Below are 54,918 nucleotides of genomic sequence, written 5' to 3' on the forward strand. Positions count from 1 at the left end.
GTGCCGTTCGAGCAGCGGCTGGCGGCGTTGCGGGCCGAGTGACCTGGGCACACCTACTCATCAGACCGGTACGGAATTCCGTACCGGTCTGATAGGGGTTTCCGTACGGTTGAGTGAGAGGAAGTGCGACATGGCCCTGACCGGCAGCGAGGCGTCGGACGAGGACTACGACGCCTGGCAGGAGACCATCTACCTCCTGCGCTCCCCGGCCAATGCGCGCCGCCTCATGGAGGCCGTCGCGCGCGACCGTGAGGGCCGCAGCGCGGTTACCAAGACGGTGACGAACTGCGGAACGACGACAAAGAGGTGAAGATCCTCAAGGCCCGGTACCGCTACACCGACTGACCGGCCCACCGCCCGGTTCAGGGACCCAGCGGCCGCAGCCGGTACGGGACCGGGGCCTTCCACGCCGTCCAGCCGGACGTGTGCGGGAGTTCGTACGGGGTCCAGTCGCGGGCGTAGGCCGGCGGGCGGTGGCCCGGTTCGGTGAGGAGTGCCGTGGGGATGCGGGCGGCCTGGCGGAGGAGGGCGGCGCGGGTCGTGGACGTGTTGTTGCCCTTGGTCTGGGCCGAGGCGCAGCCCGCCGCGTAGGCGATGGGCAGGGCGCGCGGGCCGGTCACCAGGCAGGGCGGGGTCACGCCCATCGTGCGCAGGCCCCGCGCGGCGGCGACGTACCGGGCGTCGGTCGCCGCGGTCGAGGCGACCTGGCGGTGCAGCACCGCGTACTGGGAGGCCAGTTGGAGCGCGGCGACGGTGACCGCGGCGACCGCCAGGGGCCTGGGTTGTCGCAGCCGGCGCAGCAGCACCGCCACCGGGAGCGACAGCAGCGCGTACGTCGGCAGCAGGAACCGGGGCGCCGAGTAGCCGATGAGCAGCAGGTACGGGACGCTCAGCGCCGCCGCGCACGCCAGCGGGACGAGGCCGGGGGCGGCCCGGCGGTCGCGGACCGCGACGTATCCGGCCGCCGCCGCGAGCAGCGGCAGCGCGAGCCACCACAGGGCGAGTCCCGGCTGGAACGGGGCGCCCGCCGTGCAGGGGCGGCACAGCAGCGGGCCGTTCACGGCGCGCCAGGCCGTGCCCAGGTTCAGGTGCAGGCCCATGTCGCCCTCGGTGGCGCTCGACACGCGCAGCCGTTCGGTGACGCCGCCCCAGCGGACGTACGCCTCCACGACCCACTGGGCGAGCCCGGCGGCCAGGCCCGCCGCGAGGTACGGCAGGGTGCGCCGCCGGTCCCGTACGGCCAGGGCGTACACGGCGAGCGGCAGCACCAGCCACACCGCGTCCGGCGCCCGGAACAGCGCCACCACCGCGACGCACAGGGCGAGCTGCCACCGGCCGCCGCGCAGGAACCAGCCCACGGCGCCGACCGCGCCCAGCGCCACCCACAGGTTGGGCATCGCCATCGGACCGGACAGGACCGTGATCCACAGGCTCGCGAAGAGCAGCGCGGCGAGCGCCGTCGTCCGCGTCCCGACCAGCGGCCGCCAGAGGCGGAACGCCCCGTACAGCGCGGCCGACGACAGCACGGCGAGGCCGATCCGCAGCGCGGTCGTGGAGTCCGTCACCGCGACGAACGGCGCGGTCAGCAGGCTCGTGCCGCGGGAGCGCGGCGCGCTGAAGAAGGCGGCCGGCTCGCGCGGGTCGTACTGCGACACGTACACGGCCTCGTCCCAGCCGAGGCCGTGCCCCAACCGGGTGACGACGAGCGTGAGTTGGGCCAGGCAGTAGAGCGCCGCGACGGTGGCGAGCCAGCGGTCGCCGGGCGGCACGGTGGCGGGGCGGAAGGCGGCCCGCCACCGACTGGATCGGTCCGCCTCCCGCCCCGTGTCGGCCCGCTGCCACCGGGACCCGGGGGCCGGAGGTCCTGGTGGGGCGGGCGGTCCTGGGGGCGCCGCGCCGGCGTCAGGAATGCCGGGGCCGTGCGGTGCCGCGGGAAGGGGTAGAGCGTCGCCGGTCATCGGGTGTCCCCCCTGGTCGGCCCGGCCACGCAGCGCGTGCCGAACGGACCTTTCTGCGTGCCCAGTTGGCGGCCCGGGCACGGAACCGTTGCCATGTACGACGGCGTCGCGAGGCGCGGAGTTGGGTGAAGAGCGAGCCATAGTGCGCGACGATCGGCTCCGGGTCGTAGCGGTGCGCCGACGCCAGGGCCGCCGCGGCCATCGACCTGCGGCCCGGCCCGTCCTCGATCAGGTCGACCATCGCCTCGGCCAGGGCGCGCGCGTCACCGACCGGTACGAGACGCCCGTCGACGCCGTCCGTGATGATCTCGGCGGGCCCCAGCGGCGCGTCCGTACTGATCACCGGCACCCCGCAGCGCATCGCCTCCACCAGCGTCATCCCGAAGGACTCCGCGTCCGAGGCGCTCACCACGAGCGAGGCCCGGCCGAACTCCGGCTCGATCGGCGACACCGCGCCCATGAGGCGGGCCCGCCCGGTCAGCCCGAGGCCGCTGACCAGATCCCGCAGTCGCTGCTCCTGCGCCCCGCCGCCGTAGATCCGCAGTTCCCAGTCCGGTTCCTTCACGGAGACCGCGGCGAACGCCTCCAGGAGCAGGTCGTAGCGCTTGCCGGGGGCGAGCCGCCCCGCCGCCGCGATGATCTTCGACGTGCCGTCCGACGGCGGCACCGCCGACGGCGGCACGATGTTCGGCACGGCCAGCACCCGCACCCCCGGCAGCGGCATCCGCGCCCGGTACACGGCCGCGTCGGCCTCCGTCATCGTGACGACCGCGTCGAGCGACCGGTAGTGCCGGGCGAGGACGGTGCGCAGCTTCTTGCCGTGCGCGTCGTGCCGCAGGTGCTCCTGGGCGATCCGCAGCGCCCGCCGCGGCCCCCACAGCGCCAGGTAGACGTTGAGTCCCGGCCGGGTGCCGACGACGACGTCCGCGTCGCAGCGCTCCGTCAGGTAGGCGCGGGCCCGCTGGTCGTGCAGCAGCGTGTACTGCTTGTACCGCTTCTCGGCGGCCGGGAAGTCCCGGGCGGGCCTCCCGAACGCGGGCTGCCGGGTGTCCGGGCTGCCGTCCCGCGTGTCCACCAGCGGCACGAGCGCGACGCGCGGGTCGACGGCGAACCGGGGGCTCTCCCGGTGCCGCGACATCGACACGACCTCCACCTCGTGGCCGCCGTGCTCGGCGAGCGCGGCGGCCAGGTTGAGGGTGGTGCGCACCGTGCCGCCGATGGCGTACGCGTTGTGCAGCAGGAACACGATCTTCATGCGTTGTGCCTTCCCCGGCGGGCTCCCCGGTGCGGTCCCCGAGACGCCACGGGCGGCGCTCGGTGTCCCTCGATGTACCTGATGTACGGCGCCAGCGTGCTTGTGGCAGGTAAGCCGCGCTTCCGCGCCGGGTGAGAGGCGGGTAAGAAGCCCTTTGGCGGACGCCCGATCAGGGGATGCGCACAGATGGCGGGGGCACACTGGGCAGCGTGCCGACACCCGCTCCCGCCCCGACCGTGCTGCTCGCCGAGGACGACCGCGCCATCCGCAACGCCCTGGCGCGGGCGCTGACCCTGGAGGGCTACGTCGTGACGGCCGTCGCCGACGGCGTCGAGGCGCTCGCGTCGGCGCACCGCTCCCGCCCCGACGTCCTCGTCCTCGACGTGATGATGCCGGGCATCGACGGCCTCCAGGTCTGCCGGGTGCTGCGCGCCGAGGGCGACCGCACGCCGATCCTGATGCTCACCGCGCTCGTGGAGACCCCGGACCGGATCGCGGGCCTGGACGCGGGCGCCGACGACTACGTGGTGAAACCGTTCGACGTCGAGGAGGTCTTCGCCCGCCTGCGCGCCCTGCTGCGCCGCACCGCACCGGCCGACCGCCCCGAGGAATCCGATGCGCAGGGCGTCACCGCCGCCGACCTGCGCATCGACCCGGCCGCCCGCCGGGCCTGGCGCGGCACCCGGGAGCTGGGGCTCACCCGCACCGAGTTCGACCTCCTGGAACTGCTGGCCCGCAACAGCGGCATCGTCCTCGACCACGCCACGATCTACGACCGCATCTGGGGCTACGACTTCGGCCCGGGCTCGAAGAACCTGGCGGTCTACGTCGGCTACCTGCGGAGGAAGGTCGACGAGCCGCACGGCGTACCGCTCATCCACACGGTCCGGGGCGTCGGCTACGTCCTGAGGGAGGGCTGAGGTGCGCCCCTTCAGAGGGGCGGGCGACCCCCCTCGACCGGCGGCCGCGGGACCGAGACGCACGCCCCGGAGCCTGCGCACCAAGCTCGCCGTGTCGTTCGCGGCGGTGGCCGCGGGGGTCACCGCCCTCGTGGGCTTCCTCTCCTACGACTCGGCGGCCCGGCTGGTCCGCGTCGACCAGCAGGCCGTCTTCGGCGAGGTCGTCCACGACCTGCGCACCCAGGTCCGCCAGCAGATGCTGTCCCCGGACGACTTCACCTCGGGCGACCCCGACCACGACGGCCCCCGCGACGACCTGACCCGCCCGGCCGGCACCGACGTGCAGGTCCTCGGCCCCGGCGGCCGGATCGTCGACAAGGGCAGCCCCCGGCTCCCGGTCGACGCGGCGGCGGTCGGGACCGCCGACGCGCGGGCCGCGGGCGTCCTCGCCGAGGACGACGACGTGGAGATCGACGGCGACGAGTACCGGATGGCCACCGTGTCGCTCGGCGACGGGCGCGGCGCGGTGCAGGTCGCGCAGGAGTTCAGCGACACCGAGGACCTGCTGCGGGAGCTGCAGCAGCGGACGCTGCTGTTCGCCGGGGCGGTGGTCGTCGCGGCGGGCCTGTTCGGCTGGTGGCTGGCCCGCCGGATCACCTCGCGGCTCGTCCGGCTCGCCGAGACCGCGGAGGACGTCGCCTCGACCGGCCGGCTCGACGTCGCGGTGCCGGTGGAGGGCGGCGACGAGGTCGGCAGCCTGGGCCGGTCCTTCGACCGGATGCTGGGCCGCCTCGCCCGCTCGACGGAGGACCAGCGCCGGCTCGTCCAGGACGCGGGCCACGAACTCCGTACGCCGCTGACCTCGCTGCGCACGAACATCTCCCTGCTGCGCCGGATCGAGGAGCTGCCGCCCGCGGCCCGCGAGGAACTCGTCGCCGATCTCGCCGACGAGTCCCGCGAACTCACCGACCTGGTCAACGAGCTGGTGCACCTGGCGGCGGGCCGGGAGAGCGACGAGGCGGTCGTCGAGGTCGTCCTCGCCGAGACCGCCGAGGACGTCGCCACGGCGGCCAGGCGCCGCACGGGCCGCACCGTCACCGTCCGCACCGAGGGCGACACGACGATCGCGGGCCGCCCCGCGCAGCTCCAGCGCGCCCTGTCCAACCTGGTGGAGAACGCCGCCAAGTTCGACGTCGACGGCCGGCACCCCATCGAGATCGCCGTCACCCGGGTGACGAGCGGCGGCGTCCGCGTGGAGGTCCTCGACCGCGGTCCCGGCATCGTCGAGGAGGACCTGGACCGCGTCTTCGACCGCTTCTACCGGGCGCCCGCCGCCCGCAGCCTGCCCGGCTCGGGCCTCGGTCTGTCCATCGTGCGGGAGGTCGCGGCGGCGCACGACGGGGTGCCGTTCGCGGCGCGGCGGGCCGGCGGGGGAGCGGTGATCGGGTTCACGGTACGGGGCGCCCGGCGGCCCGCGCCCGGCGGTGGCTGACGGGAGCCCTGTGCACGACGGGAGCCTTGGGCTCGACGGGAATCTTGGGCTTGACGGGAGCCGTCAATCCGGTGGCCGTCCCGCCCGGCCCGGGCCACGATGCCGTCATGCGCTTCTCGATCAACATCCCGAACTTCGGTGACTTCGCCGACGCCCACACCGTCGCCCGCACCGCGGTCGCGGCCGAACAGGCGGGCTGGGACGGCCTGTTGGTGTGGGACCACGTCGTCCACGACAAGCAGGTGCAGCGGGGCAAGCCGTTCGCCGACCCGTGGCTGCTGCTCACCGCGGCGGCCCTCGCCACGTCCCGGCTCCGCGTCGGTCCCCTGGTCGCCGCCGTGCCCCGGTACCGGCCCGAGCAACTCGCCCGCCAGGTCGCCACGTTGGACGCGCTCAGCGGTGGCCGGGTGGTCTTCGGGGCGGGGCTCGGCGGGCCCGCCGACGACGAGTACGGCAGCTTCGGCGACACCGTCGACCGGACCGTGCACGCCGAACGCCTCGACGAGGGACTTGAGTTGCTCACCCGCTACTGGGCCGGCGAGACCGTCGACCACGACGGCGCCCACTACCGCGTGCACCGGACCCAGTTGCTGCCGGCCACCGTGCAGCAGCCCCGGCCGCCCGTCTGGATCGGCGGCTTCTGGCCGAACCGCCGCCCGATGCGCCGCGCGGCCCGCTGGGACGGCGCGGCCCCGCTGTTCGCCGACGCGCTGCACGGCGTCCCGCCGCGCCCCGACCAGCTGGCGGACGTCGTCGCGTACGTGCGCAAGCACCGCGAAGTCACCGACGCGCCCTTCGAGTTCGTCGTCGGCGGACTCACCCCCGCCGACCGGTCGGGGGCCCTCGACGTCGTCGGCCCGCTCGCCGACGCGGGCGCCACCTGGTGGGACGAACGACAGCTCCAGACCGGCGGGTTCATCGATTCGTACGAGGCCGTGCTCAGGCGCGTCGAAGCGGGTCCGCCGCGGCTGTGATCCCGCTACTGTGCCGCCATGGGTGGGGATGATCAGCGGCCGGAGCCGCCTGCGCGCGTGTACGGCAACCGTTTCGCCGGGGAGGGGCCGAGCGCCGTCGACCGGTGCGACTGCTTCGCGCGGCCCGGCCGCCCCGTGGAGCTGCACACCGACCGGCAGGACACCTCGGCCCCCGGCTGGCGGCGCCTCCTCGACCTGGTCGAGGAGGCGGCGGCCGACGGCCGCGAGGTGTTCCGCCCGCTCACCGAGCTCGCCCCGGACGAGCGCCGCCGGATCGTCACGCTGCCGCCGACGATCGCGAAGCTCACCGAGGTCAGGCACTTCCTGCTGTACGGCAGCAACCTGGTGCGGATCCCGCCGGAGATCGGCGCCATGACCAGCCTGGAGCAGTTCGACCCGTACACCTCCTACCGGCTGCACTGGTTCCCGTACGAGATCACGCGCTGCGCCGGGCTGCGCGACAGCACGGTCAGCACCCGGGCCCTGTACGGCAACGTCAAGTACCGCCCGCCGTTCCCGCGGCTGTCCCGGCAGCCGCAGCCGGTGCCCGCCGGGCGGCGCTGCAGCGTCTGCGACACGGAGCTCGCCGACGGGCGGGCGCTGTGGGGGTGGGTGTCACGGCAGGTGGCCACGGACGTGCTGCCGCTGCTCGTGCAGGCCTGCTCGGCCGCGTGCCTGGACGAGGTGCCGGGGCCCGTGCACCTCGGCGGTCCGGTGGACCCGGAGACCGGTCAGGGCCAGACCAGGCAGTAGGCCTGGTGCCCGGCGTCGTGCAGCCGGTGGCTGAAGTCCTGCCATTCGTGCAGGAGTTGGTACACGTTGAACGCGTCGCGGGGGCCGCCGCGGTCCGGGACCGTCGACCAGATGAACGCCGCCGCACCCACCGACTCCTCACCGACGCCGCGCAGCGGGTCGACGACCGTCATGGGGAGTTTGACCACCGCGTAGTCGGGGTGGAGGACGACCAGTTCCAGCGGGGGGACCTTGTGCAGGGGTATGCCCTCTATGCCGGTGAGGACCATCGCGGCCATCGTCTCCGGCTTGATCTTGGTGAACATGCCGCCCATGCCCAGCTCGTCACCGCCGAGCTCCTCGGGACGCATGGAGATCGGGACGCGGGCCGCCGTCGCGCCGTCGGGCGCGCCGAAGTATTTGTACGTCACCCCCACCCGGCCACCATTCCCGCTCGCGCTCCCGCTTCCGCTCCCCGCCGCCATGCCGCGGTCGTCGCGCCGGTGCTTCCCCCGCCGGGCACGCCGGGGGCCCAGGTCGTCGGTCCCCTCACCCAGTCCGCCGCCACCGCGATGCATATCTCCACCCGACTGCTGTTCCAGGGCGCCACGCCCTTTTCTAGGCCGCGCGACCGCCGACGCGCAACCCGATCATCGTGTCAGTGACCTCCCCCACGGTCACTCGCCGAAACGTCGGGACGGAACAACTGCGCGAGTGCCGGCCCACGGGGTTCTGATACGCAGAGTCTAGGGCGCCGCGGGTCCGCGCGGAGGGGGCCGAGTGGACGGGCCGTACGCTGAGAGGCATGGCAGAGGCGAACAACACTCCCTATCCCTATGAGGCACCCGTTTCGCAGGGGCTCTTCGACCGTGCGTCCGTGGTCACTCCCGGTGGCGTGAACTCCCCGGTGCGCGCGTTCCGCGCCGTCGGCGGTACGCCCCGGTTCATGGTGTCCGGTACCGGTCCGTACCTGACGGACGCCGACGGACGCGAGTACGTCGACCTCGTCTGCTCGTGGGGGCCGATGATCCTCGGCCATTCCCACCCGGAGGTCATCGCGGCCGTGCAGGCGGCCGTCGCGCGCGGTACGTCCTTCGGCACGCCGGGTGAGGGTGAGGTCGCGCTCGCCGAGGAGATCGTCGACCGGATCGCGCCGGTCGAGCAGGTCCGCCTCGTGTCGAGCGGCACCGAGGCGACCATGTCCGCGATCCGGCTGGCCCGCGGCTTCACCGGCCGCGCCAAGGTGATCAAGTTCGCCGGCTGCTACCACGGGCACGTCGACGCGCTGCTGGCCGCCGCCGGCTCCGGCGTCGCCACGTTCGGCCTGCCGGACACCCCGGGCGTCACCGGCGCGCAGGCCGGCGACACGATCGTCCTGCCGTACAACGACATCGAGGCCGTGCGGGCCGCGTTCGCCGCGCACCCCGGCGAGATCGCCTGCGTCATCACGGAGGCCTCGCCCGGCAACATGGGCGTCGTGCCGCCCCGCGACGGCTTCAACGCCGGCCTGAAGGCGGTCTGCCAGGAGAACGGCGCGCTGTACATCTCCGACGAGGTGATGACCGGATTCCGTACGTCGAAGGCCGGCTGGTTCGGCGTCGACGGCGTCGTCCCCGACCTGATGACCTTCGGCAAGGTCATGGGCGGCGGCTTCCCGGCCGCGGCCTTCGGCGGCCGCGCCGACGTGATGGCGCACCTCGCCCCGGCCGGTCCCGTCTACCAGGCGGGCACCCTGTCCGGTAACCCGATCGCGACCGCCGCCGGCCTCGCCCAGCTGCGGCTGCTCGGCGACGCCGAGTACGGAGTCGTCGACGCGGTCAGCGAGCAGCTGCGCGGCCTCGTCACCGAGGCGCTCAGCAAGGAGGGCGTCGCGCACCGCGTGCAGAACGCCTCCAACATGTTCTCCGTGTTCTTCACCGAGGACGAGGTGAAGGACTACGACGACGCCAAGGCGCAGGAGTCGTTCCGCTTCACCCCGTTCTTCCACTCGATGCTGGCCCAGGGCGTCTACCTGCCGCCGTCGGCCTTCGAGTCCTGGTTCGTCTCGACCGCCCACGACGAGCGGGCGGTCGAGCGCATCGCCGCCGCGCTCCCGGCTGCCGCGCGCGCGGCTGCGGAGGCCACGGCATGAGCGTCAAGAGCAACGACGACATCACCGTCGTCCACCTCATGCGCCACGGCGAGGTGCACAACCCGGAGGGGATCCTGTACGGGCGGCTGCCCGACTACCACCTCTCCGACCTCGGCCGGCGGATGGCCGACCGGGTCGCCGAGCACCTGTCCTCGCGCGACGTCACGCACGTCGTCGCCTCCCCGCTGGAGCGGGCGCAGGAGACGGCGACGCCGATCGCCAAGGCGCACGGCCTCGACCTGGACTCGGACCCGCGGCTGATCGAGGCGGGGAACGTGTTCCAGGGCAAGACCTTCGGCGTCGGCGACGGCGCGCTGAAGAACCCGGAGAACTGGAAGCACCTCGTCAACCCGTTCAAGCCGTCGTGGGGCGAGCCCTACATCGACCAGGTCGTCCGGATGATGGGCGCGCTGGACGCGGCGAAGGACGCGGCGCGCGGGCACGAGGCGGTCTGCGTCAGCCACCAGCTGCCGATCTGGATCGTGCGCAGCTACGTGGAGAAGCGGCGCCTGTGGCACGACCCGCGCAAGCGGCAGTGCACGCTCGCCTCGCTGACGACGTTCACGTACCGGGGTGACAAGATCGTGTCCGTCGGCTACACCGAGCCGGCCCGCGACCTCGTCCCCGCCCACCTGCTGGCCGGCGCCAAGCCCGTGAAGGGCAAGGACAAGGCGTTCGGCGCCTGACGGCGCGGACTGCGCGCGGGCCGCCGTCAACCGGTGGTCCGCGCGCTTCCCCCACCAAAACACCGCAAATACGTCCGACTTATCGGAACCTGCGTGTTTGTCGCGCCCTCTAACTGTGTGCCCGTCATGAATGGGTGCACGGCGCGACGAATGGGGACGGTATGCGCGATGTCAGTCGCAGGGGACTAATCGGAATCGGTGCGGGTACGGCCGCGGCCCTGGCCCTGGCCGGCTGCGGATCGGGCACCGGCGAACCCCCGACCGTCACGCCCGGCCGGCAGGGCCACCCCGGTCCGCCCAGGAAGCCGGCGGACCGACCCATCGGTGACGGCTCGACGTCGTACACCGGCCGGCAGCCGCACCAGCCCGCCGCGCCCGAGCGGCTCGAACCGGGCCAGAAGCCACCGCAGTTCGTGATCTTCTCCTGGGACGGCGCGGGCGAGGTGGGCAACGGACTGTTCCCGCGCTTCCTCAAGCTCGCCGAGGACCACGGCGCGCACATGACCTTCTTCCTCTCGGGCCTGTATCTGCTCCCGGAGTCGAAGAAGCGCCTCTACCGCCCGCCGAACAACGCGGTGGGCGCCTCCGACATCGGCTACCTCACCGACGCCCACATCAAGGAGACGCTGAAGTACGTCCGCCGGGCGTGGCTCGACGGGCACGAGATCGGCACGCACTTCAACGGCCACTTCTGCGCGGGCACCGGCACCGTCGCCAACTGGACGCCCGCGCAGTGGCGCAGCGAGATCGACCAGGCCACCTCCTTCGTCAAGGAGTGGCGGACGAACACCGGCTGGCACGACCTGCCGGCGCTGCCCTTCGACTACGACAAGGAACTCGTCGGCGGCCGTACGCCCTGTCTGCTCGGCCAGGGCAACCTGCTGCCGACCGCCCGCGAGCTCGGCTGGCGCTACGACGCGTCCTCGCCCGGCGGCCGCCAGCGCTGGCCCGACAAGCGGCAGGGCGTGTGGGACCTGCCGCTCCAGGCGGTCCCGTTCCCCGGGCGCAGCTTCGAGGTCCTGTCGATGGACTACAACATGCTGGCGAACCAGTCGCTGAACACCACGCGTGCGCCGTCCTACAACTATCCGGGCTGGCGCAAGCAGTCCGCCCAGGCGTACATCTCCGGGTTCCAGCGGGCGTACGAGACGAACCGGGCGCCGTTCTTCATCGGCAACCACTTCGAGGAGTGGAACGGCGGCATCTACATGGACGCCGTCGAGGAGGCGCTGAAGCACATCGCGGGGACCGCCGAGAAGCACGGGGACGTGCGGCTCGTCTCGTTCCGCCAGTTCGTCGACTGGCTGGACGCGCAGGACCCCGAAGTCCTGGACAAAATGCGCACATTGGACGTCGGCCAGCGGCCCGCGCAGGGCTGGGAGAAGTTCCTCGCAAACCCCTCCTGAAGTGGCCTTTTCCCGCCACGAGGGGGGTGCGGAAGATCCCCTAAACAGACATGCGAAACTTTTCACATGAGTGCCGCCTGCCGCGCCCCCCGCACTGCCGCGACCACGCGCCGCGCCGCCAAGCTGACCGTAGGAGCCGCCGTCGCGGCCCTCGCGCTGACGGCGTGCAGCTCGGGCGGCACCTCGGGGGGCGGCAACAACACGAACTTCGTGACGAACTCCGGAGGCATCTCCACCGTCAAGCAGGGCGACCGCCACGACGCGCCTGTGCTGGCCGGAAAGGACCTCAGCGGCAAGGCCCTGAGCACCGCGGACTACAAGGGCAAGGTCCTCGTGGTCAACGTCTGGGGCTCCTGGTGCGCACCCTGCCGGGCCGAGGCGAAGTACTTCGCGAAGGTCTCCGAGCAGACCAAGGACCAGGACGTCCAGTTCATCGGGATCAACACCCGTGACCCGCAGTCCGACCAGGCCATCGCCTTCGAGAAGGACTACGGCGTCACCTACCCGAGCTTCTACGACCCCTCGGGCAAGCTGCTCCTCAAGTTCGACAAGGGCACGCTCAACCCGCAGGGCATCCCCAACACCCTGGTCATCGACCGCGACGGAAAGATCGCCGCGCGCTCGCTGCAGGCGCTCAACGACAAGAAGCTGCGCGAGATGATCGACCCCGTCATCGCGGAAAAGTGATCGGCGGTGTCCCCCACACTCGTCGCGCTCGCCGCTGAGGACGGTCTCAACCACACCGTCTCCAGCGGTGCCCTGCTGCTCGCCGTCCCGGTCGCCGTCCTCGGCGGCCTGGTCTCCTTCTTCTCGCCCTGCGTGCTGCCGCTCGTCCCCGGCTACCTGTCCTACGTGACCGGGGTCAGCGGCACCGACCTGGTCGAGGCCCGGCGGGGACGGATGGCGGCCGGCGCCGGCCTCTTCGTCCTCGGCTTCACCGCCGTGTTCGTCTCCGGCGGCGCCCTCTTCGGCTACTTCGGCTCGACGCTCCAGGAGTACCAGGACGTCCTGACCAAGGTCCTCGGCGTCCTCATGATCCTCATGGGGATCTTCTTCATGGGCTTCATGCCGTGGATGACGCAGCGCGAATTCCGCTTCCACAAGCGGCCGGTGACCGGCCTGGTGGGAGCCCCGGTCCTCGGCGCCCTGTTCGGCATCGGCTGGACCCCGTGCATCGGCCCCACGCTCGCCTCCGTCAACACCCTCGCGTTCCAGGAGGGCAGCGCGGGCCGCGGCGCCATACTGATGGTCGCGTACTGCATCGGACTCGGCGTGCCCTTCGTGCTCGCCGCGATCGCCTTCCGCAAGGCGCTCGGCGCCTTCGGCTGGGTGAAGAAGCACTACGCCTGGGTGATGCGGATCGGCGGCATCATGATGATCCTGACCGGCGTCCTGCTGCTCACCGGGGTCTGGGACAGCCTCGTGCAGCAGATGCAGACCTGGTCCAACGGCTTCACGGTGGGAATCTGATCCATGAGCAAGACGACGAACGACCGCAAGCCCGCCGAGCAGGAGTCGGCGGCGAGCGCGGAGGCCACCGAGCTCGAAGCCGCGTCCCAGCTGAGCACGGCCCCCACGGAGGACCGGGCGCCCACCCTGCCCAAGCTCGGCGTCATCGGCTGGGTGCGCTGGTTCTGGCGGCAGCTGACCTCGATGCGGGTCGCGCTGATCCTGCTGTTCCTGCTCTCCCTCGGCGCGATCCCCGGCTCGCTCATCCCGCAGACCGGCACGGACCCGCTCAAGGTCGAGGACTTCGAGAAGGCGCACACCACCCTCTCCCCGATCTACGAGAAGCTCGGGCTCTTCCACGTCTACAGCTCGGTGTGGTTCTCCGCGATCTACATCCTGCTGTTCGTCTCGCTGATCGGCTGCATCGTCCCGCGCACCTGGCAGTTCGTCGGCCAGCTCCGGGGCCGCGCACCGGCCGCGCCCAAGCGCCTGACCCGGCTGCCCGCCTACGCGACGTGGCGCACCGAGGCCGCCCCCGACGACGTCCGCGCGGCCGCGCTCACGATCCTGAAGAAGCGCCGCTACCGCTCGCACGTCGCCGGTGACGCCGTCGCCGCCGAGAAGGGCTATCTGCGCGAGGCCGGCAACCTGGTCTTCCACATCGCGCTGATCGTGATGCTGATCGCCTTCGCCTGGGGCCAGCTGTTCAAGTCCGAGGGCGGCAAGCTGATCGTCGAGGGCGACGGAGGCTTCTCCAACACCCTGTCGATGTACGACGACTTCAAGTCCGGCAGCCTCTTCGACACCGACACCGACCTCGCCCCGTTCAGCTTCCAGCTGGACAAGTTCGTCGGCACGTACGAGCGCAACGGCCCCAACAAGGGCACCCCGCGCACCTACCGCGCCGACGTCACGTACAGCGAGGGCACCGACGGCAAGGACAAGAAGACCTCGATCGAGGTGAACAAGCCCCTCGAGATCGACGGCACCAAGGTCTATCTGAACGGCCACGGCTACGCGCCGACGGTCACCGTCCGCGACGGCAAGGGCAAGATCGTCTCCCGGCAGTCCGTCGCGCTGCTGCCCATGGACTCCAACGTCACCTCCAGCGGTGCCATCAAGGTCATGGACGGCTACCGCGACAAGAACGGCAAGAAGGAGCAGCTCGGCTTCAACGCCTTCTTCGTGCCGACCTTCGCGGGCTCCGGCAAGGGCGACATGTTCTCCCAGTTCCCCGCGCTCGACTTCCCCGTCCTGGCGCTGTCCGCGTACCACGGCAGCCTGGGTGTCGACTCCGGCATCCCGCAGAACGTGTACCAGCTGGACACCTCCAAGATGAAGAAGTTCAAGGACTCCAAGGGGGAGCTGCTCAAGAAGCGGCTGCTGCCCGGCGAGACCATGAAGCTGCCGAACGGCGCCGGCTCGATCACCTTCGAGAAGGACGTCAAGGAGTGGGCCAGCTTCCAGATCACCCACCAGCCCGGCGACGGCTGGGCGCTCACCGGCGCCGTCGCCGCGATCTTCGGTCTGGCCGGTTCCCTGTTCATCCAGCGCCGCCGCGTCTGGGTGCGGGCCGTCCGGGGCGCGGACGGGGTGACCGTCGTCGAGATGGCGGGCCTCGGCCGCAGCGAGTCCGCGAAGCTCCCCGAGGAGCTCGGCCACCTGGTCGACCAGTTGCACACCGAGGCGCCCAGCGCCCCCGAAACCCCCGACTCATCCACAGCTGTTCCTGCCGCCGAAGGGGCTGAGAAGTGACTCTCGCCGCCGCAGCCAACGAGAATCTGGCGCACACCAGTAACGTCCTCATCTACTCGTCCATGGCCGTCTATCTGCTGGCCTTCTTCGCGAACATGGCCGAGTGGATCTTCGGCAGCCGCAGCAAGGTCGGCCGTACCGCGGCCGCCCTGACCGGCAAGGCCGGGGCCGCCGCGGCCGCGGGCGCCGCCCCCGCCGTCACGGTGCAGCAGAAGAACGGCGGCACGGCCGTCCTGGAGCGGCCCAAGGTCGTCACCCGCGCCGCCGCCGGCGCCCGCGACGTACCGGACGGGCCCGGCGCCTCCGGCGGCGACGAGCAGGGCGACCTCTACGGCCGCATCGCCATCTCGCTCACGGCGCTCGGCTTCCTCGTCGAGCTCGTCGGTGTGGTCACCCGGGCGCTCTCGGTGGAGCGCGCCCCGTGGGGCAACATGTACGAGTTCAACATCACCTTCTCCACGGTCGCCGTCGGCGTGTACCTCGCGCTGCTCGCACTGAAGAAGAACGTCCGCTGGCTCGGCCTCCCGCTGGTCACCACGGTCCTGCTCGACCTCGGTCTCGCCGTCACCGTCCTGTACACCGCCAGCGACCAGCTGGTGCCCGCGCTGCACTCGTACTGGCTGTACATCCACGTCTCGACGGCGATCTTCTGCGGCGCGGTCTTCTACGTCGGCGCCGTCGGCACGATCCTGTACCTCTTCAAGGACAGCTACGAGAACAAGCTCGCGAGCGGCGGCCGGCCCGGCCGGTTCGCGACCTCCGTCATGGAGCGGCTGCCCGCCTCGCAGTCCCTCGACAAGTTCTCCTACCGGGTGAACGCGGCCGTCTTCCCGCTGTGGACGTTCACGATCATCGCGGGCGCCATCTGGGCGGGCGACGCCTGGGGCCGCTACTGGGGCTGGGACCCCAAGGAGACCTGGTCGTTCATCACCTGGGTCGCCTACGCCGCCTACCTGCACGCCCGCGCGACGGCCGGCTGGAAGGGCCGCAAGGCCGCCTACCTGGCCCTGATCGCCTTCGCCTGCTGGATCTTCAACTACTACGGCGTCAACATCTTCGTCACCGGCAAGCACTCGTACGCCGGGGTGTGACGCGCAACTCCCTCACCCCGAAGGCCGGTTCCCTGTGACGCACGTCACGGGAACCGGCCTTCGGCGTACGGACAGTTGAAGGGTGTGGAGACGGAGCAGGGGGACGCATCCGCGCTGCGGGCGCGCATCAGGGACGGCGACGCCGGCGCGTTCGCCGAGCTCTTCGACGCCTACGCGCGCAGCGTCCACAACCACGCCTTCCGGCTGACCGGCGACTGGTCGGTGGCCGAGGACGTCGTCTCGCTGACGTTCCTGGAGGCATGGCGGCTGCGCGGCCGTACCGACCCGGACGGCGGCTCGCTCCGCCCGTGGCTGCTCGGCATCGCCACGAACGTCACCCGCAACACCCGCCGCACCGCCCGCCGGCACGCCGCGGCGCTGTCCCGGATCCCGCCGCCCGAGCCGGTCCGTGACATCGCCGACGACGTGGCGGGGCGCCTCGACGACGCCGCGTACCTGCACGCCGTCCGCACCGCCGTGCACCGGCTGCGCCGCGCCGAACGCGAGGTGCTCGCCCTGTGCGTCTGGGGCGGCCTCGACTACGCGGCCGCCGCCGAGGCCCTCGGCATCCCCGTCGGCACGGTCCGCTCGCGGCTGTCACGGGCCAGGGCCCGGCTCACCGCGGAACTCGCCGCCGGGCCAGGACAGACGAAGGGCGACCGGTCGTCCGCGGCCGGGCCGCCGAAGGAGGGACGCCCATGACCGCCATCCCGCCGTCCCACGACCGGGACCTGCCGCCGGGCCGCCACCGCGTCCGGCGGGAACACCTGCTGCGCGAGATCGCCCCGCAACGGCCAGGACCGGTACGGCCGTCCTGGCGCCGGCCGGCCTTCCTGGCCCCGGCCGCCGCCGCGGCGCTGACCATCGCCGTGGTCGTCGGGGTCACGGTGACGCGGGACGCCTCGCCGGTCCGGCCGGAGGGCGGTACGCACGGCGGCGCGGCGAGCACCGCGGCCGGTCCGACGGCGAGCTCGCGGGACGCCGCGGAGCTCCTGGAGCGGATCGCCGACCGGGCCGAGCGGCGCACCGCGCCCACCGCCGCCGACGACGAGTTCGTCTACCTGCGGCGGGTGGCCTACTTCTGGAAGACGGACCCGGACAAGAAGCCGGGCGGTGACTGCGCCACGACGAGCGAGGGCCACGAGGACGGCCTGGTGGAGCTGTGGGTGTCGGCCGACGGGGAGCACACCGGGCTGCGCCGGGAGCGGGGCACCGACGGCCGGCCGGTGGACCGGCCGATCGTCAGGAACGGCCAGTACACGGACACGTCGTACGCCAGGGCCCGGAAGCTGCCCACCGACACCGCCGGCATGGCGCGCTGGCTGCGCGCGCGGGGCGGCACCGGCGACCGCGCCACCTTCGAGAACGCGGGCCGGCTGCTCAGCACGTCCTGGCTGCCGCCGCGGGTCGAGGCCGCGGTGTACCGGGCGCTGGCCCGGATGCCCGGACTCGTCGTCGTCGACGCGGCGAAGGACGCGGCGGGCCGCACCGGTGTCGCCGTCGCCCTGCCCGCGGAACCCGGCACCCGGGCCGAACTCGTCTTCCGCGACAAGGACCTGTCGTTCCTCGGGGATGCCACCGTCGACACGGCCGCACCGGAGAACTCCTGCGACACCCTGCGGCCCGGCGACGTCGTCGTCGGCACCGCCCTGATGGGCCGCGCGATCGTCGGCGCCCCCGGCGAAACCCCCTGACGGCGGCTGCGCGCCGGGTACGTCAGCCGACCGTGATCGCGTCGAGCTTCGCCCGCAGGTACACGTGCGAGTCCACCGGCTCGTACGCGACCTTCCCCTTCGGGGCGGGCAGCGGCGCCACCTTCGTGCGCGGATCGCACTCGTAGAAGTAGACGAGCGACATCAGCTCCTCGGCGGGCGCGTCGGCCGGCGGCGGCAGCACCCGGTGGCGTCCCGAGCGCCAGCGGTCGCCGGTCCAACGGGCCATCAGGTCGCCGATGTTGACGGTGAACGCGTCCGGGTCCCACGGCGCGTCCTCCCAGCCGCCCGCGTCGGTGAAGACCTGGAGGCCGCCCTTGCCGGCCTGCCGGTCGAGGACGGTGACCGTGCCGAAGTCGGTGTGCGGGCCGATCCGGAACTGGCCGGGCTCGGGCGGGCCGACGACCTCCGTGCCCGGATACCAGTTGATGTTGAAGCCCCAGGTGGGGTGTCCGGTGTGCCGGGTGAAGAAGTCGCCGGGCTCGTCGAGCGCGACCGCAAGGAGCTCCAGCAACTGGTCGGACAGGGCCCGCATATGGGCCAGGTACGCCTCCACCGGAGCGCGCAGCCCGGGAGCCCGGTCCGGGAAGACGTTCGTGCCGGACCACTCGGCGTGCACGGCCGGATCGGCGAAGGCGCTGTCCGTGGCGTACGACAGGGACTCCTTCAGGTCCGGCGGGGTCTCGGTGCCCTCGGCGTAGCCGTTGGCCTCGGCGCCCGGGCCGAGCCAGCCGCGGCCGCCGACCCGCACCGCGTACGGCTCCTTCGCGGCGGCGGGCAGCCGGAAGAAGGGGCGGGCCGCCTCCCGGATCCGGGTCCGCAGCGCGGGATCGACACCGTGCCCGGTGACCAGCAGGAACCCGGCGGTCCTGAGCGCGTCGTCCACGGTCGCGGCGATCTCGGCGCGGGCGTCCGGGTCGCCGGACAGCCACGGCCGCAGGTCGATGGTGGGGATACGGGGCGAGCCCGGGGAAGCGGTCATACGTCCACTCTCGGGGGCGCGGAAACACCGGGGCAACGGTGCACGGCGGGACGCGGCGCGCGCCCCCCGGACGGCCGGGGCTCAGGGCGCGAGCGAGCGCCAGATCCGGTCCGGCAGGACCCGCGCGGCCTGGTCGAGGTCGATGTCGTCGATGCCGGACAGCCAGCGCCTGGCCGTCGCGATGATCGGGCCCATCACCAGGATCTCCACCAACGGGCCGGTCAGCGGGGCGACTTCGCCGGACGCGACGCGCTCCTCCATCCACAGTGCCAGCGGCGACAGGCGCGCCTCCTGCGCGTCGCGCAGCTGCTTCGCCTGCGCCATGCCGAGCCGGTCGGCGTACGAGGAGTGCAGCAGCCGGGCGGCGTCCGGGTACTCCCTGATGAACCGCAGATACGTTTCCACCAGGGCCCGGATCCCGCCCCGTGCGGTCCGGGAGCGGCCGAGGGCCGCGCTCAGGTCGCCGAGCAACCGGCCGAGCCAGCGCAGCAGCAGGGCGTTCATCAGCCCGTCGACGCTGCCGAAGTGGTGGTAAAGGCTGCCGAGGCTGACCCCGCTCGCCCTGGTCAGGGCGCTGACGGTGATGCCGTCCTCGCCCGCGTCCGCGTACACCCGCAGGGCGGCGTCGAGGAGCCGGTCGGCGGTCTCGGCGCCGCGCTGTTGCTTGGGACTCATGGTGCCGACCAGCCTAGAACACCGCATTCCGTTCGTGGTTTCTAGAGTGAAGTTCTAGAAAATTATTCCAATAAGGTGATCCTCTGCGTCACACTGATCACCGTGTCCCAACAGCCGATACCCCCCACGCCGCAACCGGGCCGCCCGCCTCAGAACAACGCCCGCGGCTGCCTGGCCGCGGTCGCCACCGTCGCGGCCATCGCCTTCGTGGCGTTCCTGCTGAGCCAGCTCGGTGACGACGACAGCAGCGACGACTCGGCGTCGTCCGCGTTCTCGTCCCCGGCGTACTCGTCGCCCGCCTACTCGTCCCCGGCCGTGAGCGATCCGTACGCGTCCAGTGATCCGTACGCGTCGAGCGACCCGTACGCCACGCCCAGCGCCGAGGACCCCAGCCCCTACACCTCGGGCACCTGTCTGAACGGGACGCTGCCCGACTCCACGACGGCGCAGGAGGTCGACGACGTCGACGAGGTCGACTGCTCCGCGTCCGACGCGCACTACCAGGTGATCGAGACGATTCCGCTGACCTCCGACATGAGCCGCTGCGAGAGCAACTCCCGTACGCAGTACGCGTTCTCGTCCCGCTACACGATGAACGGGGCGGTCGTGAACGAGTACGTGTACTGCCTCGTCGGCCTGGGCTCGTACGCGCGATGACCGGGACGGGCGAGGCGGGGGAGCGGGGCACCCTCGATCTGACGGGCAGCGGTGCCGAGCCGTTGCGGGACCGGGACCCGCGGCGGATCGGTGAGATCGCGCTGGTGGGCCGGCTCGGCTCCGGCGGCATGGGCCGGGTGTACCTGGGCGTCGTCGACGGGCGGTTCGCCGCCGTCAAGCAGATGCTGGCATCGGTCGTCGCCGAGGACCGGGGCTTCGTGCGCCGGTTCGGCCAGGAACTGGACAATCTCGCACGGCTTCCCGAGGACGCCACCGCGCCGCTGCTGGCCGGTGACCGCGACGCGGAACCGCCGTGGTTCGCCACGGCGTACGTCCCCGGGATCACCCTGGCCGAGGCCGTCGAGCGGCACGGGGGACCGCTCGACGGCCGAGGCCTGTGGTCGCTGCTGCGCACCGCCGCGAAGGGTCTGACCGCGGTGCACGCCCTCGACATGGTGCACCGGGACCTCAAGCCGTCGAACGTGATGCTCACCGCCGACGGCGTCACCCTCATCGACTTCGGGATCGCCCGCGCCGCCGAGCAGAGCCAGCTCACGCAGACCGGCCTCGTGGTCGGCACGCCGGCGTACATGTCGCCCGAACAGGCCTCGGGGTCACGGCGGTTGACCGGCGCGTCCGACGTGTTCGCGCTCGGTCTGCTCGTCGCCTACGCGGCCGGCGGCCGCTGGCCGTTCGGGGACGGCGGCGAGGGCAGCCCGCTCTACCGGATCGTGCACGACGAGCCGGACCTGGGGCCGGTGCGCGAGCGGGACCCGGAGCTCGCCGGGATCGTCGCGTCCTGCCTCGACAAGGACCCCGAGGGCCGGCCGACGGCCGCGGAGCTCGTGGAGCTCGCGGGCACGGCAGGCGGCTCCGGGACGGCCGACGGGGTGTGGCCCGGCCCCGTCATGGAACTCCTGGCCGAACGGGCGGAGTTCGCGGCGCGGGTGCCGGAGGGGACACCCGCGCCGCCTTCCGAGGCCGGCGGGACCGCAGAGTCCACCGGGTCGCCCGAGCCGCAGGAACCGGCGGAGAAACCGCGCGAACGGCGGCGCAGGACCCGGGTGTTCCTCGCCGTGGTCCCGGTCGTCGTGGTCGCCGCCGGCACCACGCTCGCAATCCGGAACCTGCCGTACGAGGGCGGTGGCGCGGAGGCGGCAACGACGCCGAGCGCCCAGGTCTCCGCCACCGCGGGGCCGGCGGGCGACAGGGACCCGGGCGGCTCGGCCTCGCCCTCGGCGAAGGCTTCGAAGAAGGGCGAGGCCAAGGACAGGAGCAAGGACAAGGGCAAGGGCGCGGACCAGGGTTCGGGCGAGCCGAAGGACACGTCCGGGGGGTCGTCGGGCGCTGCCGGGGGTGCCGGATCGGGCGGGGGAGCCGAGGCCGGGGGCGGCGGATCGGACACCACCGGCGACGGTTCGGGCGGCGGCTCGTCGGGCGGAGGGTCCGCGTCCGGCGGCGGCTCGTCGGGGTCGTCGGGCGCCGGCGGCGGCACGCCACCGGACTCCGGCTCGTACCGGCTCAAGAACGGGGACACCGGGACGTGCCTGGTCCGGTCGTCGGGTCCCACCGTCGCCCTGGGCGCCTGCTCGGGCGCCGACGCCACCTGGAAGCTCGTGAGCAACGGCGGCAGCTTCAAGCTGTACAACGCGACGCTCAGCATGTGCCTGACGAACTCCTACGACGGCCAGAACCTCACCGTCGCGGGCTGCGACCTCGGCATCGTGTGGAACTGGGGCGCGAACGGATCACTGCGCAGCACCAAGACCGGCGGCTGCATCGACACGGTCGGCTACGGCGACGGCCTGACGACCGCCGCCTGCTTCGGCGGCGCCCGGCAGAAGTGGGTCAGGCTGTAGGGCCTGTCGGCGGGGCGGCGCCGGTCAGCCGGTCACCCGCAGCAGCAGCTTCCCGGTGCTGGTGCGCGAGCCCATCAGCCGGTGGGCCTCGGCCGCGTCGGCGAGGGCGAACTCGCCGGTGACCGGGAGCTCGACGCCGGGCACCGCGAAGGCCCGCTCGGCGAGCGCCCGCAGCTCCTGCGGCGCGGTCCGCGCCAGGGTGAGGATCGAGAAGCCGCCCACCAGGTTGGCCGTGGGGAACAGCTCGGGCTGGCCCACCTGCCACGCCGGGGCGGACGACGCGTTGCCGAAGGAGACGATCCGGCCGAACACGGCGAGCGCCTCCCGGGTCTCCCGGAACGTCTCGCCGCCGACCGGGTCGAGTGCCAGGTCGACCCCGCGCCCGTCCGTCAACTCCCGTGCGGCGGCGGCGAATCCGGGGGTGCCGGGGAGGACGGAGTCGTAGCCGTACTTGAGGGCGTACGCGGCCTTGGCCTCGCTGGAGGCGATCCCGATGACCCGGCCCGCCCCGGCCGCCCGCGCCAACTGCCCGGCCACGGTGCCGACTCCGCCCGCCGCGCCCTGCACCAGCACGCTCTCGCCCGCGCGCAGCCGGCCCACCGAGTGCAGCAGGGCGTACGCCGTGGGGAGCACCGTCGGCAGGGTCGCGGCGGCGCGCAGATCGCGGCCGGCGGGCAGCGGGAAGACGGTGACGGCGTCGGCGACGGCGACCTCCGCGTAGCCGCCGCCCTCGGTGAGCGCGGCCACCTCCTGGCCGACCGCGAGGCCCTCGACCCCCGGGCCCAGGGCGCGGATCCGGCCGGAGACCTCCAGTCCCGGCACGCAGGGGAGCGCGGTCACCCGGTACCCCTCCGCGCGCGCCTTGAGGTCGGCGAAGTTCACCCCCGCGTACGCGACGTCGACCGACACCTGGCCGGGGCCAGGCTCGGGGACGTCGGTGTCCACCGCCCGAAGGACCTCGGGACCGCCGTACTCACCGAATCGCACCGCACGCATGACACACGCCTTCCGCCGGACCGGCAGTGTTCGTCACGCGACGAACACCCGAGGGTTCAGACTGTACGACGCACAGCGAACACTCGGCAACCGGTCCACGGCACCCGGCGGTTCACTCGCCGATGTCCTCGTTCCACAGCTCGGGCTTCGCCGCGATGAAGTCCTCCATCAGGCCGACGCACTCCGGGTCGTCGAGCAGCACGATCTCGACGCCGTGCTCGGCCAGCCAGTCGTGCCCGCCGTGGAACGTGCGCGCCTCGCCGACGACCACGCGCGAGATCCCGAACTGGCGCACCAGACCCGAGCAGTACCAGCAGGGGCTGAGCGTGGTCACCATCGTGGTGCCCTGGTACGAGCGCTGCCGGCCCGCGTTGCGGAACGCGTCGGTCTCGCCGTGCACGGACGGGTCGGCGTCCTGCACGCGCCGGTTGTGGCCGCGGCCGAGCACCTCTCCGTCGGCCGAGTAGAGGGCGGCGCCGATCGGGATGCCGCCTTCGGCGAGACCGGCCTTCGCCTCCTCGACTGCGGTGGCGAGCCACTTGCGGGCGAGATCGAGATCCATGACGTACGGGCCTTTCTGCGCGGGTTCTGAGCGGTGCTATGCGGGGGAGCCGGCCCGGTCGCGCCGCCGGAGCAGCGCGTACAGGAGGGCGCCGACGGCGAAGCCGACCGGGCAGGTCAGATCGCCGACGGCCGGCCAGGTGCTGGGCACCCAGCCGACGAACAGAGTCTGGTTGGAGAACAGCGGCACGGACACCGCGACGCCGGCCAGCAGTGCGATCAGGCCCGCCGGATTGGTGAACGTCCGGTCCTGGAGCCGCCCGGCGAGCGTGTCCTCGGGCAGTGCCCGCAGCCAGTGCTCCATGAGGGCGACGCCCAGCCAGGGCGCGATCCAGTAGGCGATGACCAGCAGGAAGTTCTCGAAGGCGTGGCCCGCGTCGGCGAGCGAGGCCCAGCCGGCCGCCGTGCCGACGGCGCCGACGATCGCGACGAGCGAGGCGCGGCCCAGCCACTTCGGCAGCGGCAGGGAGAGCGAGGAGATGGAGACGGCCGCCGAGTAGACGTTCAGGGTGGCCGCGGCCATCGCGCCGAGGATGATCGCGACGAGCGTGAGGTTGCCCAGCCAGCCGGGCAGCTGGCCGACGAACGCGTCGGTGGGGCTGGCCCCTTCGGGCGCGGCCAGGGTGCCGGACGCGGCGCCGATCACCGACACCACGGCGATCGACACGAACAGGCCGAGGCCCGCGTACCAGGCGGTGGCGCGCGGCGGGGTGTCCGCGGGGAGGTAGCGGGCGTAGTCGGCGGCGCACGGGTTCCAGCCCGCGGTGAAGCCGAAGCAGGCGCTGAAGGCGAGCATGAACCCGCCGAAGCCGCCGCTCGCCGCCGCGCCGGAACCGGCGATGTCGGCGCCCTTGAAGATCCACACCGCGGCGATCAGGAAGATCACCGCGAGGACCGGGAACGCGTACTTCTCGAACCGGTGCACCAGGTCGTGCCCCACGTACCCGATGACGATCTCGAGGACGACGAGGATCAGCAGGCTGGGCAGCGGGGCGAGCCCGGTGAGGGAGTTGAGCGCGAAGGCGCCGCCGACGGTGTTCACGGCGAACCAGCCGACGCCGGCGACGAAGGCGTTCACCCCGGACGGCAGGGCGTTGCCCCGGTGGCCGAACGACAGCCGGCCGATCACCATCTGCGGGACGCCGAAGCGCGGGCCGTCCGTCGACAGGACGCCGTGCGCGAGCGAGCCGAGCCCGGCGCCGAGCACCAGCGCGGCCACGGCCTGCCAGAAGCTCAGGCCGAAGGCGGAGACGGACAGCACCCCGATGAACAGGGTGGCGAAGCCGACCTGCGGCGAGGCCCAGGTCCACAGGAGCTGACGGGGGCTGCCGTGCCGCTTGTCGTGCGGCACGGGCTCCGCGCCGTGCTCCTCGACGGCGATCAGCCGCTCGGGTCCTGTGGCGACGTCGGGAGCGGGCGCGGAGGCGTGCGTGGGTCTGGACATGGGCCTTTACGGGGGGCATGGGCGGGACGGGTTCCGCCTACCAGTGTGCGGTACACACACCGCCGCCCGGACAGGCCCTAGGTCACTCGGTGCCCGACGGGCCCGAAGTCACTCCGTGCCCGGCTCGCGCTCGCCCTCGCGGCGCTTGAGGTCCTCCTCGCGGCGGCGCAGGTCCGCCTCCCAGTCCTTGAGGAGCGCCTCGTCCTTCTTGTTCTCCTCCTTGAGGGAGGCGAGGAACTCGGGGTTGTCGTCCGGCGCGACGTACTGGGTCCGGTGGTTGCGGTGCCACTCGGAGGGCGTGGCGCCCCCGGCGGGCGCGTGGCGCCGCTTGCCCGCCGCGAGCCAGGCGATCGGACCGACGAGCACCTCGCCGAAGAGCAGGATGATGATGACCCAGACCACCTTCGGCAGGCCGCGCACCTCCTCCTCGGGGGTGTTGAGGCAGTCGATGAAGGCGTAGATCCACAACGCCAGGACCAACAGGAACGGCAGATACCTCAGCACGGCCGGACAACCCCCTAGTGAGACGAGAGGCACAGGGTAGCGGCAACGGGTGACAGCCCCCGCCGGGATCCGTGGAGGGGGATGACAAACTGGAACGCATGGCTTACGACGATCTTCGCTCCCTGCTCCGGGCGCTGGAGCGCGAGGGCGACCTGTTGCGCATCAAGGCCGAGGTCGACCCGTACCTGGAGGTCGGTGAGATCGTCGACCGGGTGAACAAGGCCGGCGGTCCGGCCCTCCTCTTCGAGAACGTGAAGGGCTCGGCGATGCCCCTCGCGATGAACGTGTACGGCACCGACCGGCGGCTCCTCAAAGCCCTCGGCCTGAAGTCGTACGACGAGATCAGCGAGAAGATCGGCGGTCTGCTCAAGCCCGAACTGCCGCAGGGCTTCGTCGGGATGCGCGAGGCGTTCGGCAAGCTCGGCTCGATGGTCCACGTGCCGCCGAAGAAGGTGAAGGAGGCCCCCGTCCAGGAGGTCGTCCTGACCGGCGACGACGTCGACCTGGAGCGGCTCCCGGCCCTGTTCACCTGGCCCGAGGACGGCGGCTCCTTCTTCAACCTGGGGCTCACCCACACCAAGGACCCGGAGTCCGGCGTCCGCAACCTCGGCCTCTACCGGCTGCAGCGCCACGACAAGCGCACCATCGGCATGCACTGGCAGATCCACAAGGACAGCCGCAACCACTACCAGGTGGCCGCCAAGCGGGGCGAGAAGCTGCCCGTCGCGATCGCCTTCGGCTGCCCGCCCGCCGTCACGTACGCCTCGACCGCGCCGCTGCCCGGCGACATCGACGAGTACCTGCTCGCCGGGTTCGTCCAGGGCAAGCGGATCGAGATGGTCGACTGCAAGACGGTGCCGCTCCAGGTGCCGGCGAACGCCGAGGTCGTCATCGAGGGCTGGCTGGAGCCGGGCGAGATGCTGCCGGAGGGCCCCTTCGGCGACCACACGGGCTTCTACACGCCGCAGGAGCCGTTCCCCGCGCTGAAGATCGACTGCGTGACGATGCGCAGGCGCCCGCTGCTCCAGTCGATCGTCGTCGGCCGCCCGCCGACCGAGGACGGCCCGCTGGGCCGCGCGACGGAGCGCTTCTTCCTGCCGCTGCTCAAGGTGATCGTCCCGGACATCGTGGACTACCACCTGCCCGAGTCCGGCGGCTTCCACAACTGCGCGATCGTCTCGATCGACAAGAAGTACCCGAAGCACGCCCAGAAGGTCATGAGCGCCGTGTGGGGTGCGCACATGATGTCGCTGACCAAGCTGATCGTCGTCGTCGACTCCGATTGCGACGTCCACGATCTTCATGAAGTCTCGTGGCGCGCGCTCGGGAACACGGACTACGCCCGTGACCTGACCGTCGTCGAAGGCCCGGTCGACCACCTCGACCACGCCTCCTACCAGCAGTTCTGGGGCGGCAAGGCGGGCATCGACGCGACGAAGAAGTGGCCCGAGGAGGGTTACACCCGGGACGGCGGATGGCCCGAGATGGTCACCTCCGACCCTCGGACGGCGGCCCTCGTGGACCGCCGTTGGAAGGAGTACGGACTCAAGTGAGCAGCGCTTCAGCAGCGATCCCGCAGCAGCCGGGACGCACCAAGGCCTTTCTGCGGCTGGTCATGATCGAGCACTCGGTGTTCGCGCTGCCCTTCGCCTACATCGCCTCCCTCACCGCGATGTTCGAGCTGGACAAGAACATCCACTGGGGCCGCCTCCTGCTGGTCACCATCTGCATGGTGGGCCTGCGCACGTTCGCGATGGCGGCGAACCGGATCATCGACCGCGAGATCGACGCCCGTAACCCGCGCACCGCGCACCGCGAGCTCGTCACGGGCGCGGTGTCCGTGAAGTCGGCGTGGACGGGCGCGCTGATCGCCCTGGTGATCTTCCTGGCGTCGGCCGCGCTCCTGAACCCGCTCTGCCTGGCCCTCGCGCCCATCGCGGTGATCCCGATGGTCGTCTACCCGTACGGCAAGCGGTTCACGAACTTCCCGCAGGCCATCCTCGGTCTCGCCCAGGCGATGGGCCCGATCGGCGCCTGGATCGCGATCACGGGCTCGTGGTCGTGGGACGCGGTGATCCTCGGTCTCGCGGTCGGCATCTGGATCGGCGGCTTCGACCTGATCTACGCGTGCCAGGACGTGGAGACGGACCGCGAGGTCGGCGTCATGTCGGTGCCGGCCCGCTTCGGCATCCCGGCCGCGATCCGGGGCGCCCGCGTCTGCCACTTCCTGACCACGGCCCTGTTCGTCTGGTACGCGCTGGCCACCGATGCCGGAACGTTCTTCTGGGTCGGCCTGGTGATCGTCGCGGGTGCCTTCCTGTACGAGCACTCGATCGTGAAGCCCCACGACCTGTCCCGCCTCAACCGGGCGTTCTTCCAGGTCAACGGCTTCATCGGGATCGCGCTCTTCGTGTGCGCGCTGCTCGACCTGCTGGTGCGCGGGCTCACGGTGTAGCGCAGGCGGAAGGCGGCGAAGAGGGCGGAAAGGGCGAAGAGGGCGCTGAGCAGACGGGGACCGGTGGCCCGTCAGGGCTGGGTGCGCGGGCCGCGGCGGAACACGAACGCGGCCGCCACCCCCGCGACGAGGCCGATCAGATGGCCCTGCCAGCTCACGCCCTCGTTCGCCGGGGACAGGCCCGCCAGGAACGTGGTGCCCCAGTAGGCCGCGACGAGCAGCCCGGCGACGATGCCCAGCGGTCTGCGCTCCACGAAGCCGCTGAGCAGGACGAAGCCGAACAGGCCGAATATCAGGCCCGACGCACCCGCCGTGTTCGTGTGGGCGGGGGCCACCAGCCACACGCCGAGCCCGTCGGCGACGACGATCAGGGCGCAGGCGGCGAGGAAGCGGCGCACGCCGGAGAGCGCCGCGATGAAGCCGAGGACCAGCAGCGGCACCGTGTTCGCCGCGACGTGACCGAAGCCGAAGTGGATGAAGGCCGCGGGCACGACGTCCGCCAGCTCGGAGGGGTCGCGCGGCTGGATCCCGAACCGGTCGAGCGCGTGGCCCGACGCCACGTCGACCACTTCGAGCAGCCAGAGCAGGGCCACCCAGCCGACCATCACCTTGCCGGCCGTCACCGCCCGCTCGCCCGCCGGCCACTTCCGGGTCGTGCCCGGTGATCCTTCGTACGTCATCTCAGCCCCCACCCCCGGGCCCGCCCGTCACAGACCCAACGCCCACGGCCCCTGCGCAAGTTCCCATCATGGCCCGCCGGATAGGCTCGTGGTGTGGAGCACGTCAACGCAAGCAGCCGCAGGCCCTGGGTCGTCGGGGTGTCCGGCGCCTCGGGAACCCCGTACGCAGCCTCCGTGCTGCGCGCCCTTCTGGCCGCGGGCGAGTCCGTGGACCTGGTCGTCTCGCGGGCCTCGCGGCTCACGCTGCTCGACGAGACGGGCATCGCGTTCCGGGACGCGCACTGGCGCGAGGACCTGGCCGAGTGGCTGGCGCGCGGCGCGGACGGCAAGCCCGGCACGTTCACCGGGATCGCTCTGGACGACGTGCGGTACTGGGCCGCGGGTGATCTCGCGGCGGGCCCGTCGTCGGGTTCGTACCCGGTCAAGGGCATGATCATCGTGCCCGCCTCGACGGCGTGCGTGGCGGGCGTGGCCCTGGGTCTGTCGAAGGACCTGCTGCAGCGCGTGGCGAGCGTGACGCTCAAGGAAGGGCGCAGGCTGGTGGTCGCGGTGCGGGAGACGCCGTTGAACGGGCAGACCCTCAAGCACCTGGTGACGCTCGACGAGGCGGGCGCGGTCGTGCTGCCCGCCTCGCCGGCGTTCTACGCGGGGGCGACGCACATCCAGGATCTGGTGGACTTCGTCGCGGGGCGGGCGCTGGACGCGGCAGGAGTGCCGCACACGCTGTACCGCCGTTGGGAGGGAGAGCTGGGGGGAGGCTCTCGGGAGGGTTAGCGCTTCTTGGCGCGGGCGGCGTGCTTCTTCGCCGCGCGGCGCTCGGTGGTGGCGGACTGGTGGACACGCGAGCGATTGGCCAGGTCCTGCAACTCGCGCATGCGGGCGTAGGCCATCTCGATCGTGAACACGGTGACAACACTCCTGAAATTCGATGATCTGCAGTGATCCGGTGACTGAGCTTTAGATCTTGCGGGGTGTCGCCCCCGCATGCCTTAGATTCTACACGTAAACTCGCGTCAACGCTGAATAATGAAAGGCTTTGGACCTATGGACGCCGTGGACAGGCAGCTCATCCAGGCCCTGCGCGAGAACGGCCGCGCCTCGTATGCGGAACTGGGCCGTCTCGTCGGCCTGTCGGGACCCAGCGTCACGGACCGCATCAACCGTCTGGAGGCGGCCGGGGTCATCACCGGCTACCGCGCCACCGTCGACTCGGCCTCGCTCGGCCTGGGCGTCATCGCGCTGATCGGCATCTCGCTCTCCGACGCCGCCGACCACGAGGACGTCGCGCACCGCCTGAAGGACCTGCACGAGATCGAGGACTGCTGGTTCATCGCGGGCGACGACTCGTACATGCTCAAGGTGCGGGCCAGTGACGTCGACGGACTGGAGAGGACGATCCGCCGTCTCAGCGGCACGAAGGGCGTCTCCCGCACCCGGACGACCATCGTGCTCTCCACGAAGTGGGAGAACCGGGTCGGGGAGCTTCCCGAAGAGGCGTGAGCGTACGGTGGAGCGGACCTACGGGTCGTGTCGTCGAGGAGAGGTACGGGCATGGACGCAGGGCTCAAGCGCGAGCTGGAGCAGAAGGTCGGAGACGGTGAGCGGCTGTCCCGCGAGGACGGCATCGCGCTCTACGAGTCGGACGACCTGGCCTGGCTCGGCGGCCTCGCCCACGAGGTGCGGACCCGGAAGAACGGCGACGTCGTCCACTTCAACGTCAACCGCCACCTCAACATGACGAACGTCTGCACCGCCTCCTGCGCGTACTGCTCGTTCCAGCGCAAGCCGGGCGAGAAGGACGCGTACACGATGCGCATCGAGGAGGCGGTCAAGCTCGCCAAGGCGATGGAGTCGGAGAACCTGACGGAACTCCACATCGTCAACGGCCTGCACCCGAACCTTCCGTGGCGCTACTACCCGCGCTCCCTGAAGGCCCTCAAGGAGGCGCTGCCGAACGTCGGCCTGAAGGCGTTCACGGCCACGGAGATCCACCACTTCGAGAAGATCTCGGGGCTCTCCGCCTCCGAGATCCTCGACGAGCTGATCGACGCGGGCCTCGAATCGCTCACCGGCGGCGGCGCGGAGATCTTCGACTGGGAGATCCGGCAGCACATCGTCGACCACGACACCCACTGGGAGGACTGGTCGCGGATCCACCGGCTCGCGCACGAGAAGGGTCTCAAGACCCCCTCGACGATGCTCTACGGGCACATCGAGGAGCCCCGGCACCGCGTCGACCACGTGCTGCGCCTGCGCGAGCTCCAGGACGAGACCGGCGGGTTCCAGGTCTTCATCCCGCTGCGCTACCAGCACGACTTCGTCGACATGAAGGACGGCAAGGTCCGCAACCGCCTCCAGGCCCGTACGACGATGGCGACGGGCGCCGAGGCGCTGAAGACCTTCGCGGTCTCGCGGCTGCTGTTCGACAACGTGCCGCACGTGAAGTGCTTCTGGGTCATGCACGGGCTGCAGACCACGCAGCTCGCGCTGCAGCACGGTGCGGACGACATGGACGGGTCGGTCGTCGAATACAAGATCACGCACGACGCGGACAACTACGGGACGCCGAACAAGCTGACCCGTGAGGATCTGCTCGACCTGATCCGCGATGCGGGGTTCCGGCCCGTCGAGCGCAACACGCGCTACGAGGTCATCCGGGAGTTCGAGGGGCCGGACGCGGGGCGCCGCGACGAGCCCCAGCCGATGCGAGTCTGAGACAACGGGTGGGCGGGTCCGCGTCCGCCCTGTCGTCGGGCGTCGCCGGGTGCGGCTGATCCGTGCCTGGTCGCGCAGTTCCCCGCGCCCCTGAAAAGCCGAGTGCGTCTGCGGGCCGGTGGGGCTTCTCGCGCCGTTCCTCGCGCCCCTGAAAAGCCGAGTGCGTCTGCGGTCCGGTGGGGCTTCTCGCGCAGTTCCCCGCGCCCCTGAAGAGCCGACTTTGTCTGCGGGTTCGGTGGGGGCTGGTCGCGCCGTTCCGCGCGCCCCTGGGAAATCGACTTTGTCCGCGGGCCGGTGGGGGCTGGTCGCGCCGTTCCCCGCGCCCCTGGGAAATCGACTTTGTCCGCGGGCCGGTGGGGGCTGGTCGCGCCGTTCCCCGCGCCCCTGGGAAATCGACTTTGTCCGCGGGCCGGTGGGGGCTGGTCGCGCCGTTCCGCGCGCCCCTGAGGGCCGACTGCGTCTGCTGGGCCGGTTCTTCGTCGCGGACTGCGGGTGCGTTGTGGTTGCTCGCGCCGTTCCCCGCGCCCCGGAGGCCTCGGGCCTCCTGGAGGCGCACGGAGTGTGCCTTTCAGGGGCGCGGGGAACTGCGCGACCAGCCCCCACCGGCCCGCGGATGGATCCCGGTCACAGCGGCAGCAGCATGTGGATGTCGTCGCGGTCGTCGCCGGGGGAGACGCGGATCGCCCCGGGGATGCGGCCGACCTCCTTGTAGCCGCACGCCGAGTAGAACGCATCGGCCCCCGTCCCCCCACGACACGTGAGCCGCAGCGCCTCGACCCCGTCGAACCCCCGGGCCGCCTCCTCCGCGGCAGCCATGAGCGCACGCCCGTACCCCTTGCCCTGCTGCCGCGGCCGCACCATCACCGTGTACAGCCACAAGTGGTGCCGCATCAGCCGGTGCTGGTTGAACGCCAGGAACGCCGTCGCCGCGACGGCCCCCTCCGCGTCCCGGCCGACGAGGAGCCGGATGCGCCCTTCCGCGATCCCGGTCAGGTGCCTGAGCAGTTCAGGGCGTATGTCGTCGGGGGTGACCGGAGGGACGAAGCCGACGGCCCCGCCCGCGTTCGAGACGTCCGCCCACAGGGTGAGCAGCCCGTCGCGCAGGTCGGGAGTGACGGCAGGGTCGAGTTCGAAGTGCAGCGACATGAGGGCGAGCGTAGACGCGGGGGCACCGACGGCGTTCGGCCGCAACCCCGCTGAGTCCGGGTGCTCCTCCGCGTGCTTCACTGGAGGACGCTCGTCCTGTAAGGGCACCTTTTCGGAACGGAAGAGTGGATTGACATGCTCCGCTACACGCTGATGCGCCTCGGGGTCTTCGTGGGCTGCTTCCTCGTCGTCTGGGGTCTCGTCGCCACCGGCATCGTCCCCAGCGGCATCGGGGGCTCCTACTGGCTGTGGATCGCGCTGCTCGCGCTGGTGGTCTCCGCGCCGCTGAGCTTCGTGCTGCTGCGCGGCGAACGCGACCGCGCCTCCGTCGGGATCGTCGCCCGCGTGGACCGCGCCAAGGCGAACATGGAGTCCAACCGCCGCATGGAGGACGACGCCGACGACGCCGCCCGCGCGCAGCGCGCCTCGTAAGGCCCGCGCGGCTCGTAAGTTACGTCACAGACAGGCCCGGCCCCGGCACCGTACAGGTGCCGGGGCCGCCTGTGTTTTCAAGGTAAATGCGGTTTAAGGGGCATACGAGCAGTAGCCCTGTCCCAAAGAAGGCCTTTGATGTTCTCAAAGGGCTGGTGTTAACGTTCCCGACATGAAGACATCAGCCGCGCACCGTACTGCCATGAGCGTTCCGCTCGTGGCGCGCCTGCATGTCGATCTCTGCCGCTGCATGTCCGCGGCCTGTCGCGCCTGACGCGACCTTCCCGATGCAGCGGCGCCGTTGACCTCATCTCGCGGTCGCCGCTCCTGCACGTCCCCCTCCTGTCCCCGCGTGTCACCACTGGAGTCGCATCCGTGTCCGCGAACACACCCGCCGCCGAGCAGAAGCGCGGCTTCCGCATACCCATTCCGTTCTGGGCCCAGGTCCTGCTCGGCCTCGTCGTCGGCCTGGTCCTCGGCTACGTCGCCCGTACCTACGACGTCGCGTGGCTGGCCACGACGCTCGACAAGGTCGGCGGCATCTTCGTCCAGCTCCTGAAGCTGGCCGTCGCCCCGCTCGTCTTCTTCGCGATCCTGGTGTCCATCACCAATCTGCGGAAGGTCAACAACGCGGCCCGCCTGGCCACCCGCACCCTGCTCTGGTTCATGATCACGTCGCTGATCGCGGTCGTCATCGGCCTCGCCATCGGCCTGCTCACCAACCCGGGCAACGGCTCGGACCTCACCCCGGCCGACGGCGCCAAGCCCGACCACGCCGGCAGCTGGCTCGACTTCCTCACGGGCATCATCCCGACGGACGTCATCACGCCGTTCACGCAGCTCAACGTCCTGCAGATCGTCTTCATGGCGGTCGTCGCCGGCATCGCCATCCTGAAGATCGGCGAGAAGGCCCAGCCGATCCTCAGCCTCTCCGAGTCCGTCCTGGAGCTGCTGCAGAAGGCCCTGTGGTGGGTCATCCTGCTCGCCCCGATCGGCTCCGCCGGCCTCATCGGCCGCGCCATCGTCCAGTACGGCTGGGACCTGCTCGGCAACTACGCGACGTTCACCATCGACATCTACGTCGGCTGCGCCCTGGTCCTCTTCGGCGTCTACCCGCTGCTCCTCGCGACCGTCGCCAAGCTGAACCCGCTGCAGTTCTTCAAGGGTGCCTGGCCCGCCATCCAGCTGGCCTTCGTCTCCCGCTCCTCGGTCGGCACCATGCCGGTCACCCAGCAGTCGGCGATCCGCCTCGGCGTCCCGAAGGACTACGCCTCCTTCGCCGTGCCGTTCGGCGCGACGACCAAGATGGACGGCTGCGCCGCGATCTACCCGGCGATCTCCGCGATCTTCGTCGCCCAGATCTTCGACGTGCAGCTGGGCATCAAGGAGTACCTGCTCATCGCGTTCGTCTCCGTCATCGGCTCCGCCGCGACGGCCGGCCTCACCGGCGCGACCGTGATGCTGACCCTGACCCTCTCCACCCTGGGCCTGCCCATGGAGGGTGTCGGCCTGCTCCTCGCGATCGACCCGATCCTCGACATGATGCGCACCGCCACGAACGTGGCCGGCCAGGCGCTCGTCCCGGTGATCGTCTCCGCCCGCGAGAAGATCCTCGACCGCACGAAGTACGACAGCGCCACGGCGTCCGGCTTCGACGACGACATCGAGGTCTACGAGCACTCCCCGCGCGACGAGTCCCAGCCGGTGCCCGCCACCGTCTGACGTCCCCGGACCCGTCGCACCACCGACTGTGCCCCGCCCCGGACTCCGGGCGCGGGGCACAGTCGCGTGCCGAGGGCTGCGTAGGCTGAGCGGTGCACGACGTGTGGAGGAAAGGCGGCTGGGGTGGGCGGCGACGTGAAGGCCGGGGCGGTGCGGCAGAAGAGGATGCCTCGGGCCGAGCGGGAGCGGCAGATGATGGACGCCGCGGTCCGGGTGTTCGGGGAACGGGGCTACCGGGCCGCCTCGATGGACGAGATCGCCGATCTGGCGGGGGTCTCCAAGCCGCTGGTGTACCTGTACCTGAACTCGAAGGAAGAGCTCTTCACCGGCTGCATCCGGCGGGAGGCGGCGGCGCTGATCGCCGCCGTGCGGGCCGGGGTGCGGCTCGACGCCCCCGCGGACCGGCAGCTGTGGGAGGGCCTGACCGCCTTCTTCTCGCACACCGCCGAACACCCCGACGGATGGGCGGTGCTGCACAGCCAGGCGCGCACCGGCGGCGAGCCGTTCGTCGCCGAGGTCGGGGCGATGCGCGACGAGATCGTCGCGTTCGTGACGTCGCTGATCGCCGAGGCCGCCCGGGCCGCGCACGGCGATCCCGAGCTGGCCGAGCGGGAGGTGGCGGGGCTCGCCCAGGCCCTCGTCGGCGCCGCGGAGGCGCTCGCGGGCTGGGCGAACACGGATCCGTCCGTCTCCGCGAAGGAGGCCGCCGCCACGATGATGAACTTCGCCTGGGCGGGGCTCGGCAACCTGATGGACGGGCGGCGCTGGTCGCCCCGTTAGCCGCGGTCCGTCGACGGGCGGACCTCACCGGTGACGTGCACGCGCCCGCCCTTCGCCGCCCGCAGCTCGAAGGCCGGGCCCCGCGCCCCGTACGTCACCGAACCCGGCAGCAGCACCGGAGCCCGGAACCCGGCCCGTACGTGTACGGGCCCGTGCGCGCCGAACTCCGCCAGGCACCTGGCCACCGTCCACATGCCGTGGGCGATGGCGCGCGGGAAGCCGAAGAGGCGGGCGGTGAGCGGGTGGAGGTGGATCGGGTTGCGGTCGCCCGACACGGCGGCGTAGCGGCGGCCCAGGTCGGCGCCGAGGGTCCACTCCGTGAGCGTGGGCAGGGGTTCGGCCCCGGCGTCCTTCGGCGCCCCGGCGGCCGGTTCGGACGTCTTGTGGCGGGCCAGGTAGGTGCTGGTCGAGTGCCAGACCGGGGTGTCGGCGTCACCGCCGCGCAGCTCGGTCACGACGACGGCCTCGGTGCCGCGGTGGTGCGGCACCAGGTCCTCCGTCCTGACGGTCAGTTCGTACGGCCCGGTGGGGGCGAGGTCCTGGTGCTGGGTGATCTCGATCGACGTGTGGACGAGACCGAGCAGCGGCAGCGGGAACGTGCGCTGCGCCATCAGGCGCATCGCGAGCGGGAAGCCCAGGACGTGCGGGTACGTGAGGGGGAGTTCGTCGCGCTCCGTGGGGAACGCGCAGACCCGTTCGTAGGCGGTGAGGTGGCTCTGGTCGATCCGGAGCCGGGGGACGGTGAGGGTCGTTCCGTCGGGGAGCGGGGCGTTCGGGCGGGGCCGCTTGAACGGGGAGAGTGCGGCTCCGCGCAGCATCTGGGGGAGCAGGGCGGGCGGTGCGACGAGCGTGTGCCGGGTAGGCATCTGACTCCTTGTCCGTAGGGTTGAGGGTGGGTGGGCGCTGTTCGCGGGCTGCGGGTCTCGTCGTGGTTGCTCGCGCAGTTCCCCGCGCCCCTAAAAGCAGACTTCGGCTGCAGGCCGGTGGGGCTTCTCGCGCAGTTCCCCGCGCCCCTAAAAGCAGACTTCGGCTGCAGGCCGGTGGGGCTTCTCGCGCAGTTCCCCGCGCCCCTAGAAGGCATGCGCTGGGCCTTCCCCACGGGGGAGATGCCGCACCGCAGGTGCGCATCTCAGGGGCGCGGGGAACTGCGCGACCAGCCACGACGCGACCCGCAGTCCGCGACGAAACCCCGCACGGCAGACGCAGTCGGCGACCCCGCCCACCCGGAGGGATCACGCTCCGAGGAGCGACTGGCCGCACACCCGGACCACCTGGCCGTTGACCGTCCCGGAGCCGGGGGACGCGAACCACGACGTCGTCTCCGCCACGTCGACCGGAAGCCCGCCCTGGCCGAGGGAGTTCATGCGCCGCCCCGCCTCCCGGATGAACAGCGGAACCGCCGCCGTCATCTTCGTCTCGATGAAGCCGGGCGCCACCGCGTTCACGGTCACCCCGTGCTCGGCCAGCGCCCGCGGCGCCAGCGACCGCACGAGACCGACGATGCCCGCCTTGCTCGCCGCGTAGTTGGTCTGCCCGGCGTTGCCCGCGATCCCGGCGATGGACGCGGTGGCGACGATGCTGCCGCCGCGCCGCACCGCCCCCGCCTTCAGGAGCGCGTCCGTGGTGCGCAGCACGCTCGCGAGGTTGACCTCGACGACCGAACTCCAGCGCTCCGCGGGCATGTTGGCGAGCCGCCTGTCCCGGGTGATGCCCGCGTTGTGGACGACGACGTCCAGACCGCCGGGTGCGAACCCGGCGATCCGCTCGCCCGCGTCGTCCGCCGTGATGTCCAGCGCCAGGGCCCGCCCGCCGAGCCGCTCCGCGACCTTCGTCAGATCGGCCTCGGCGGAGGGGACGTCGAGCAGGACGACGTCCGCCCCGTCGCGGGCCAGGGTCTCGGCGACGGCCTCGCCGATGCCGCGCGCCGCGCCGGTGATCAGGGCGGTGCGCCCGGCAAGGGGCCGCGCCCAGTCGTCCGGGGACGCCGACTCGCCCAGCGCGGGCCCCACGTCGATCGCCTGGCCGCTGACGTACGCGGACCTGGGCGACAGCAGGAAGCGCAGCGTCGACTCGGCCGCCGGCGCCGCACCCGCGAGCCGGACCAGGTTCACCGTGCGCCCGCGGCCGATCTCCTTGCCGAGCGAGCGGACGAAGCCCTCCAGGCCCTGCTGGGCGGCGGCCTGGTGGTGGTCGTCGGGCGACGGCGGCGCGCCGATGACGACGACGCGGCCGCTCGCCGCGACCGACCGCACGGCCGGGTGCAGGACGGCGTGCACCTCCGCCAGGTCCGCCGGACCGCCGACCGCCGTGGCGTCCACGACGACCGCCGCGGGCCGCACGGAGTCGCCGGCGCCGGAGAGCGTGCCGCGCACGTCGAGGCCCGTCCTGGCCAGGATCGCCGCGAGCTCCTCCCGGTGCGCCGAGGTGCCCGCCGTGAAGTGCATCAACTGGCCTTCGAGAGCCGGGTGTTCGGGGCTCCAGCGGCGCAGGGGGGCGGGCTGCGGCAGGCCGAGGCGCCGGGTCAGGAAGCGGCCGGGGGCCGTGCCGGTGAAGGTCAAGTAGCGGTCGGCCATTGTCCAACTCCCTGTGGGGTCGTAAATTTACTTCGGAGTAAGGTTACTCAGTAGTCAGGAGTTGTCGAGATGGTACGTCCCGCGAGCACCCCGGCGCAGCCCCGCCGCGTCGCCGTAGTCGGCGGCAGCCGCATCCCCTTCGCCCGCTCCGACGGCCCGTACGCGACCGCCTCCAACCAGGAGATGCTGACCGCCGCGCTCGACGGTCTCGTCGACCGGTACGAGCTCCACGAACCGGGCGCCGTGGGCGAGTTCGTGGCGGGCGCGGTGCTGAAGCACAGCCGCGACTTCAACCTCGCGCGCGAGACCGTGCTCGGTTCGGCGCTGGACGCGCGCACCCCGGCGTACGACATCCAGCAGGCCTGCGGCACCGGTCTGCAGGCCGTCATCGCCGCGGCCAACAAGATCGCCCTCGGACAGACCGAGAGCGCGATCGCGGGCGGCTCCGACACCGCGAGCGACGCCCCGCTCGGCGTCAACGACGAGCTGCGCAAGATCCTGCTGGCCGCCCGCCGCGCCCGGTCCACGGGCGCCCGGCTCAAGGCCCTGGCCCGGATCAGGCCCCAGCACCTGGTGCCCGACATCCCGCGCAACGCCGAGCCGCGCACCCGTCTGTCGATGGGCGAGCACGCCGCCGTCACCGCACGCGAGTGGGGCATCGGGCGCGAGGCCCAGGACGAGCTGGCGGCCGCCAGCCACCAGCGCCTCGCGGCCGCGTACGACCGCGGCCTGCTGGACGGACTCGTCGTCCCGCACCGCGGACTCGAACGCGACCAGAACCTGCGGCCGGGATCGACGGTCGAGAAACTCGCCACGCTGAAGCCGGTGTTCGGGGTCAAGGACCCCAACCCGACCATGACCGCGGGCAATTCGACGCCGCTGACGGACGGCGCCGCCGTCGTGCTGCTGGCGAGCGAGGAGTGGGCGGAGGCGCGCGGCCTCGAACCGCTCGCGTACCTGACCGCGTACGAGACCGCGGCCGTGGACTTCGTCGGCGGGGACGTCACCGGCGGGGGCGGCGACGGGCTGCTGATGGCGCCCGCCCACGCCGTGCCGCGGATGCTGGAGCGGGCCGGGCTCGGCATGGAGGACTTCGACCTCTTCGAGGTGCACGAGGCGTTCGCCTCGCAGGTGCTCGCCACCCTCGCCGCCTGGGAGAAGGCCGGGCTCGCGCCGGTCGACCGGGACCGGCTGAACGTCGCGGGGTCGTCCCTCGCGACCGGCCACCCCTTCGCGGCGACCGGCGCCCGGATCGTCGCCACCCTCGCCAGACTCCTCGCGGAGCGCGGGGTGCCGGGCCGCGGCCTCGTCTCCGTCTGCGCGGCGGGCGGCCAGGGCGTGACCGCGATCCTGGAACGCCCCTGACCAGGCCCTAGGGAGCCTGCGGGTCCAGCTTCAGCATGGCCGCCTCGTCCGGCGAACCGGCCGGCGCCTGGTACGCCACCAGGCGCTGGCCGCCCGTCCTGGCCAGCTGCATGACCTCGTACGTGAGGGTCATCTCGCCCACCTTCGGGTGGGCGAACGTCTTGGTGCCGCCGCTGCGCTCGCACACGTCGTAGCGGTCCCAGATGCGCGTGAACTCCGGTGACTTCAGCAGGAGTTCACCGGCCAGCGCGGCCAGCTTCGGATCGTCGGGGTCGGTCCCCGCGATCGCGCGCAGATGCGCCACCGACGCGGTCACCGTCTCCTCCCACGGCACGTACAGCTCCCGGCCGACCGGGTGCAGGAACAGATAGCGGGTGATGCTGCGCTGGTCGGCCGGCCAGTCCCACAGACCCGGCATGAGCGCGCGGCCCCCCGGGTTCGCGGCGAGCACGTAGTTGTAGCGGCTGACCACGTACGCGGGCATCGGGCGCAGCGCCTCCAGCATCCGCAGCACCGAGTCCCGGACCGTGTCGTCCGCGGTGGGCTGCGGTTCGCTCAGCCGGCCCGAGGCCAGTTCGGCCAGGTCGTGGAGGCGCTCCAGGGGGTCGCCGCGCAGCATCAGGGCGCGGCCGATGGCGTCGATCACGGCGGTCGACGGGTTGGTCTCGCGGCCCCGCTCCAGGCGGGTGTAGTAGTCGACGCTGACCCCGGCGAGCGTCGCCAGCTCCTCGCGGCGCAGGCCCGGGGTGCGGCGCAGTCCGGTGCCGGCCGGCAGTCCGGCGTCGGCGGGGGTGACCTGCGCCCTGCGGGCCCGTAGGTAGCGGCCCAGTTCCGTGGTCTCTGCCATGAGGTCCATTCAACACGGCCGTCCGGCGGGGCGGGGCGCGGTGGGGGGCCGTGACAGGGCCAGGAACGCCGCACCCCGGAGGAACGCGGCCTGCCACCCGGCCGTCCGCACGGGGATCGTGGAGGTCGTTGCGGGCGGCCGGGGGTTCCGGTCCCAGGGGGTGCACGTCACCGGGCCGCGGTCCGGTCCTCCCGCCCACCCGCACGTCGAGACCCACCCGCACATCGCGACCGACCCGCGCCTGTGCCGACCTGGAGGCCCGAGTGACCATCGCCACCGCCACCACCCCCGCCGCCCGGCCCACCACCCGTGGGCGTGCGGCCACCGTCCGCCGGCCACCCGCCGTCGTCGCCCTGATCGCCGCGCTCCTCGGCTTCACCGTCATCACCATCGACGTGTCCGCGGTGAACATCGCCCTGCCGGGCATCCAGGAGTCGCTGCACGGCGGCATGACCGGGGTGCAGTGGGTCGTGGACGCGTACACCCTGATGTTCGCCGGTCTGATGCTGTCGGCCGGCGCGCTCGCCGACCGCGCCGGAGCGCGCCGCGCCTACGCCTGGGGCGTCGGCCTGTTCACCCTCGCCTCGCTGGCCTGCGCCCTCGCGCCCGGCATCGGGGCGCTGATCGCGGCGCGGCTGCTGCAGGGCGGGGCCGCGGCCGTCGTCATGCCCGCCTCGCTGTCCCTGATCCGGCAGGCCTACGAGGACGCGCGGCACCGGGCGCGGGCCATCGCGCTGTGGACGGTGGGCGGGTCCGTGGCGATGGCGGCGGGGCCGGTCCTCGGTGGTGTCCTCACGGAGACCGTCGGCTGGCGGGCCGTCTTCTTCCTCAACCTCCCCGTCGGCGCGGCGATCCTGCTGCTCCTCGTACGGGTCGCGCCGTCGCCGCGCCGGCCCGCGCCGCTCGACGTGCCCGGCCAGATCACGGCCGTGCTGGCGCTCGCCGGGCTGGCGTTCGCGGTGATCGAGGGCGGGCACGCGGGGTGGACTTCCGTACCGGTGCTCGGTTCGCTCGTGGTGTCCGTCGCCGCGGCGGTCGGCTTCTGGCTCGCCGAGAAGCACCACCGGGCGCCGATGGTGCCGCTGGAGATGCTGCGCGGGCGCATCGTCTCGGTGTCCCTCGCCGTCGGGTTCGCCGTCAACCTCGCCTTCTACGGGCTGGTGTTTCTGCTCGGCCTCTACCTGCAGCAGGCGCGCGGCATGTCGGCGCTCACCGCCGGTCTGGTCTTCGTGCCGCTCGCGGCGATCATCACGACGACGAACCTGGTGTCGCCGCGGATGGCCGAACGGATCGGCCGCCGGCCCGTCATCGTCATCGGCCAACTCGTCCTGGCGCTGGCCATGTTCGTCCTGCTGCCCCTCGACGCCGGTACTCCGTTGTGGCTGGTGATCGTGCTGCTGGTGCCGACCGGGCTGGGTGGGGCGTTCGCGGTGCCCGCGCTGACGGCGATGCTGATGGACGCCGTGCCCGGGCCGCGCGCGGGCACGGCCTCCGGTCTTCTGAACGCGCTCCGTCAGACCGGTGGGGCGCTGGCCGTGGCCCTCTTCGGAGCGCTGGTCTCCGACGGTCCGGCCGCCTCGTTCTCGCTCAGCGGGATGCGGGTCAGCCTGGTGGTGGCGGGAGCACTCCTGTGCGCGACGGCGCTCTTGGCGGGCCTACTCCTGCCCCGCGGGCCGGTGGGGGCTGGTCGCGCAGTTCCCCGCGCCCCTGAAAACCGACGGCGTCTGCCGAGCTGATCTCTCGTCACGGTCTGCGGCCCGGTGGGGGCTTCTCGCGCAGTTCCCCGCGCCCCTGGGGGCATGCGGCTTCGCCGCAGCCCCCAGGGGCGCCCATGAGATGGCGCACGAAGTGCGCATCTCAGGGGCGCGGGGAACTGCGCGAGCAACCACGACGCACCCGCAGACAACGACGAAAGATCGGGACCATCAGGGGCGCGGGGAACTGCGCGAGCAACCACGATGCACCTGCAGGCAGCGACGAGAGATCAGGTCCGTCAGGGGCGCGGGGAACTGCGCGATCGGCCACGACGCAGACGCACCCGGCGAACAAGCAGTCGTAGCTACGGCGAGGAGACCCGGTCACCCGTGGGCGCGGCTCGCGCGTAGCGGCCCGGGGGCACCCCCACCACCCGCTTGAAGTGCCGCGTCAGATGCGACTGGTCGAAGAAGCCGCACGTCGCGGCCACCTCCCCGACCGGCCCCCCGGCCAGCAACAACCGCCGAGCCCGATCGACCCGCCGAGCCATGAGGTACTGGTGCGGCGCGATCCCGTACGCCGCGCTGAACGACCGCACCAGATGCGCCGGATGAGCCCGCACCAGGGCAGCGGCCTCCGCCAGCCCGACGCCCGCCACCACCCGCGCATCGAGCAGCTCCCGCAACTCCGCCGCCACCCGCCGATCGGGCCCGGCCCGCCCCCGCCCACCCACCCGTGGCCGCAACCGCTCCCGCAACCGCTCCCCGACCAACGCGAGCCGCGCGGACGCCTCCAGTTTGTCGCCGGGATGCGCCAGCGCCGCGTGCAACCGGCCGATGCGGTCGCGCAGCAGCGGATCGGCCAGATCGGGCGTGTCCACGGCCGGGCCGATGAGCGAGTCGTCGAGGAGACCGGTGCCCGACTCCAGGTACAGGACCCGCTTGCGGAAGCCGTGCGGGGTCGCCGCCGAACCGTTGTGGGGAACCTGCGGCGGCAGCAGCGAGACGGTGCCCAGCGGCGTACCGTGCTCGTGCCGCTCCAGGTCGTAGCGGACCGCGCCCTCGTCGACGATCAGCAGCGTCCACGTGTCGTGCACGTGCATCGGGTAGGAGTGCCGGGTGAAGTGGGCGTGGAAGACCTCCGTGACGCCCGGTACCGCGGGGCGCCACGCGGTGATCTGTTCGCCGCCGGCCGCCATGCAAAGAACGTACAAGACCGGGCGGCCCCGCGGTCGGCAGTCTCGAGGCATGAGCACTGAGACCCCCGCCGCGCCCCCCGTCCGCTTCGACACGAAGATCGCCGTACTGCTCCGGGACGACCTGGAGACCTGGCAGCGGCTGAACGTCACCGCCTTCCTCGTGAGCGGCCTCGGCACGCAGCTGCCCGAGGTGATCGGGGAGCCGTACGAGGATGCCGACGGCACCCCGTACCTGCCGATGTTCCGGCAGCCGGTGCTGGTCTTCGAGGGCGGCAAGGAGATGCTGACGGCCGCGCACGACCGGGCCCTGCGCCGGGCGCTGCCGCGCGCCGTGTTCACCTCCGACCTGTTCGCCACGGGCAACGACCGGGACAACCGGGCCGCCGTACGGGCCGTCCCCGCAGCGGATCTGGACCTGGTGGGAGTGGCGGTGTACGGGCCGCGCAACGCCGTGGACAAGGTCCTGAAGGGGGCCCGGATGCATCCCTGACCCACCCGGCGCGGACCATCGATTGGCCCAGCCACAAGCGCCATGAGTTGCCTACTGGCAGTGGGCCAATGGCTCATAGCGTGGACGCATGCCGAACCGATCGCGCGTCCGTGCCCTCGCCGCCGCCCAGCTCGCCAACTCCGTCGGCGACGGGGCCTACTACGTCACCTCCGCCCTCTACTTCACCCGCGTCGTCGGCCTCTCGCCCACCCAGATCGGCCTCGCCCTCACCGTGGCGTGGGCGGTCGGCGCGGTGGCCGGGGTGCCGTTGGGCGCGGTCGCCGACCGGCGCGGGCCGCGGGGCGCCTCCGTGCTGCTGGCCCTCGGCACGGCGGCCGCGGTGCTGTCCTTCCTGGTCATCCGCTCGTACGCGGCGTTCCTGGTCGCGGTCGTCGGGTACGCGGTCGCGCAGTGCGGTCTTGCGGCGGCCCGGCAGGCGCTGCTCGCGGGGCTGGTGGACGCGGCGGAGCGGACCGGGGTCCTGGCCCGGCTGCAGTCGACCCTCAACGCCGGACTGGCCGTCGGGGCGGGCGTCGGCGGGCTCGCCCTCCAGCACGACACCCCCACCGGCTACCTCGTCGTGTTCGCGCTCGACGGCGCCGGGTTCGTGGTCTGCGCGCTGATCCTGCTCCGGCTGCCCGCGGTGGCGCCCGCCCCGGTCCGTACGGCGAAGGAACCCCGTCTCGCGGTGCTCCGCGACCGTCCGTACGCCGCCGTGACCCTGCTCAACGCCGTGCTCCTGCTGCGCATGCCGCTGCTCTCGCTGGCGGTGCCGCTGTGGATCGTCTCCCACACGGCAGCGCCCGGCTGGCTGGTCTCGGCGCTGTTCGTGCTCAACACCCTTGGCGTGATGGCCTTCCAGGTACGGATGGCGCGCGGTGTCGACGGTCTGCCCGCCGCGACCAGGACCGTGCGCCGCTCCGGCGTCGTGATGCTGGTGTCGTGCGCGGTGTTCGCCGCGTCGGCCGCGGGCGGCCTCGGCCCGTGGGGCGCGGCGGCCGTCCTGGTCGTGGCGTCGGTCCTCCAACTCGTGGGCGAGATGCAGCAGTCGGCGGGTTCCTGGCAGCTGGCGTTCGCCCTCGCGCCCGCGCACCAGGTCGGCCAGTACCAGGGCTTCTTCGGTACGGGGGTGCCGCTGGCCCGTACGGTCGGCCCGCTCGTCCTGACCGCGCTCCTGGTCACCTGGGGCGTGCCGGGATGGCTGGTGCTGGGCGCGGTGTTCCTCGCGGCGGGCGTGGCGATGGGCCCGGTGGCGCGGTGGGCCGAGGGCGCGCGCCCCGCGCCTACGGCAGCCCGGCCAGCCGCAGCAGTGCGGTGACCGCGGCCGCCCCCACGACCACCACGGCGAACGGCGCCCGCCGCCACGCGAGCACCCCGCCCACGAGCACCCCGGCGGGCCGCGCCCACCCGGCGAACCCGTGGCCCGCCGTCAGCGCCCCGGTGGCGAGCAGCGCGACGAGCAGCACGGTGGCGGCCTGCCCGAGCAACTCCTGGACGCGGGCCGGGAGTTCGACGCGCCCCTGGAGGACGGGACCGGCCAGCCGGAAGGCGTACGTACCGGCGGCGAGCACGAGCACGGCGACGAGCTGGGCGTTCATCAGGACCTCCGGGTGAGGGCGAGCCCGCCGAGCGCGAGCAGGACCGGCACCCCGGCGGGCAGGAACGGCGTGGCGGCGACCGCGATCGCCGCCCCGGCCGCGGCGGCCCTGCGCGCGCCCCGGCCGTCCCGCAGCGCGGGCAGCACCAGCGCGAGCAGCACCGCGGGGAACGCGGCGTCGAGCCCGAACCGGTCGGTGTCGCCGAGCGCGGACCCGGCGAGCGCGCCCACGAGGACGCTCACGTTCCAGGCGGCGAAGAGGCCGAGGCCGGACAGCCAGAACGCCCTGCGGCGGGCCTCCGGATCGGTCCGTGCGAGCACGAACGCCGCCGTCTCGTCGGTCACGAGGTGCGCCCCGGCCAGGCGTGCGGGCCACGACGTGCCGAGGGCGTCGGTGACGGCGAGGCTGAAGGCGGCGGTGCGCGTGTTGAGCAGCAGCCCGGTCGCGGCGGCGGCGACCGGACCGCCCCCGGCGGCGAACACCGCGACCGCGCTGAACTGGGCCGATCCCGCGAACACCAGCAGCGACATGAGGACCGGCAGCCACCAGGGCAGACCGCTCGCGACGGCGACGGCCCCGAACGACAGGCCCACGACGCCGTCCGCGAGACAGACGAGGGCGACGTCGCGCCGCAGTCGGCGATCGGCGGGGAGTGTTCGGTCTGTCGGGCCGAGTGTTCGTTGGACCGTACGCATGGCGTCAGCATGCGGCCGGGCCGTGGCGTTCGTCAAGCCGAACGAATGGCTAGGTGGAGCGAACGCCCGTAGAGTGAGTGCCGCCATGACCGACGCGCCCCCGCCCAAGAGCAGCCTGCCCCTCGACCGGATCGCCGCGGCCCTGCGCCGCGAGCGCGGCCGGGCCGGGATCTCCCTCTCCGAACTGGCCAAGCGGGCCGGCATCGCCAAGTCCACGCTGTCCCAGCTGGAGTCGGCGAACGGCAAGCCCACCCTGGAGACCCTGTGGGCGCTGGCCGTAGCCCTCGACGTGCCGCCGAGCCTGCTCCTGGACCCGCCCCGGCCGACCGTGCAGGTGATCCGCGCGGGCCAGGGCGTCACCGTCCCCTCCGAACAGGCCGACTACGCCGCGACCCTGCTCTCGGCCTGCCCGCCCGCCGCCCGCCGCGACCTGTACTGGCTCCAGGTCGAGCCGGGCAGCGCACGCGAGTCGGACCCGCACAACCCGGGCACCGTCGAGCACCTCGTCGTCGCCACGGGCCGGGTCCTCGCCGGGCCCCAGGACGACCCGGTCGAGCTCGGCCCCGGCGACTGCATCACCTACCCCGGCGACCTCCCGCACACCTGCCGCGCCCTGGAGCCCGGCACCACCTGCGTCCTGGTCATGCAGTACGCCTGACCCCCGCGGCGGCCCGGCTCACTTCTTCTTCGGCCGCAGCAACTGCTCGCGCAGCGCCGTGAGTTGATGGGACGTGCCGACGGCCCGGTCCTCGTCGAGCGTGGTCATCGCCAGCAGCAGCGCGTCCGCCACCACCAGCGCGGTCAGCGCCTCCGCGGTGAGCCCGGTGGGCGTGTGCGGGGCGGTCAGCACCGCGTCGACCCGGTCCCCGTACCGCTCCGCCAGCTCGTCCGTGACCAGGACGATCCGCGCCCCCACGGCCCGCGCCCGGTCGACCAGGATCCCCAGCTCGGCGAGATCGCGGCCCGGCTGGAAGACGACGACCGCGTCGCCCTGCCGCAGCCCGAGCAACTGGTCGGCCAGGGCGAACCCGGTCGCCCCCACGAACCGCGCCCGGCGCCCGATCCGGCCGAGCGCCAGCACCAGGTGCCGCGCGGCGAGTTCGGAGGCCGCCACCCCGTAGCAGTGGATCTCCCCGGCCTCCGCCAGGACGCCCACCGCCTCGCGCAGCGCGTCCCCCGGCGTCAGCCGCCGCGCGTGCTCGATCCGCTCGGCGGCCTCGTCGAACACCTCGCCCCAGATGCCGTCCAGGTCCCGTCCGACGTGCGCGATCCGCTGCTGGAGCCGCACCTCGGGCGCCACCGCCGAGGTCAGATCCGACGCCAACTCCCGCTTCAGCGCGGGCAGTCCGGCGTACCCGAGCCGCTGGAGCGTGCGCACCACGCTCGCGTTGCTCGTGCCGCTCGCCGTGCCCAGCTCCTGCGCGGACGCGAAGAGCAGCGACTCGGCCGGCGCGCTCACCAGGTACTGCGCCACGGCCCGCTCGGACGTCGACAGGCCGTCCCAGCGCTCGCGGACGACGGCCCGCAGCCGCGCGACCCCCTCGGTAATTTCCATTACAACTCTTGACTCCCGTGTGATGACCGTTACTCTCCTGGTCAACGCATTCCAAGTGGAGAGCATCTCGTAACCATCATTACAGACCGGTTGCGGGAACCTCTCCGTCGCGAGGAGAACAATGGCACCCCGGACCCTTCCGGTCATCGACATCAGCGGCGCCCCCCTCGACCGCGGCCGTCAGTACGGCGAGGCCGTACGGCCACGACTGCACGCCGCGATCGGCTACTACGAGGAGGCCTTCGGCCGCTCCGCGGGCCTCACCTGGACCCAGGTCACCGCCCGCGCCGCCCGCTGGCTGGAGCCCGTGCGGGCGTTCGCCCCCGAACTCCTCGACGAGATGCGGGGCATCGCCGACGGCGCGGGCGTCGACGTCCTGGACGTCCTCGCGCTCAACGCCCGCGGCGAGGTCATCTACGACCGCTCCTTCAAGGGCATGTCCGAGACGGCGGCGCCGGCCGACGAGGAACCCGCGGAGGGCTGCACGTCCTTCGCCGCCTACGGCGAGGCCAGCGGCGACGGCCACGTCTGGGCGGGCCAGAACTGGGACTGGCGGGCCGGCGTGGCCGACACCGTGGTCATGATCCGCATCGTCCAGCCGCCCAAACCGACCGTCATCATGCAGGTCGAGGCGGGCCAGGTGGGCCGCCAGGGCGCCAACTCGGCCGGCATCGCCCTCAACGCCAACGGCCTCGGCGGCCGCTTCAGCGACGCGATCGGCCTCCCGCAGACCGTCGTGCGCCGCGCCGTCCTCGACACCCACACGGTCACCGACGCCCTCGACGTCCTGTGCCGCACCCGCGCCCACATCGCCAGCAACGCCCTGCTGACCTGCCGCGAGGGCTTCGCCGTCGACCTGGAGACGACGCCCGCGGGCATCGGCTGGATGTATCCGACCGACGGGCTGCTCGTGCACGGCAACCACTACCAGGCGGGCGTCCCCGCCGCCCTCGCCGCCGACTACCGGCCCCTGTCGTCCGACTCCCTCGTGCGGGTGCCCCGCGCCGAACAGGGCCTGGCCGCCCTGCGCGGCTCCACCGGCCCCGACGAGTCCCGCAAGATCGTCAAGCAGGCCATGTCGGACCACCTGGGCCTGCCCGAGTCGCTGTGCACCCACCCCGACGCCCGCCGCCCCCTCGTCGAGCACTGGACGACGCTGGTCTCCTCCTGCGTCGACCTGACCAGCGGCGACTACCACGTCACGGCGGGCACCCCCTGCGACCGCGACTACCAGCACCTGCCCTGGAACCTCTACGACGGCCCGTACGGAGACCCCAGATGACGACGACCACCCGGCGGACCGCGACAGCGACCGCACTCGCGGCGGCCCTCCTCGCCGCCACCGGCTGCGCGGGCGCCGACCGCCCCGCGGACAGCGGACCCAGGACCTCCGCCGCCGACCTGAAGCTCGACGCCACCACCCCTGAGGCGAAGGGGAGCCTGTCGAAGGCGAACTGGCTGCTGGAGGACGAGCCCGACTCCCTCGACCTGGACACCCAGGGCTCCAGCGCGGGCCGCGTCGTCCTCACCAACGTCTGCGAGCGCCTCTACCAGCTCCAGCCCGACATGACGACGAAGCCGTTCCTCGCGCGGAAGGCCACGACCTCGGCCGACGGCAGGACCCTCACGCTCGCGATCCGCGACGACGTCACCTTCCACGACGGCACGAAGCTGACGGCCGACGACGTCGTGTGGTCGCTGGAGCGGCACGCGTCGAAGGACATGGAGCAGTCCGACGAGTTCGGCAACGTCACCTCCATGAGGAAGACCGGCGCCGACGAGGTCACCGTCCGCTTCGAGGAACCCGACGCCATGTTCCTCAAGGCCCTCGCGGGCGACGCCGGCATCGTCTGGAACAAGGCCCAAGTCACCAGGTCCGGCAAGGAGTTCGGCACCCCGGGCCAGCCCGACGCCTGCTCGGGCCCCTACGAACTCGCCTCCTGGAAGTCCGGCGACTCCATCGCCCTGCGCGCCTACGACGACTACTGGGGCGACAAGCCCCTCACCCGCGAGGTCGTCTTCCGCTGGGCCTCCGACAGCGCCCTGGTCAACGCGCTCAGGACCGGCGCCGCCGACGGCGCCTACGCCGAGTCCCCGAACACGGCCGCCGCGCTGCGCGCCGACCAGGACCTCGCCCAGTACTACGGACCCTCGACCGCGTCCCTGGTCCTCATCCCGACCGACCGCGGCGGCCTCGACGACCCGAGGATCCGCCGCGCGCTGTCCCTCGCCCTCGACCGCAAGGGCATAGCCGAGTCCGGCTACGGCGGCCTCGTGCAGCCGTGGGCCACCCCCGTCGGCTCCGGCGCCTGGGGCTACGAGAAGGCCGAGTTCGCCGCCGCCCAGAAGGAGTTGGACCAGGACGCGCCCGCCTCGCCGGACGCCGACGACCTCGCCCGGGCCGAGGACCTCGTACAGGAGGCCGGCGCCCCCACCGCCCCCGTCGTCATCGGCACCGACGCCAGCCAGGGCCGCACCGTCGTCGCCAACGCCACCCGCGCCGCACTCCAGCGCATCGGCGTCCGCGCCGAGATCAAGACGGTGCCCACCGCCCAGTTCGAGGAGTTCTACAGCGACCCGACGGCCCGCGCCGACATCGACGTGCTGGTCGGCGACTGGTACATCTCCAAGGCCGACCCGATGGGCTTCTACGACAACGGACTGTCCGACTCCTCCAACAACTGGGTCGGCTTCAAGGACGCCGCGTACGACAAGAAGGTCGAGCAGGCCCTCGCCACCCTCGACGACGCCAAGCGCGCCGCCCTCGCCGTCGACGTGCAGCGCACCTTCGTCGAGTCGGCCGTCTGGATCCCCGTCGCGCAGATCCCCACCATCCTCGTCCTCGACCGGAAACTGACCGGTCCGACCGCCTCCCAGGCCTACCTCTACTACCCGTGGGCCGCTCAACTCGGCGCGAAGAAGGGCTAGTCGAGGCCGCCATGTACACACCTCTCCAGCTCGCCCGCCGCCTCGCCCGCCGCCTGGCCGGACTCGTGGCGACCCTCGTCGCCGCCTCCTTCGTCATCTTCGCCGCCGTCTACGCCGCCCCCGGCGACCCCGCGGTCTTCCTCGCGGGCGGCCGCGACAAACTCACCCCCGAACGGCTCGCGCAGGTCCGCGCCCAGTACCACCTCGACGAACCGCTCGTCGTGCAGTACGGCCGCTGGCTGTGGGACACCGTCCACCTCGACCTCGGCCGGTCGTTCAAGTACAGCGACCAGGTCGCCGACCTGATCGCCGCCCGGCTCCCCACCACCCTCCAACTGGTCGCGTACGCCACGCTGCTGTACGTCGTCCTCGGCGTCGGCGCCGGCATCCTGGCCGCGGTCAAGCGCTCCACCTGGGTCGACTCGGCGGTGGTCGGCGGCACCACGCTCGCCGCCTCCGTCCCGTCGTTCGTCGCCGCGATCGCCCTCGTCTCGGTCTTCGGCGTCCAGCTCGGCTGGTTCCCGGTCACCGGAGCGGGCGAGGGCTTCACGGGCACGCTCCACCACCTCACGCTGCCCGCCCTCTCGCTCGCCCTCGGCGCGCTGGCGATCATCAGCCGCGTCACCCGGCAGTCCATGGCGGACGCCGCCGCGTCCGACCACGTCGAGGCGGCCCGCGCCTCCGGCGTCCCGGAGCGCGACATCGTCCGCCGCCACGTCCTGCGCAACGCGCTCGGGCCCATCGTCACCATGTGCGGCCTCGTCATGGCGGGCATGCTCGCCGGCACCGTCGTCGTCGAGACGGCGTTCGGCATCAGCGGCATCGGCTCCCTGCTGGTCAACGCGATCAACACCCATGACTTCCCGGTCGCCCAGGCCGTCCTGCTGCTGATGGTCACCGGATACGTCGTGGTCACCACGCTCGTCGACCTGGCCCACCCCCTGCTCGACCCGAGAGTGAAGGAGGCCCGCACATGACCGCGGCCCTGACCCTGGCGCCGGTGACCGCCCGCAGGCGCCCGCTGAGCGTCACCCTCGCCGCGGCGCTGCTCGCCCTCGTCGTGCTCGCGGCCGTCCTCGCCCCGCTCCTCGCGCCCTACGCGCCCGACGCCATCGACCTCTCCGCCTCCCTCGTCGGCACCGGCGCCGACCACCTCCTCGGCACCGACTCGTCCGGCCAGGACCTCCTGTCGCGCGTGCTGTACGGCGCCCGGAGCAGCCTCGTCGCACCGGTCGCGCTGCTCGCCGTCGCCGCCGTCCTCGGCGTGACGCTCGGAGTGCTCGCGGCCTGGCGCGGCGGCTGGGCCGACACGCTCGTCTCCCGCCTCACGGACGTGATGTACGCGTTCCCTGGGCTGCTCTTCACCGTCCTGATCATCGCGGTGTTCGGCGCGGGCATGACGACCTCGGTGCTCGCCCTCGGCCTGGCCTTCACCCCGACCATCGCCAAGTACACCCGCTCCCTCGCCCTCGCCGAGACCCGCAAGCCGTACGTCGACGCCTACCGCGTCCAGGGCATGGGCGGCACCCGCATCTGCGCGCTGCACCTCGTCCCGAACCTCGGCCGGTCGATCCTCGGCTACCTCGTGGTCCTCTTCGGCGAGGCCCTGATGTCCCTCGCGACCCTCTCCTACCTCGGCTTCGGCGCCCAGCCGCCGTCCTCCGACTGGGGCCTGATGGTCCAGGAGGGCCAGGCGGCCGTCGTCCAGGGCGCGCTGCTCCCGGCGCTCGTCCCGGGCACGGCCATCGCGCTGGTCGTCGTCTCCTTCAACGTCGTCGGGGTCTGGGCCGCCGACCGCCTCGGAAAGCAGGACTGACGATGCTGCTCTCGGTCAACGACCTCACGGTCACGGTCCCCGGCACGGCCCGCCCGCTCCTCGACTCGGTCACCCTGCACGTCGCCGAGGGCGAAGTCGTCGGCCTCGTCGGGGAGTCGGGCTCCGGCAAGTCGACCACCGCGAAGGCGGCCCTCGGCCTGCTCCCCGCGCACGCCACGACCACGGGCTCGGTCCGGGTGTCCGGCACGGACGTCCTCGCCCTCACCGGCGAGGAGCTGCGCCGGCACCGCGCCGCCACCGTCGCGATGATCCACCAGGACCCGCGGGCCGCCCTCAACCCGGTCCGCCGCATCGGCGACTTCCTCACCGAACGCGGCGCGACGAAGGACCAGGCGGCCGGACTCCTGGCCGCCGTGGGCCTGCCCGACCCGGCCCGCCGGCTGCGCCAGCGCCCGCACGAACTCTCCGGCGGCATGCTCCAACGCGTCGTCATCGCGGGCGCGCTGGCGGCCCGCCCCCGCCTCCTCCTCGCCGACGAGGCGACCAGCGCACTCGACGTGACGACCCAGGCGGAGATCCTCACCCAGCTCCGCGAGGCCCGCGCCACCCAGGGCGCCGGCCTCCTCTTCATCACGCACGACCTGCACCTGGCGGCGGCGTACTGCGACCGGGTCTACGTCATGTACGCGGGCCGGGTCGTCGAACAGCGCACGGCGAAGGCCCTGTTCGCCGCCCCCGCCCACCCCTACACCCGGGGCCTGCTGTCCTGCTCGCCCACCCTCGGCGAGACCCGCACCCTCACCCCGATCCCGGGCCGCCCCCCGTCCCTGTCGGACGCCTTCGACGGCTGCCCGTTCGTCAGCCGGTGCGGGGACGCGGAGGACGCCTGCGGCACCTGGCACCCGGAGCCGCACGGTCTGGCGGACGGGGGAGAGGTCACCTGCCGGCGGGCCCGGGCCGCGGCCGGTCCACCCCCGGTACGGCGCAACGAGAAAGAGGGGGCGAGCCCCAAGTGACCACGCAACCACCACTCCTGGACGTCACGGACCTCCGCAAGACGTACGCCCTCCCGGCGGGCGGCCGGCACACCGCGGTCGACGGCATCACCTTCACCCTGAACCCCGGCGGAGCCCTCGGCATCGTGGGCGAGTCCGGTTCGGGCAAGACGACCGTCGCCCGCATGCTGGTCGGCCTGGTCCGCCCGGACCACGGCACGATCGCGGTCGACGGCACCCCCCGACCGGTGAAACCCCCGCGCGGCCGCACGGCCCGCCTCGCCCGCGCCCGGCAGATCCAGATGGTGTTCCAGGACCCCTACGTCTCACTGGATCCGCGCCTCACCGCCGAGGCCTGCCTGCGCTCGGCGTTGCGGCTGCACAGCCGCGACGAGTCCCTGGCCACGGCGCTGCTCGACCAGGTCGGCCTCGGCGGGCGCGAGGCCGCGGCCCGCCCCCGCCACCTCTCCGGCGGCCAGCGCCAGCGCCTGGCCATCGCCCGCGCGCTCGCCGTGGACCCGCGCGTCCTGGTCCTCGACGAGGCGGTCGCCGCCCTGGACGTCTCCATCCAGGCCCAGATCCTCAGCCTGCTGGACGACATCCGCCGGGACACCGGCGTGGCCCTCGTCTTCGTCAGCCACGACCTGGCCGTCGTCCAGCACGTCACGGACGAGGTCCTGGTGATGCGGCAGGGCAGGGCGGTCGAGCAGGGCCCCACCCGCCGCGTCCTGACCGGGCCCACCGACCCGTACACCCGGCTGCTGCTCGCCTCGGTGCCGGGCGAGGGCTGGGACCCCGCGGACGCGGTCGCCGCCCGCGCGGCCCTCGCCTAGGGCCTGTACGGAAAAAGGCAGGAGCCCCGCCGCCTGACGGCGCGGGGCTCCTTGGGTACTGCTCTCGGTTCCGGATCAGAATGCGGCCATGACCGCGTGATCAGGAGAGATTAGGCGGGGGTGACGTTCTCCGCCTGCGGGCCCTTCGGGCCCTGGGTGACGTCGAAGGTCACGGCCTGGTTCTCCTCGAGGGAGCGGAAGCCGTTCGCGTTGATCGCCGAGTAGTGGACGAAGACGTCCGGGCCGCCGCCTTCCTGGGCGATGAAGCCAAAGCCCTTTTCAGCGTTGAACCACTTCACGGTTCCGGTAGCCATAAGCCCTCCTATGGGCCAAAGGGTCGCCCTGCTCCAGAACCTGCAAATGCACTTGCGAACAACTGCAAAAGTCTGAAAACGACGAGAGCCTGCGGTTACATGCTCCGCAGGCTCTGTACTGCAAGGGAAACCAAACTGCAACTTGCGGCGAGCCTAGCACGCGGGCAGCCGAATGCAATAGAGGGCAAGATCACTTCACCCGGAGGTTTGATGAGGCCCTGATGTGGGTTGACCGGTGTCGTCCACGACCCGGATCCTGCACCGTACCTCATGGGGTCTAGCCTCGCCGATGTGGACAATTCTCCCGAGACCTCCAAGGCCGCGCGGCGCATCCGGCCGCGCGTCGGCCACATCCAGTTCCTGAACTGCATGCCCCTGTACTGGGGCCTGGCCAGGACGGGATCGCTCCTCGACTTCGAGCTGACGAAGGACACCCCGGAGAAGCTCAGCGAGCAGCTGGTCAAGGGCGACCTGGACATCGCGCCGGTCACCCTCGTCGAATTCCTGAAGGCCGCCGACCGCCTGGTGGCCTTCCCCGATCTCGCCGTCGGCTGCGACGGCCCCGTCATGTCCTGCGTGATCGTGTCGCAGGTGCCGCTCGACCGGCTCGACGGCCGCCGGGTCGCCCTCGGCTCCACCTCCCGCACGTCGGTCCGTCTGGCGCAGCTGCTGCTCGCCGAGCGCGTCGGCGTACGGCCCGACTACTACACGTGCCCGCCCGATCTCGGCCTGATGATGCAGGACGCGGAGGCGGCCGTGCTCATCGGCGACGCGGCGCTGCGGGCCAATCTGCACGACGCGCCGCGGCTCGGACTCCAGGTGCACGACCTGGGCGCCATGTGGAAGGAGTGGACGGGCCTGCCGTTCGTCTTCGCCGTGTGGGCGGCCCGCAAGGAGTACGTGGAGC

The 54,918-nt window shown here is 72.4% G+C and carries 56 protein-coding genes (1 of these 56 only partly in view); 36 read left to right on the plus strand and 20 right to left on the minus strand.

What is annotated here, in order from left to right:
• The first annotated feature begins 130 nt into the window (after positions 1-130).
• Positions 131-310 (plus strand): type II toxin-antitoxin system Phd/YefM family antitoxin, encoded by a 180-nt coding sequence (locus RBJ77_RS03295; protein WP_372343604.1) that lies wholly within the window; start codon positions 131-133, stop codon positions 308-310.
• A gap of 52 nt (positions 311-362) precedes the next feature.
• Here RBJ77_RS03295 and RBJ77_RS03300 read toward each other — a convergent pair whose 3' ends face one another.
• Positions 363-1,769, minus strand: a complete 1,407-nt coding sequence (locus RBJ77_RS03300) for a hypothetical protein (protein ID WP_372343605.1) — start codon at positions 1,767-1,769, stop codon at positions 363-365.
• Positions 1,770-1,902: 133 nt separating this feature from the next.
• Positions 1,903-3,213 (minus strand): glycosyltransferase family 4 protein, encoded by a 1,311-nt coding sequence (locus RBJ77_RS03305; RefSeq protein WP_372343606.1) that lies wholly within the window; start codon positions 3,211-3,213, stop codon positions 1,903-1,905.
• 176 nt (positions 3,214-3,389) lie between these two features.
• On the opposite strand from RBJ77_RS03305, the gene RBJ77_RS03310 reads away from it, so the two are divergent.
• The 4 genes from RBJ77_RS03310 (at position 3,390) to RBJ77_RS03325 (ending at position 7,331) form a co-directional block, all read left to right on the plus strand.
• On the plus strand, positions 3,390-4,133 hold the full coding sequence (locus RBJ77_RS03310) for a response regulator transcription factor (RefSeq protein ID WP_372343607.1): 744 nt from the start codon (positions 3,390-3,392) through the stop codon (positions 4,131-4,133).
• Position 4,134: 1 nt separating this feature from the next.
• On the plus strand, positions 4,135-5,604 hold the full coding sequence (locus RBJ77_RS03315) for an ATP-binding protein (RefSeq protein ID WP_372343608.1): 1,470 nt from the start codon (positions 4,135-4,137) through the stop codon (positions 5,602-5,604).
• Positions 5,605-5,711: 107 nt separating this feature from the next.
• Positions 5,712-6,578, plus strand: coding sequence for an LLM class flavin-dependent oxidoreductase (locus tag RBJ77_RS03320; RefSeq protein ID WP_372343609.1), 867 nt, complete (start codon positions 5,712-5,714; stop codon positions 6,576-6,578).
• Between the two features lie 57 nt (positions 6,579-6,635).
• Complete coding sequence (locus RBJ77_RS03325; protein WP_372343610.1) at positions 6,636-7,331, plus strand: leucine-rich repeat domain-containing protein; 696 nt, start codon at positions 6,636-6,638, stop codon at positions 7,329-7,331.
• Here RBJ77_RS03325 and RBJ77_RS03330 read toward each other — a convergent pair.
• Positions 7,310-7,888: a hypothetical protein gene (locus tag RBJ77_RS03330; RefSeq protein ID WP_372343611.1), complete on the minus strand. Its 579-nt coding sequence runs from the start codon at positions 7,886-7,888 to the stop codon at positions 7,310-7,312. The two genes, RBJ77_RS03325 and RBJ77_RS03330, sit on opposite strands and share 22 nt — an antisense overlap.
• Positions 7,889-8,115: 227 nt before the next feature.
• On the opposite strand from RBJ77_RS03330, the gene hemL reads away from it, so the two are divergent.
• The 9 genes from hemL to RBJ77_RS03375 all read left to right on the plus strand — a co-directional run bounded on the left by hemL (position 8,116) and on the right by RBJ77_RS03375 (position 17,522).
• Positions 8,116-9,441 (plus strand): glutamate-1-semialdehyde 2,1-aminomutase, encoded by a 1,326-nt coding sequence (gene hemL, locus RBJ77_RS03335; protein ID WP_372343612.1) that lies wholly within the window; start codon positions 8,116-8,118, stop codon positions 9,439-9,441.
• Complete coding sequence (locus RBJ77_RS03340; RefSeq protein WP_255975118.1) at positions 9,438-10,127, plus strand: histidine phosphatase family protein; 690 nt, start codon at positions 9,438-9,440, stop codon at positions 10,125-10,127. Before hemL ends, RBJ77_RS03340 begins: the two co-directional genes overlap by 4 nt.
• Positions 10,128-10,288: 161 nt before the next feature.
• On the plus strand, positions 10,289-11,533 hold the full coding sequence (locus RBJ77_RS03345) for a hypothetical protein (protein ID WP_372343613.1): 1,245 nt from the start codon (positions 10,289-10,291) through the stop codon (positions 11,531-11,533).
• A 66-nt stretch (positions 11,534-11,599) separates the two neighbouring features.
• Complete coding sequence (locus tag RBJ77_RS03350; RefSeq protein WP_255975116.1) at positions 11,600-12,220, plus strand: TlpA disulfide reductase family protein; 621 nt, start codon at positions 11,600-11,602, stop codon at positions 12,218-12,220.
• A gap of 6 nt (positions 12,221-12,226) precedes the next feature.
• Positions 12,227-13,003, plus strand: coding sequence for a cytochrome c biogenesis protein CcdA (locus RBJ77_RS03355; protein WP_255975115.1), 777 nt, complete (start codon positions 12,227-12,229; stop codon positions 13,001-13,003).
• 3 nt (positions 13,004-13,006) lie between these two features.
• Entirely contained in the window at positions 13,007-14,737 is a 1,731-nt protein-coding gene (locus tag RBJ77_RS03360) for a cytochrome c biogenesis protein ResB (protein WP_372343614.1), read from the plus strand.
• On the plus strand, positions 14,734-15,828 hold the full coding sequence (gene ccsB / locus RBJ77_RS03365) for a c-type cytochrome biogenesis protein CcsB (RefSeq protein ID WP_372343615.1): 1,095 nt from the start codon (positions 14,734-14,736) through the stop codon (positions 15,826-15,828). The genes RBJ77_RS03360 and ccsB overlap by 4 nt, the downstream gene beginning before the upstream one ends.
• A gap of 84 nt (positions 15,829-15,912) precedes the next feature.
• Positions 15,913-16,530, plus strand: coding sequence for an RNA polymerase sigma factor (locus tag RBJ77_RS03370; protein ID WP_372343616.1), 618 nt, complete (start codon positions 15,913-15,915; stop codon positions 16,528-16,530).
• Positions 16,527-17,522 carry a CU044_5270 family protein gene (locus tag RBJ77_RS03375; protein WP_372343617.1) on the plus strand — a complete coding sequence of 332 codons (996 nt, stop codon included), beginning with the start codon at positions 16,527-16,529 and terminating at the stop codon, positions 17,520-17,522. Before RBJ77_RS03370 ends, RBJ77_RS03375 begins: the two co-directional genes overlap by 4 nt.
• Before the next feature lie 22 nt (positions 17,523-17,544).
• On the opposite strand, the gene RBJ77_RS03380 is transcribed toward RBJ77_RS03375, so the two are convergent.
• Entirely contained in the window at positions 17,545-18,522 is a 978-nt protein-coding gene (locus RBJ77_RS03380) for an isopenicillin N synthase family dioxygenase (RefSeq protein ID WP_372343618.1), read from the minus strand.
• A gap of 81 nt (positions 18,523-18,603) precedes the next feature.
• Entirely contained in the window at positions 18,604-19,197 is a 594-nt protein-coding gene (locus tag RBJ77_RS03385) for a TetR/AcrR family transcriptional regulator (RefSeq protein ID WP_372343619.1), read from the minus strand.
• Positions 19,198-19,299: 102 nt separating this feature from the next.
• Between RBJ77_RS03385 and RBJ77_RS03390 the strand changes: the two genes are divergently transcribed.
• Positions 19,300-19,854: a hypothetical protein gene (locus RBJ77_RS03390; RefSeq protein ID WP_372343620.1), complete on the plus strand. Its 555-nt coding sequence runs from the start codon at positions 19,300-19,302 to the stop codon at positions 19,852-19,854.
• Complete coding sequence (locus RBJ77_RS03395) at positions 19,851-21,713, plus strand: protein kinase (RefSeq protein WP_372343621.1); 1,863 nt, start codon at positions 19,851-19,853, stop codon at positions 21,711-21,713. The genes RBJ77_RS03390 and RBJ77_RS03395 overlap by 4 nt, the downstream gene beginning before the upstream one ends.
• 24 nt (positions 21,714-21,737) lie before the next feature.
• Here the strand turns inward: RBJ77_RS03395 and RBJ77_RS03400 are convergent, their stop codons facing one another.
• The 4 genes from RBJ77_RS03400 to RBJ77_RS03415 all read right to left on the minus strand — a co-directional run bounded on the left by RBJ77_RS03400 (position 21,738) and on the right by RBJ77_RS03415 (position 25,218).
• Complete coding sequence (locus tag RBJ77_RS03400; protein ID WP_372343622.1) at positions 21,738-22,709, minus strand: zinc-binding alcohol dehydrogenase family protein; 972 nt, start codon at positions 22,707-22,709, stop codon at positions 21,738-21,740.
• 112 nt (positions 22,710-22,821) lie between these two features.
• Positions 22,822-23,271 carry a nucleoside deaminase gene (locus RBJ77_RS03405; protein WP_372343623.1) on the minus strand — a complete coding sequence of 150 codons (450 nt, stop codon included), beginning with the start codon at positions 23,269-23,271 and terminating at the stop codon, positions 22,822-22,824.
• Between the two features lie 36 nt (positions 23,272-23,307).
• Positions 23,308-24,714: a cytosine permease gene (locus RBJ77_RS03410; protein WP_372343624.1), complete on the minus strand. Its 1,407-nt coding sequence runs from the start codon at positions 24,712-24,714 to the stop codon at positions 23,308-23,310.
• A gap of 108 nt (positions 24,715-24,822) precedes the next feature.
• Complete coding sequence (locus RBJ77_RS03415) at positions 24,823-25,218, minus strand: PLD nuclease N-terminal domain-containing protein (protein ID WP_372343625.1); 396 nt, start codon at positions 25,216-25,218, stop codon at positions 24,823-24,825.
• Positions 25,219-25,316: 98 nt separating this feature from the next.
• On the opposite strand from RBJ77_RS03415, the gene RBJ77_RS03420 reads away from it, so the two are divergent.
• Positions 25,317-26,771: a menaquinone biosynthesis decarboxylase gene (locus RBJ77_RS03420; RefSeq protein WP_372343626.1), complete on the plus strand. Its 1,455-nt coding sequence runs from the start codon at positions 25,317-25,319 to the stop codon at positions 26,769-26,771.
• Positions 26,768-27,673 (plus strand): menaquinone biosynthesis prenyltransferase MqnP, encoded by a 906-nt coding sequence (mqnP, locus tag RBJ77_RS03425; protein ID WP_372343627.1) that lies wholly within the window; start codon positions 26,768-26,770, stop codon positions 27,671-27,673. Before RBJ77_RS03420 ends, mqnP begins: the two co-directional genes overlap by 4 nt.
• Positions 27,674-27,744: 71 nt before the next feature.
• Here the strand turns inward: mqnP and RBJ77_RS03430 are convergent, their stop codons facing one another.
• Positions 27,745-28,353: a rhomboid family intramembrane serine protease gene (locus RBJ77_RS03430; RefSeq protein ID WP_372343628.1), complete on the minus strand. Its 609-nt coding sequence runs from the start codon at positions 28,351-28,353 to the stop codon at positions 27,745-27,747.
• 93 nt (positions 28,354-28,446) lie between these two features.
• Here RBJ77_RS03430 and RBJ77_RS03435 point away from each other — a divergent pair, with 93 nt between their 5' ends.
• Positions 28,447-29,127, plus strand: coding sequence for a UbiX family flavin prenyltransferase (locus RBJ77_RS03435; RefSeq protein WP_255975099.1), 681 nt, complete (start codon positions 28,447-28,449; stop codon positions 29,125-29,127).
• Here RBJ77_RS03435 and RBJ77_RS03440 read toward each other — a convergent pair.
• Positions 29,124-29,258 (minus strand): hypothetical protein, encoded by a 135-nt coding sequence (locus tag RBJ77_RS03440; protein WP_255975133.1) that lies wholly within the window; start codon positions 29,256-29,258, stop codon positions 29,124-29,126. The two genes, RBJ77_RS03435 and RBJ77_RS03440, sit on opposite strands and share 4 nt — an antisense overlap.
• A 139-nt stretch (positions 29,259-29,397) precedes the next feature.
• Between RBJ77_RS03440 and RBJ77_RS03445 the strand changes: the two genes are divergently transcribed.
• Both RBJ77_RS03445 and mqnE read left to right on the plus strand, forming a co-directional pair.
• Complete coding sequence (locus RBJ77_RS03445; protein ID WP_255975098.1) at positions 29,398-29,853, plus strand: Lrp/AsnC family transcriptional regulator; 456 nt, start codon at positions 29,398-29,400, stop codon at positions 29,851-29,853.
• A 51-nt stretch (positions 29,854-29,904) separates the two neighbouring features.
• The gene (gene mqnE / locus RBJ77_RS03450) at positions 29,905-31,068 is read left to right on the plus strand and encodes an aminofutalosine synthase MqnE (protein WP_372343629.1); all 1,164 of its coding nucleotides are present in this window, start codon (positions 29,905-29,907) and stop codon (positions 31,066-31,068) included.
• Positions 31,069-31,692: 624 nt separating this feature from the next.
• Here mqnE and RBJ77_RS03455 read toward each other — a convergent pair.
• Entirely contained in the window at positions 31,693-32,214 is a 522-nt protein-coding gene (locus RBJ77_RS03455) for an N-acetyltransferase family protein (protein ID WP_372343630.1), read from the minus strand.
• Between the two features lie 135 nt (positions 32,215-32,349).
• Between RBJ77_RS03455 and RBJ77_RS03460 the strand changes: the two genes are divergently transcribed.
• The 3 genes from RBJ77_RS03460 to RBJ77_RS03470 all read left to right on the plus strand — a co-directional run bounded on the left by RBJ77_RS03460 (position 32,350) and on the right by RBJ77_RS03470 (position 35,148).
• Entirely contained in the window at positions 32,350-32,646 is a 297-nt protein-coding gene (locus RBJ77_RS03460; protein ID WP_255975094.1) for a DUF4229 domain-containing protein, read from the plus strand.
• A gap of 375 nt (positions 32,647-33,021) precedes the next feature.
• Positions 33,022-34,368 carry a dicarboxylate/amino acid:cation symporter gene (locus RBJ77_RS03465; RefSeq protein ID WP_372343631.1) on the plus strand — a complete coding sequence of 449 codons (1,347 nt, stop codon included), beginning with the start codon at positions 33,022-33,024 and terminating at the stop codon, positions 34,366-34,368.
• Positions 34,369-34,533: 165 nt separating this feature from the next.
• The gene (locus tag RBJ77_RS03470) at positions 34,534-35,148 is read left to right on the plus strand and encodes a TetR/AcrR family transcriptional regulator (protein ID WP_372343652.1); all 615 of its coding nucleotides are present in this window, start codon (positions 34,534-34,536) and stop codon (positions 35,146-35,148) included.
• On the opposite strand, the gene RBJ77_RS03475 is transcribed toward RBJ77_RS03470, so the two are convergent.
• Positions 35,145-36,014 (minus strand): MaoC family dehydratase, encoded by an 870-nt coding sequence (locus RBJ77_RS03475; RefSeq protein ID WP_372343632.1) that lies wholly within the window; start codon positions 36,012-36,014, stop codon positions 35,145-35,147. The two genes, RBJ77_RS03470 and RBJ77_RS03475, sit on opposite strands and share 4 nt — an antisense overlap.
• A 366-nt stretch (positions 36,015-36,380) precedes the next feature.
• Positions 36,381-37,721 carry a 3-oxoacyl-ACP reductase gene (locus RBJ77_RS03480; RefSeq protein WP_372343633.1) on the minus strand — a complete coding sequence of 447 codons (1,341 nt, stop codon included), beginning with the start codon at positions 37,719-37,721 and terminating at the stop codon, positions 36,381-36,383.
• A gap of 69 nt (positions 37,722-37,790) precedes the next feature.
• On the opposite strand from RBJ77_RS03480, the gene RBJ77_RS03485 reads away from it, so the two are divergent.
• Complete coding sequence (locus RBJ77_RS03485) at positions 37,791-39,086, plus strand: acetyl-CoA C-acetyltransferase (RefSeq protein WP_372343634.1); 1,296 nt, start codon at positions 37,791-37,793, stop codon at positions 39,084-39,086.
• Between the two features lie 7 nt (positions 39,087-39,093).
• Here RBJ77_RS03485 and RBJ77_RS03490 read toward each other — a convergent pair whose 3' ends face one another.
• Positions 39,094-39,933, minus strand: coding sequence for a helix-turn-helix transcriptional regulator (locus RBJ77_RS03490; protein ID WP_372343635.1), 840 nt, complete (start codon positions 39,931-39,933; stop codon positions 39,094-39,096).
• A 263-nt stretch (positions 39,934-40,196) separates the two neighbouring features.
• Here RBJ77_RS03490 and RBJ77_RS03495 point away from each other — a divergent pair, with 263 nt between their 5' ends.
• Positions 40,197-41,669 carry an MFS transporter gene (locus RBJ77_RS03495; RefSeq protein ID WP_372343636.1) on the plus strand — a complete coding sequence of 491 codons (1,473 nt, stop codon included), beginning with the start codon at positions 40,197-40,199 and terminating at the stop codon, positions 41,667-41,669.
• A gap of 323 nt (positions 41,670-41,992) precedes the next feature.
• Here RBJ77_RS03495 and RBJ77_RS03500 read toward each other — a convergent pair whose 3' ends face one another.
• Positions 41,993-42,826, minus strand: a complete 834-nt coding sequence (locus RBJ77_RS03500; protein ID WP_372343637.1) for an AraC family transcriptional regulator — start codon at positions 42,824-42,826, stop codon at positions 41,993-41,995.
• On the opposite strand from RBJ77_RS03500, the gene RBJ77_RS03505 reads away from it, so the two are divergent.
• Both RBJ77_RS03505 and RBJ77_RS03510 read left to right on the plus strand, forming a co-directional pair.
• Positions 42,825-43,316, plus strand: coding sequence for a DUF2000 family protein (locus tag RBJ77_RS03505; RefSeq protein ID WP_372343638.1), 492 nt, complete (start codon positions 42,825-42,827; stop codon positions 43,314-43,316). The two genes, RBJ77_RS03500 and RBJ77_RS03505, sit on opposite strands and share 2 nt — an antisense overlap.
• A gap of 88 nt (positions 43,317-43,404) precedes the next feature.
• Positions 43,405-44,634 carry an MFS transporter gene (locus RBJ77_RS03510; protein ID WP_372343639.1) on the plus strand — a complete coding sequence of 410 codons (1,230 nt, stop codon included), beginning with the start codon at positions 43,405-43,407 and terminating at the stop codon, positions 44,632-44,634.
• Here the strand turns inward: RBJ77_RS03510 and RBJ77_RS03515 are convergent.
• Both RBJ77_RS03515 and RBJ77_RS03520 read right to left on the minus strand, forming a co-directional pair.
• A complete protein-coding gene (locus RBJ77_RS03515) occupies positions 44,600-44,914 on the minus strand; it encodes an AzlD domain-containing protein (RefSeq protein WP_372343640.1) in 315 nt (104 codons plus the stop codon). The two genes, RBJ77_RS03510 and RBJ77_RS03515, sit on opposite strands and share 35 nt — an antisense overlap.
• Complete coding sequence (locus RBJ77_RS03520) at positions 44,914-45,609, minus strand: AzlC family ABC transporter permease (protein ID WP_372343641.1); 696 nt, start codon at positions 45,607-45,609, stop codon at positions 44,914-44,916. Before RBJ77_RS03520 ends, RBJ77_RS03515 begins: the two co-directional genes overlap by 1 nt.
• Positions 45,610-45,694: 85 nt before the next feature.
• On the opposite strand from RBJ77_RS03520, the gene RBJ77_RS03525 reads away from it, so the two are divergent.
• Positions 45,695-46,267, plus strand: coding sequence for a helix-turn-helix domain-containing protein (locus tag RBJ77_RS03525; RefSeq protein WP_372343642.1), 573 nt, complete (start codon positions 45,695-45,697; stop codon positions 46,265-46,267).
• Positions 46,268-46,285: 18 nt separating this feature from the next.
• On the opposite strand, the gene RBJ77_RS03530 is transcribed toward RBJ77_RS03525, so the two are convergent.
• Positions 46,286-47,164: a MurR/RpiR family transcriptional regulator gene (locus RBJ77_RS03530; protein ID WP_372343643.1), complete on the minus strand. Its 879-nt coding sequence runs from the start codon at positions 47,162-47,164 to the stop codon at positions 46,286-46,288.
• Between the two features lie 121 nt (positions 47,165-47,285).
• Here RBJ77_RS03530 and RBJ77_RS03535 point away from each other — a divergent pair, with 121 nt between their 5' ends.
• The 6 genes from RBJ77_RS03535 to RBJ77_RS03560 are packed head-to-tail and all read left to right on the plus strand — an operon-like array spanning position 47,286 to position 53,697.
• Positions 47,286-48,446 carry a C45 family autoproteolytic acyltransferase/hydolase gene (locus tag RBJ77_RS03535; protein WP_372343644.1) on the plus strand — a complete coding sequence of 387 codons (1,161 nt, stop codon included), beginning with the start codon at positions 47,286-47,288 and terminating at the stop codon, positions 48,444-48,446.
• A complete protein-coding gene (locus RBJ77_RS03540; protein WP_372343645.1) occupies positions 48,443-50,092 on the plus strand; it encodes an ABC transporter substrate-binding protein in 1,650 nt (549 codons plus the stop codon). Before RBJ77_RS03535 ends, RBJ77_RS03540 begins: the two co-directional genes overlap by 4 nt.
• An 11-nt stretch (positions 50,093-50,103) precedes the next feature.
• A complete protein-coding gene (locus RBJ77_RS03545) occupies positions 50,104-51,069 on the plus strand; it encodes an ABC transporter permease (RefSeq protein WP_372343646.1) in 966 nt (321 codons plus the stop codon).
• Positions 51,066-51,908, plus strand: coding sequence for an ABC transporter permease (locus RBJ77_RS03550; RefSeq protein WP_372343647.1), 843 nt, complete (start codon positions 51,066-51,068; stop codon positions 51,906-51,908). The genes RBJ77_RS03545 and RBJ77_RS03550 overlap by 4 nt, the downstream gene beginning before the upstream one ends.
• A gap of 2 nt (positions 51,909-51,910) precedes the next feature.
• Positions 51,911-52,885 carry an ABC transporter ATP-binding protein gene (locus tag RBJ77_RS03555; RefSeq protein WP_372343648.1) on the plus strand — a complete coding sequence of 325 codons (975 nt, stop codon included), beginning with the start codon at positions 51,911-51,913 and terminating at the stop codon, positions 52,883-52,885.
• Positions 52,882-53,697 (plus strand): ABC transporter ATP-binding protein, encoded by an 816-nt coding sequence (locus tag RBJ77_RS03560; RefSeq protein ID WP_372343649.1) that lies wholly within the window; start codon positions 52,882-52,884, stop codon positions 53,695-53,697. Before RBJ77_RS03555 ends, RBJ77_RS03560 begins: the two co-directional genes overlap by 4 nt.
• A 110-nt stretch (positions 53,698-53,807) precedes the next feature.
• Here the strand turns inward: RBJ77_RS03560 and RBJ77_RS03565 are convergent, their stop codons facing one another.
• Positions 53,808-54,011 carry a cold-shock protein gene (locus RBJ77_RS03565; RefSeq protein ID WP_003948780.1) on the minus strand — a complete coding sequence of 68 codons (204 nt, stop codon included), beginning with the start codon at positions 54,009-54,011 and terminating at the stop codon, positions 53,808-53,810.
• 270 nt (positions 54,012-54,281) lie between these two features.
• Here RBJ77_RS03565 and RBJ77_RS03570 point away from each other — a divergent pair, with 270 nt between their 5' ends.
• Positions 54,282-54,918: the 5' portion of a menaquinone biosynthetic enzyme MqnA/MqnD family protein gene (locus tag RBJ77_RS03570; RefSeq protein ID WP_372343650.1), read on the plus strand. The gene runs 257 nt beyond the window's last position; only the first 637 of its 894 coding nucleotides appear in the window; its start codon is at positions 54,282-54,284; the stop codon falls past the right edge of the window.

The sequence above is a fragment of the Streptomyces sp. KL116D genome, assembly GCF_030766975.1.
In the GTDB taxonomy this organism is placed as follows: Bacteria; Actinomycetota; Actinomycetes; order Streptomycetales; family Streptomycetaceae; genus Streptomyces; species Streptomyces longispororuber_A.

What these genes read in the sequence shown, in the direction of transcription:
- RBJ77_RS03380 (WP_372343618.1), bottom strand. Translation starts at nt 18,522, where the DNA reads ATGACCGCTTCCCCGGGCTCGCCCCGTATCCCCACCATCGACCTGCGG.
- RBJ77_RS03395 (WP_372343621.1), top strand. Translation starts at nt 19,851, where the DNA reads ATGACCGGGACGGGCGAGGCGGGGGAGCGGGGCACCCTCGATCTGACG.
- RBJ77_RS03430 (WP_372343628.1), bottom strand. Translation starts at nt 28,353, where the DNA reads ATGACGTACGAAGGATCACCGGGCACGACCCGGAAGTGGCCGGCGGGC.
- RBJ77_RS03475 (WP_372343632.1), bottom strand. Translation starts at nt 36,014, where the DNA reads ATGCCTACCCGGCACACGCTCGTCGCACCGCCCGCCCTGCTCCCCCAG.
- RBJ77_RS03505 (WP_372343638.1), top strand. Translation starts at nt 42,825, where the DNA reads ATGCAAAGAACGTACAAGACCGGGCGGCCCCGCGGTCGGCAGTCTCGA.
- RBJ77_RS03460 (WP_255975094.1), top strand. Translation starts at nt 32,350, where the DNA reads ATGCTCCGCTACACGCTGATGCGCCTCGGGGTCTTCGTGGGCTGCTTC.
- RBJ77_RS03350 (WP_255975116.1), top strand. Translation starts at nt 11,600, where the DNA reads ATGAGTGCCGCCTGCCGCGCCCCCCGCACTGCCGCGACCACGCGCCGC.
- RBJ77_RS03445 (WP_255975098.1), top strand. Translation starts at nt 29,398, where the DNA reads ATGGACGCCGTGGACAGGCAGCTCATCCAGGCCCTGCGCGAGAACGGC.
- RBJ77_RS03555 (WP_372343648.1), top strand. Translation starts at nt 51,911, where the DNA reads ATGCTGCTCTCGGTCAACGACCTCACGGTCACGGTCCCCGGCACGGCC.
- RBJ77_RS03500 (WP_372343637.1), bottom strand. Translation starts at nt 42,826, where the DNA reads ATGGCGGCCGGCGGCGAACAGATCACCGCGTGGCGCCCCGCGGTACCG.
- RBJ77_RS03550 (WP_372343647.1), top strand. Translation starts at nt 51,066, where the DNA reads ATGACCGCGGCCCTGACCCTGGCGCCGGTGACCGCCCGCAGGCGCCCG.
- RBJ77_RS03565 (WP_003948780.1), bottom strand. Translation starts at nt 54,011, where the DNA reads ATGGCTACCGGAACCGTGAAGTGGTTCAACGCTGAAAAGGGCTTTGGC.
- RBJ77_RS03295 (WP_372343604.1), top strand. Translation starts at nt 131, where the DNA reads ATGGCCCTGACCGGCAGCGAGGCGTCGGACGAGGACTACGACGCCTGG.
- RBJ77_RS03340 (WP_255975118.1), top strand. Translation starts at nt 9,438, where the DNA reads ATGAGCGTCAAGAGCAACGACGACATCACCGTCGTCCACCTCATGCGC.
- RBJ77_RS03410 (WP_372343624.1), bottom strand. Translation starts at nt 24,714, where the DNA reads ATGTCCAGACCCACGCACGCCTCCGCGCCCGCTCCCGACGTCGCCACA.
- RBJ77_RS03530 (WP_372343643.1), bottom strand. Translation starts at nt 47,164, where the DNA reads ATGGAAATTACCGAGGGGGTCGCGCGGCTGCGGGCCGTCGTCCGCGAG.
- mqnE (WP_372343629.1), top strand. Translation starts at nt 29,905, where the DNA reads ATGGACGCAGGGCTCAAGCGCGAGCTGGAGCAGAAGGTCGGAGACGGT.
- RBJ77_RS03545 (WP_372343646.1), top strand. Translation starts at nt 50,104, where the DNA reads ATGTACACACCTCTCCAGCTCGCCCGCCGCCTCGCCCGCCGCCTGGCC.
- RBJ77_RS03535 (WP_372343644.1), top strand. Translation starts at nt 47,286, where the DNA reads ATGGCACCCCGGACCCTTCCGGTCATCGACATCAGCGGCGCCCCCCTC.
- RBJ77_RS03360 (WP_372343614.1), top strand. Translation starts at nt 13,007, where the DNA reads ATGAGCAAGACGACGAACGACCGCAAGCCCGCCGAGCAGGAGTCGGCG.
- RBJ77_RS03305 (WP_372343606.1), bottom strand. Translation starts at nt 3,213, where the DNA reads ATGAAGATCGTGTTCCTGCTGCACAACGCGTACGCCATCGGCGGCACG.
- RBJ77_RS03455 (WP_372343630.1), bottom strand. Translation starts at nt 32,214, where the DNA reads ATGTCGCTGCACTTCGAACTCGACCCTGCCGTCACTCCCGACCTGCGC.
- RBJ77_RS03480 (WP_372343633.1), bottom strand. Translation starts at nt 37,721, where the DNA reads ATGGCCGACCGCTACTTGACCTTCACCGGCACGGCCCCCGGCCGCTTC.
- RBJ77_RS03420 (WP_372343626.1), top strand. Translation starts at nt 25,317, where the DNA reads ATGGCTTACGACGATCTTCGCTCCCTGCTCCGGGCGCTGGAGCGCGAG.
- RBJ77_RS03385 (WP_372343619.1), bottom strand. Translation starts at nt 19,197, where the DNA reads ATGAGTCCCAAGCAACAGCGCGGCGCCGAGACCGCCGACCGGCTCCTC.
- RBJ77_RS03470 (WP_372343652.1), top strand. Translation starts at nt 34,534, where the DNA reads ATGCCTCGGGCCGAGCGGGAGCGGCAGATGATGGACGCCGCGGTCCGG.
- RBJ77_RS03400 (WP_372343622.1), bottom strand. Translation starts at nt 22,709, where the DNA reads ATGCGTGCGGTGCGATTCGGTGAGTACGGCGGTCCCGAGGTCCTTCGG.
- RBJ77_RS03525 (WP_372343642.1), top strand. Translation starts at nt 45,695, where the DNA reads ATGACCGACGCGCCCCCGCCCAAGAGCAGCCTGCCCCTCGACCGGATC.
- RBJ77_RS03540 (WP_372343645.1), top strand. Translation starts at nt 48,443, where the DNA reads ATGACGACGACCACCCGGCGGACCGCGACAGCGACCGCACTCGCGGCG.
- RBJ77_RS03405 (WP_372343623.1), bottom strand. Translation starts at nt 23,271, where the DNA reads ATGGATCTCGATCTCGCCCGCAAGTGGCTCGCCACCGCAGTCGAGGAG.
- hemL (WP_372343612.1), top strand. Translation starts at nt 8,116, where the DNA reads ATGGCAGAGGCGAACAACACTCCCTATCCCTATGAGGCACCCGTTTCG.
- RBJ77_RS03485 (WP_372343634.1), top strand. Translation starts at nt 37,791, where the DNA reads ATGGTACGTCCCGCGAGCACCCCGGCGCAGCCCCGCCGCGTCGCCGTA.
- RBJ77_RS03310 (WP_372343607.1), top strand. Translation starts at nt 3,390, where the DNA reads ATGCGCACAGATGGCGGGGGCACACTGGGCAGCGTGCCGACACCCGCT.
- RBJ77_RS03345 (WP_372343613.1), top strand. Translation starts at nt 10,289, where the DNA reads ATGCGCGATGTCAGTCGCAGGGGACTAATCGGAATCGGTGCGGGTACG.
- RBJ77_RS03520 (WP_372343641.1), bottom strand. Translation starts at nt 45,609, where the DNA reads ATGCGTACGGTCCAACGAACACTCGGCCCGACAGACCGAACACTCCCC.
- RBJ77_RS03330 (WP_372343611.1), bottom strand. Translation starts at nt 7,888, where the DNA reads ATGCATCGCGGTGGCGGCGGACTGGGTGAGGGGACCGACGACCTGGGC.
- RBJ77_RS03490 (WP_372343635.1), bottom strand. Translation starts at nt 39,933, where the DNA reads ATGGCAGAGACCACGGAACTGGGCCGCTACCTACGGGCCCGCAGGGCG.
- RBJ77_RS03510 (WP_372343639.1), top strand. Translation starts at nt 43,405, where the DNA reads ATGCCGAACCGATCGCGCGTCCGTGCCCTCGCCGCCGCCCAGCTCGCC.
- RBJ77_RS03320 (WP_372343609.1), top strand. Translation starts at nt 5,712, where the DNA reads ATGCGCTTCTCGATCAACATCCCGAACTTCGGTGACTTCGCCGACGCC.
- RBJ77_RS03515 (WP_372343640.1), bottom strand. Translation starts at nt 44,914, where the DNA reads ATGAACGCCCAGCTCGTCGCCGTGCTCGTGCTCGCCGCCGGTACGTAC.
- RBJ77_RS03375 (WP_372343617.1), top strand. Translation starts at nt 16,527, where the DNA reads ATGACCGCCATCCCGCCGTCCCACGACCGGGACCTGCCGCCGGGCCGC.